This is a genomic window from Pseudomonas sp. 24 E 13, from assembly GCF_900004715.1.
GTDB classification, from domain to species: Bacteria; Pseudomonadota; Gammaproteobacteria; order Pseudomonadales; family Pseudomonadaceae; genus Aquipseudomonas; species Aquipseudomonas orientalis_A.
This window is the reverse complement of the sequence record NZ_CVTO01000090.1, coordinates 1-43,881: the sequence shown is the minus strand read 5'-3', so window position 1 is coordinate 43,881 and position 43,881 is coordinate 1. Positions and strand designations below refer to the sequence as shown.

At 55.4% G+C, this 43,881-nt stretch carries 39 protein-coding genes and 1 pseudogene; 36 read left to right on the top strand and 4 right to left on the bottom strand.

All coding sequences use genetic code 11. The features are described 5' to 3' along the window. Together BFP90_RS05905 and BFP90_RS05900 are read left to right on the top strand one after the other, a co-directional pair. A pseudogene (locus tag BFP90_RS05905) lies at positions 1–365 on the top strand (acetyl-CoA C-acyltransferase); the annotation flags it as partial. A gap of 286 nt (positions 366–651) precedes the next feature. Continuing rightward, on the top strand, positions 652–1,365 hold the full coding sequence (locus tag BFP90_RS05900; RefSeq protein ID WP_065896225.1) for a GntR family transcriptional regulator: 714 nt from the start codon (positions 652–654) through the stop codon (positions 1,363–1,365). A gap of 6 nt (positions 1,366–1,371) precedes the next feature. Here the strand turns inward: BFP90_RS05900 and BFP90_RS05895 are convergent, their stop codons facing one another. Both BFP90_RS05895 and BFP90_RS05890 read right to left on the bottom strand, forming a co-directional pair. After that, positions 1,372–2,322 carry a PDR/VanB family oxidoreductase gene (locus tag BFP90_RS05895; protein WP_065896224.1) on the bottom strand — a complete coding sequence of 317 codons (951 nt, stop codon included), beginning with the start codon at positions 2,320–2,322 and terminating at the stop codon, positions 1,372–1,374. A gap of 29 nt (positions 2,323–2,351) precedes the next feature. After that, positions 2,352–3,413, bottom strand: a complete 1,062-nt coding sequence (locus tag BFP90_RS05890; protein ID WP_065896223.1) for an aromatic ring-hydroxylating oxygenase subunit alpha — start codon at positions 3,411–3,413, stop codon at positions 2,352–2,354. 429 nt (positions 3,414–3,842) lie between these two features. Between BFP90_RS05890 and BFP90_RS05885 the strand changes: the two genes are divergently transcribed. The 6 genes from BFP90_RS05885 to BFP90_RS05860 all read left to right on the top strand — a co-directional run bounded on the left by BFP90_RS05885 (position 3,843) and on the right by BFP90_RS05860 (position 9,728). Then, entirely contained in the window at positions 3,843–4,511 is a 669-nt protein-coding gene (locus BFP90_RS05885; RefSeq protein WP_065896222.1) for a GntR family transcriptional regulator, read from the top strand. 77 nt (positions 4,512–4,588) lie between these two features. Continuing rightward, positions 4,589–5,398 carry an ABC transporter substrate-binding protein gene (locus BFP90_RS05880; protein ID WP_065896221.1) on the top strand — a complete coding sequence of 270 codons (810 nt, stop codon included), beginning with the start codon at positions 4,589–4,591 and terminating at the stop codon, positions 5,396–5,398. Positions 5,399–5,410: 12 nt separating this feature from the next. Then, entirely contained in the window at positions 5,411–6,187 is a 777-nt protein-coding gene (locus BFP90_RS05875) for an amino acid ABC transporter permease (RefSeq protein ID WP_065896220.1), read from the top strand. Positions 6,188–6,189: 2 nt separating this feature from the next. Continuing rightward, on the top strand, positions 6,190–6,969 hold the full coding sequence (locus tag BFP90_RS05870; RefSeq protein WP_053256191.1) for an amino acid ABC transporter ATP-binding protein: 780 nt from the start codon (positions 6,190–6,192) through the stop codon (positions 6,967–6,969). A gap of 23 nt (positions 6,970–6,992) precedes the next feature. Continuing rightward, a complete protein-coding gene (locus tag BFP90_RS05865) occupies positions 6,993–8,603 on the top strand; it encodes a gamma-glutamyltransferase family protein (protein ID WP_065892884.1) in 1,611 nt (536 codons plus the stop codon). Between the two features lie 366 nt (positions 8,604–8,969). Beyond that, positions 8,970–9,728: an SDR family NAD(P)-dependent oxidoreductase gene (locus BFP90_RS05860; RefSeq protein ID WP_065896219.1), complete on the top strand. Its 759-nt coding sequence runs from the start codon at positions 8,970–8,972 to the stop codon at positions 9,726–9,728. A gap of 240 nt (positions 9,729–9,968) precedes the next feature. On the opposite strand, the gene BFP90_RS05855 is transcribed toward BFP90_RS05860, so the two are convergent. Further along, positions 9,969–10,874 (bottom strand): LysR family transcriptional regulator, encoded by a 906-nt coding sequence (locus tag BFP90_RS05855; protein ID WP_065896218.1) that lies wholly within the window; start codon positions 10,872–10,874, stop codon positions 9,969–9,971. Positions 10,875–10,969: 95 nt separating this feature from the next. Here BFP90_RS05855 and BFP90_RS05850 point away from each other — a divergent pair, with 95 nt between their 5' ends. From BFP90_RS05850 to BFP90_RS05825, 6 genes are all read left to right on the top strand, one after another. Then, positions 10,970–11,755: an SDR family NAD(P)-dependent oxidoreductase gene (locus BFP90_RS05850; protein WP_065892881.1), complete on the top strand. Its 786-nt coding sequence runs from the start codon at positions 10,970–10,972 to the stop codon at positions 11,753–11,755. A 184-nt stretch (positions 11,756–11,939) separates the two neighbouring features. Then, positions 11,940–13,340, top strand: coding sequence for an aspartate aminotransferase family protein (locus tag BFP90_RS05845; protein WP_065896217.1), 1,401 nt, complete (start codon positions 11,940–11,942; stop codon positions 13,338–13,340). Between the two features lie 68 nt (positions 13,341–13,408). Continuing rightward, complete coding sequence (locus tag BFP90_RS05840; RefSeq protein WP_065896216.1) at positions 13,409–14,776, top strand: glutamine synthetase family protein; 1,368 nt, start codon at positions 13,409–13,411, stop codon at positions 14,774–14,776. Positions 14,777–15,206: 430 nt separating this feature from the next. Beyond that, the gene (locus tag BFP90_RS05835; protein ID WP_176718020.1) at positions 15,207–16,319 is read left to right on the top strand and encodes an alcohol dehydrogenase catalytic domain-containing protein; all 1,113 of its coding nucleotides are present in this window, start codon (positions 15,207–15,209) and stop codon (positions 16,317–16,319) included. 50 nt (positions 16,320–16,369) lie between these two features. Further along, positions 16,370–16,906 carry a cupin domain-containing protein gene (locus BFP90_RS29050; RefSeq protein ID WP_065896215.1) on the top strand — a complete coding sequence of 179 codons (537 nt, stop codon included), beginning with the start codon at positions 16,370–16,372 and terminating at the stop codon, positions 16,904–16,906. A 59-nt stretch (positions 16,907–16,965) separates the two neighbouring features. Continuing rightward, positions 16,966–17,871, top strand: a complete 906-nt coding sequence (locus tag BFP90_RS05825) for a SphA family protein (protein WP_176718019.1) — start codon at positions 16,966–16,968, stop codon at positions 17,869–17,871. Between the two features lie 18 nt (positions 17,872–17,889). On the opposite strand, the gene BFP90_RS05820 is transcribed toward BFP90_RS05825, so the two are convergent. Continuing rightward, entirely contained in the window at positions 17,890–18,567 is a 678-nt protein-coding gene (locus BFP90_RS05820; RefSeq protein ID WP_065896214.1) for a GntR family transcriptional regulator, read from the bottom strand. A gap of 448 nt (positions 18,568–19,015) precedes the next feature. Between BFP90_RS05820 and BFP90_RS05815 the strand changes: the two genes are divergently transcribed. The 22 genes from BFP90_RS05815 to BFP90_RS05715 form a co-directional block, all read left to right on the top strand. Then, positions 19,016–20,488: a 4-hydroxyphenylacetate 3-hydroxylase family protein gene (locus tag BFP90_RS05815; RefSeq protein ID WP_065896213.1), complete on the top strand. Its 1,473-nt coding sequence runs from the start codon at positions 19,016–19,018 to the stop codon at positions 20,486–20,488. A 75-nt stretch (positions 20,489–20,563) separates the two neighbouring features. Beyond that, entirely contained in the window at positions 20,564–21,064 is a 501-nt protein-coding gene (locus BFP90_RS27115) for a flavin reductase family protein (protein ID WP_083203169.1), read from the top strand. Positions 21,065–21,138: 74 nt separating this feature from the next. Then, complete coding sequence (locus BFP90_RS05810; RefSeq protein ID WP_065896212.1) at positions 21,139–22,413, top strand: OprD family porin; 1,275 nt, start codon at positions 21,139–21,141, stop codon at positions 22,411–22,413. Positions 22,414–22,461: 48 nt separating this feature from the next. Further along, positions 22,462–23,802, top strand: a complete 1,341-nt coding sequence (locus BFP90_RS05805) for an MFS transporter (protein WP_065892874.1) — start codon at positions 22,462–22,464, stop codon at positions 23,800–23,802. Positions 23,803–23,988: 186 nt separating this feature from the next. After that, on the top strand, positions 23,989–25,767 hold the full coding sequence (locus BFP90_RS05800; RefSeq protein ID WP_065896211.1) for an acetolactate synthase catalytic subunit: 1,779 nt from the start codon (positions 23,989–23,991) through the stop codon (positions 25,765–25,767). Continuing rightward, positions 25,764–26,516: an SDR family oxidoreductase gene (locus tag BFP90_RS05795; protein ID WP_065896210.1), complete on the top strand. Its 753-nt coding sequence runs from the start codon at positions 25,764–25,766 to the stop codon at positions 26,514–26,516. The genes BFP90_RS05800 and BFP90_RS05795 overlap by 4 nt, the downstream gene beginning before the upstream one ends. A 47-nt stretch (positions 26,517–26,563) precedes the next feature. Next, positions 26,564–27,463, top strand: coding sequence for a 4-hydroxy-tetrahydrodipicolinate synthase (gene dapA, locus BFP90_RS05790; protein ID WP_065896209.1), 900 nt, complete (start codon positions 26,564–26,566; stop codon positions 27,461–27,463). A 20-nt stretch (positions 27,464–27,483) separates the two neighbouring features. After that, positions 27,484–27,801, top strand: coding sequence for an NIPSNAP family protein (locus tag BFP90_RS05785; RefSeq protein ID WP_017138683.1), 318 nt, complete (start codon positions 27,484–27,486; stop codon positions 27,799–27,801). A gap of 56 nt (positions 27,802–27,857) precedes the next feature. Next, the gene (locus BFP90_RS05780) at positions 27,858–28,823 is read left to right on the top strand and encodes a VOC family protein (protein ID WP_065896208.1); all 966 of its coding nucleotides are present in this window, start codon (positions 27,858–27,860) and stop codon (positions 28,821–28,823) included. Positions 28,824–28,888: 65 nt separating this feature from the next. Continuing rightward, the gene (locus BFP90_RS05775; RefSeq protein ID WP_065892871.1) at positions 28,889–30,007 is read left to right on the top strand and encodes an alcohol dehydrogenase catalytic domain-containing protein; all 1,119 of its coding nucleotides are present in this window, start codon (positions 28,889–28,891) and stop codon (positions 30,005–30,007) included. Positions 30,008–30,278: 271 nt separating this feature from the next. Next, positions 30,279–31,226, top strand: a complete 948-nt coding sequence (locus BFP90_RS05770; RefSeq protein WP_065896227.1) for a 3-carboxyethylcatechol 2,3-dioxygenase — start codon at positions 30,279–30,281, stop codon at positions 31,224–31,226. Between the two features lie 72 nt (positions 31,227–31,298). Then, the gene (locus BFP90_RS05765; protein ID WP_065896207.1) at positions 31,299–32,168 is read left to right on the top strand and encodes an alpha/beta fold hydrolase; all 870 of its coding nucleotides are present in this window, start codon (positions 31,299–31,301) and stop codon (positions 32,166–32,168) included. Between the two features lie 111 nt (positions 32,169–32,279). Further along, positions 32,280–33,074: a 2-keto-4-pentenoate hydratase gene (gene mhpD / locus BFP90_RS05760; RefSeq protein ID WP_017138688.1), complete on the top strand. Its 795-nt coding sequence runs from the start codon at positions 32,280–32,282 to the stop codon at positions 33,072–33,074. A gap of 32 nt (positions 33,075–33,106) precedes the next feature. Beyond that, positions 33,107–34,042, top strand: coding sequence for an acetaldehyde dehydrogenase (acetylating) (locus BFP90_RS05755; protein WP_017138689.1), 936 nt, complete (start codon positions 33,107–33,109; stop codon positions 34,040–34,042). A 10-nt stretch (positions 34,043–34,052) separates the two neighbouring features. Then, positions 34,053–35,072 carry a 4-hydroxy-2-oxovalerate aldolase gene (gene dmpG / locus BFP90_RS05750; RefSeq protein WP_065896206.1) on the top strand — a complete coding sequence of 340 codons (1,020 nt, stop codon included), beginning with the start codon at positions 34,053–34,055 and terminating at the stop codon, positions 35,070–35,072. A gap of 177 nt (positions 35,073–35,249) precedes the next feature. Beyond that, a complete protein-coding gene (mhpT, locus tag BFP90_RS05745; protein ID WP_058422019.1) occupies positions 35,250–36,509 on the top strand; it encodes a 3-(3-hydroxy-phenyl)propionate transporter MhpT in 1,260 nt (419 codons plus the stop codon). Between the two features lie 153 nt (positions 36,510–36,662). Then, a complete protein-coding gene (locus tag BFP90_RS05740; protein ID WP_065896205.1) occupies positions 36,663–38,417 on the top strand; it encodes an FAD-dependent monooxygenase in 1,755 nt (584 codons plus the stop codon). Between the two features lie 90 nt (positions 38,418–38,507). Beyond that, on the top strand, positions 38,508–40,088 hold the full coding sequence (locus BFP90_RS05735; RefSeq protein WP_065896226.1) for an aldehyde dehydrogenase (NADP(+)): 1,581 nt from the start codon (positions 38,508–38,510) through the stop codon (positions 40,086–40,088). Positions 40,089–40,341: 253 nt separating this feature from the next. Beyond that, positions 40,342–41,040, top strand: coding sequence for a pirin family protein (locus BFP90_RS05730; protein ID WP_058422021.1), 699 nt, complete (start codon positions 40,342–40,344; stop codon positions 41,038–41,040). A gap of 536 nt (positions 41,041–41,576) precedes the next feature. Beyond that, a complete protein-coding gene (locus BFP90_RS05725) occupies positions 41,577–42,698 on the top strand; it encodes a Re/Si-specific NAD(P)(+) transhydrogenase subunit alpha (protein ID WP_065896204.1) in 1,122 nt (373 codons plus the stop codon). 15 nt (positions 42,699–42,713) lie between these two features. Further along, positions 42,714–43,034, top strand: a complete 321-nt coding sequence (locus BFP90_RS05720; protein WP_003187417.1) for an NAD(P) transhydrogenase subunit alpha — start codon at positions 42,714–42,716, stop codon at positions 43,032–43,034. After that, a partial coding sequence (locus BFP90_RS05715) for an NAD(P)(+) transhydrogenase (Re/Si-specific) subunit beta (protein WP_141688932.1) occupies positions 43,034–43,881 on the top strand: 848 nt, incomplete at its 3' end. The genes BFP90_RS05720 and BFP90_RS05715, both read left to right, overlap by 1 nt.

Below are 43,881 nucleotides of genomic sequence, written 5' to 3'. Positions count from 1 at the left end.
TGGCCAGCGCGGTGGTCGGCGTGGCCCCCGAGTTCATGGGCATCGGCCCGGCGCCGGCGATTCGTCTGCTGCTGCAACGCAGCGGGTTGAGTCTGGATGACATCGGCCGCTTCGAGATCAACGAAGCCCAGGCCGCCCAAGTGCTGGCGGTGGCCCATGAACTTGAGCTGGACAGCACCCGCCTCAACGTCCAGGGCGGCTCGCTGGCACTGGGGCATCCACTGGCTGCCACTGGCCTGCGCCTGGTCATGTCCCTGGCCCGACAACTGCGTCAGCACAACCTGCGCTACGGGATTGCCGCGGCGTGTGTGGGCGGCGGGCAGGGCATGGCGCTGCTGATCGAGAACCCTGCTTTTCGCGCATGAGTACGTGATTCTTTTTTAGTCGATGAGGCGTCCCGATGTGGAGCTATGAGGCGCCCCTGCGCGATATGCAATCGAGCGTGTGCAGATGCGTGCACCGTCAAGGCCCGAAGAGGTGGCCGCCCGGTTGGCGCCTTTGCTGACGCCCATCATCAAGGGTTTTTTCACCGAGCAGGGCTGGCGCAACACCTGGGTGCCATAGAGGGGGCGCGCGCCGCACTGGCGTTCGTCTGACGGGATCGGATGCTTGCGGTACTATGGCAGGTCACGTTTTCTGGAAGTTGCCTGGATGAGTAAGCCCGGTCAATTGGTGCTGGTTGCACTGCGCAAAATGATTGCCAGCGGGGAGTTGGTGGCGGGGGAGCGCCTGATGGAAATCCCTACGGCGCAACGCTTTGGTGTGTCGCGCATGCCGGTGCGCATGGCCTTTCGTACCCTTGAGCAGGAAGGGCTGCTGGTGCCGTTTGGCGGGCGCGGCTATCAGGTGCGGTCGGTCAGCCCCAGTGACATTGCCGGCGCCGTCGAAGTGCGCGGTGTGCTGGAAGGCCTGGCTGCGCGGCAAGCCGCCGAGCATGGTCTTTGCGACGCGGCGCGTGCGGCGCTGGAGCGCTGCCTGGTGGAAGGCGACCAACTGTTCGACAAAGGCTACGTGACCGAAGATGACCTTGAGGTTTACCACGACCTGAACATGCGCTTTCACCAGGTCATTGTGGAGGGCAGCCACAACCCGGCGATCACCGATGCGCTGGCACGCAATGATCACCTGCCCTTCGCATCGGTGACCGCGCTGGCGGTGGATCGTGAGGACATGGCCCGTGAATACCGGCGCTTCAACTATGCCCACATGCAGCATCACTCGGTGTTCGATGCCCTGGTCAATCGCCAGGGCGCGCGCGCCGAAGCCATCATGCGCGAACACGCCAATGCGACGTTGCGTTATGCCGAGATCTTCAGTTCAGCCACCGCCGACGCGCGCATGAAGGTGATTTTGCCCGCGTCGTGACACGGTTCAGATGTCGAGCACCAACAGTGGGGTTTTCGAGCGTGAGCAGCAGGGCGTGAACTGATCGTTCAGCGCCTGTTCCTGCTCGGTGAGGAACAGGTCGCGGTGCTCCGGGATGCCGTCCAGCACGCGGGTCAGGCAGGTGCCACAGATCCCTTGTTCGCAGGACACGGCAATCTCGATGCCCTGGCTTTCCAGGACCTGGACCACGGTCTTGTCGGCGGGGATCGTGAAGACCTGGCCGCTGCTGCCGAGCTTCACCGCAAAGCTCCCGTCGAGGCTGTTGTCCACTGGCGCCGCGGAGAAGTACTCGCGATGCAGGCAGTTCTCCTGCCAGCCTTGCGCCCGCGCGCTGTCGAGCACGTGTTGCATGAAACCACCGGGGCCGCAGACATACAGGTGCACATCGTCTGCGGGCGCAGCCAACACCTCGGCTGTCTTGAGCGCCGTGTGGGGCTGCTCATCGAAATGCAGGAACACGCGCTCGGCAAACGGTGACGCCTTGAGCCGCTGTACAAACGCCGCACGCTCACTGGCGCGGGCACAGTAATGCAGGTCGAAGTCGGCACCTGCATGGGCCAGGCGCTCGGCCATGCACAGGATTGGGGTGATGCCGATGCCGCCGGCGAACAGCAGGCTGCGTCGTGCTTCATGGGCCAGGGGGAATAGATTGCGTGGTTCGCTGATCGTCAGGTGGGCGCCCTCGTGTACCTGCTCGTGCAAGCTGCGCGAGCCGCCGCGAGAGGCCGGGTCGTTGAGTACGCCGATCAGATAGCGATGACGCTCCTCGGGGTGATTGCACAGCGAATACTGGCGCACCAGCCCGTCCGGCAGATGCACGTCAATGTGCGCGCCGGCACTGAAGGCGGGCAGCGGCTGGCCATCGACCCTGGCCAGTTCATAGCTGCAAATGTCTTGGGCTTCGTTATTACGGGATACCACCACCACATCGATCATGTTCGGTCCTCGCAGAGTTGTCGCGCCGGTCAGGCGGTGGTGGTCGTGATCAGCTGTGGTTCGAGGGTGCGTTCCTTGGCAATCAGTCGCTCCAGGATCTTGCGCGACTGCACGCCGCCGGCATCGATATTCAACTTGAGCAGGTTGCGTTGCGGGTGGGCCAGCAGGTTCTGCTGCTGACGTTCAAGCATCTCCAGGTCTTCGCTGAAAATCTTCCCCTGGCCTTCGCGAATGCTGGCGGTCAGCGCCTCATCGTGAGGGTTGAAGTTGCGCGCCATGCCCCAGAAATACCAGATCGACGTCTCGGTCTGCGGGGTGATGAAGTCGACCACGATGCTTGCCGCCTTGTGTTCGGGCGCTGCGTGATAGCCGCCCTTGCCGGCGTGGGCCACGCCCACCTCGATCAGCACATGGCTGGGCGGGGTGAAGCGACAGATCTGCCAGCGGTCCACCGGCACATCGTCGGCGAGGTTGTTGCCGCGCAGGGCCATGCGCCAGAACGGCGGAGCCATGATGTTTTCCATGTGTCGGGCGGTGATGACTTGGTCGCCTTCAACCGTGGTGACGGGAGGCGCTTCATCGATTTCCTTTTGGCCGATGCTGGAAGCGTGGACGTAGGTTTCGTGGGTCAGGTCCATCAGGTTGTCGATCATCAGGCGGTAATCGCACTGGATATCAAACAGCCCGCCGCCGTACGCCCACTGGTCACTCACTGCCCACTCCAGGTGATGAATCAGCGTTGGGTCGGCAAGCGCCTGATCGCCGGGCCATACCCAGATAAAACCGTAGCGTTCAACTGCGGCAAAGGTCTTGTTGCACGGAAAACCACGCACCCGCTGCCCGGGCATTTCAACGGTCTTGCCGTCGGCCCCCATGACCAGTCCGTGATAGCCGCACACCAGGTTGCCATTTTCGACATAACCCAGTGAAAGCGGTGCGCCGCGATGGGGGCAGAAGTCCTCGACGGCGACGACGCGGCCTTCCGGACCACGATAAAACACCATTTTTTCACCGCAGATCTGCCGACCCAAGGGTTTTTGGGCGATTTCATCGGGTGTGCAGGCAACGTACCAAGTGTTTTTGGGGTACATGGCAATTCTCTGGCTGATTAATTATTTTTGTTTAATGGATCCATTAAATTTCCAGAGCTGTTGTGAGTCAATGTATTAGTCTGTGGTTTTAAGGTTATTTTGGGCGATTATCGATCAGTGCGATTTTACTGGATCCATTGATTGGGAGGCGCCTGGTGCGCTCATGGCAAAAAGGCCTGCCAAAAATACTCTGTGTAGATCATCGGGCGTCACCGGGCCCTTCACCGGACATCCGCTACTTTTTTGCGCAAAAATTGAAAGTCACTGCGTCATTTGGTAGCAAATCTCTTTACCCGCTTTGCGCAATTTTCCCCACCCGAACGAAAGACTTCATTTAAATCAATGAGTAATGCTCTGTGGGAGGTGTTGGCACGCGTTATGCATTTGTATTTGTGGATAATTGGATACAAAAATACAAAGAGGCTGCCAATGCAATTTGCCCCCGCTTACGTTGACCGCCAGCCCCTCACTGCCGAGGAGGAGGCCTACAACTTCCTCCTCGACGCCATCTGCGGCGGTCGTTTCCGCAAAGGCGATCGCCTGATCGCCGAGGATATTGCCAGCGAGATCGGCATGAGCCGCATGCCGGTGCGTGAGGCATTTCGCCGCCTGGATGCCCAGGGCCTGGTGACGCTGCGGCCCAATCGCGGTGCCATTGTCAGCGGCCTGGATATCGCGGAGCTGCACGAGGTGTTCGAGATGCGTAGCGCACTTGAAGGCCTTGCAGTTCGCGTCGCGGTCAGCCGTATCGGTGAGCGCCAGATGGCGGCTCTGGAGCGCCTGCTGGACGAGATGGATGACTACCGAGACGAGAGCGCCGCGTGGGTCCGTTGCCACCGTGCCTTTCACGAATACCTGTGCGGGCTCAGCGGCCGGCCACGCTTGCTGAAGCAGATTTCGGCGTTGTATTCGCTGGTGGAAGCGCCCATGCGCTTGTGGCTGCAGCACAGCGAAAAACCCCTCAGCGCGCGCCAGGAACATGCGGTGATCCTCGACGCGATTCGCGCCGGTGACGCCGCCGGTGCCGAAGCTGTGGTACGCGAACACATCGAAAGCACCGTGCCGCTGCTGATTCAATTTCTGCAATCGAGAAAATAAGAGAGACGGGGTCCTGACCCGTCCGTGTTTTGACTTTAGTCCTGCCCCCTTTATCTAACGAAGTGGAGTGTCTGGTCATGCATAAACAACGCCGCGCCTTGCTGGTGGCTGTAACCCTGGGTCTCTGCACACAATGGGCGGTTGCCACGCCCCAAGTGCCGGAGCGTCTGCAAAAGATCAATAAACTCACCTACTGCTCGGGGATGGATTCACCCCCCCTGGTCTCTTTCGACGAAGCCCAGAAACCGCGCGGGCTCACGGTTGACCTGGGGCTTGAGATCGCCAAACGGCTGGGCGACAAGCAGGTGCAGTGGCGGGTGATTCCGTTCTCCGGCTTGCTACCGGCGCTGCTTGCCCAGCAGTGCGACATGATCGTCGACCAGTTGTTCGACAAACCCGAGCGCCGCCAGGTGATCGACATCGTCAACTACATGTATTCCAGCCAGGCGGTGGTGGTGCCCAAGGGCAACCCCAAAGGCATCAAGACCCTGGATGACCTGTCCACGCACAAGGTGGCGGTGCTCAACGGCTCTACCATCAAGACCCTGCTCGACACCCAGAACGAAAGCCTCGCCAAGGCCGGCAAGCCACCGATGAAACTGGTGGTCTACAACACCGACACCGATGCGTTCCAGGCGCTGCGCATCAGCCAGGTCGACGCCTACGGCACCACCGTGGAAACCGCCGGTTACTACGCGGCGATGGCCCCGGAGCTGTTCCAGGAAGGGGTGCCTGCATTCAGCCGCATCCTCACCGGCCTGGGCATGCGCAAAGACGACCCGCAACTGACCGCCGCCGTGCAGCAGATCATCAGCGACATGCGCAGCGATGGCAGCTATGTGCAATTGCTCAACAAATGGCATGTCAGCAGCGACACACTGGACTGAGGTTCTACCACGATGAATTTCAATTGGGATGTGTTCTGGCAATACCTGCTGCAACCCAGTGGGGTCTACCTCACCGGGCTGTGGCTGACGTGCCTGATCAGCGTGCTGGCGATGCTGCTCGGCTGTGCGCTGGGCCTGGCGGCGGCGCTGTTGCGCCTGTCGAAGAACCCGCTGCTGCACTTGCCGGTACGCCTTTACGTGTGGCTGATGCGCGGCACGCCGTTGCTGGTACAGATCGTGTTTTTGTACACGGCGCTGGCGGCGGGCGGGATCTTCCGCTTCGAGGACATCGATCTGTTCGGGCTGATCATCCCCGGCAATATCCAGGCGGCGATCATTGCTCTGGGCCTGAATGAAGGCGCTTACATGGCCGAGATCATCCGCGCCGGGATCGGCGCGGTGGACAAGGGCCAGTACGAAGCCGGGCGTTCCCTGGGCATGGGGTTCGGCAAATTGATGCGGCGCATCGTGTTGCCCCAGGCGTTTCGGGTGATCGTGCCGCCGTTGGGCAATGAGTTCAATGTGATGCTCAAGAACACCACGCTGGTGAGTGTGATCGGGGTGCAGGAGCTGTTGCTCAGCACGCAGATGGTGACCTCGGCGACGTTTCGCGTATTCGAGTTGTACCTGGTCGTCGCGATTTACTTCCTGACCTTGACCACGCTGTGGGGCTTTTTCCAACGCTGGCTTGAACACCGTTTCGGCCAGTCCGATCGACCTTCGGCGCCACCTCCGGCCGCCAGCCGCATGTTCGGTCGCAGCACCCTGAAACTGCTGAGGGGACGTTAACCATGGCGCACCAAAGTGAAGAGCTGATCATTGACGCACAGGATATCCAGAAGTCGTTCGGCGAGTTGCAGATCCTCAAGGGCATCTCCCTGCAGGTGCGGCGCGGCGAAGTAGTGGTGCTGATCGGCGCCTCCGGCTCCGGCAAGACCACCTTTATCCGCTGCATCAACCTGCTGGAAGACATCCAGGGCGGGCGCATTCGCGTCAACGGCCGCGCCATGGGCTATCGCGAACGCGCCGATGGCAGCCTGGTGCGTGATTCGGAGCGCAACATCGCCCGTCAGCGCCGCGACATCGGCATGGTGTTCCAGCGCTTCAACCTGTTCCCGCACATGACTGCATTGGAAAACATCATCGAAGCACCGATCCAGGTGCTCGGCGTACCGCGTGCCCAGGCGCTGGAACAGGCCCGGGGCTTGCTGGCGCGGGTCGGCCTGGCGGACAAGGCCAGCCACTATCCGTCGATGCTCTCCGGTGGTCAGCAGCAACGAGTGGCGATTGCCCGTGCGCTGGCGATGAAACCCCAGGCGATGCTGTTCGACGAACCCACCAGTGCCCTCGACCCGGAAACCGTCGGCGAAGTGCTGCAGGTGATGAAGGAGCTGGCCGAGGAGGGCATGACCATGGTGGTGGTCACCCACGAAATGGGCTTTGCCCGTGAAGTGGCCGACCGCGTGGTGGTACTCGATCAGGGCGAATTGATCGAGCAAGGGCCGCCGGAGCAGATTTTCAGCCACCCCAGCCATCCGCGGACCCGGGCGTTTCTCAGTCGCGTGTTATGACCTTTTTTTGAAGAGCCTTTGCCATGTTGAAATTTTCCGCTCACGAATACCCCTATGCGTCGCAACGCCAAAGCGTGTTTGCCCGTCGCGGCATGGTCGCGGCATCCCAGCCGCTGGCAGCCCAGGCCGGTATCGAGATCATGCAAAAAGGCGGCAACGCCATTGATGCCGCCATCGCCACGGCGGCGGCGCTCACCGTCGTCGAACCCACTGGCTGCGGCATTGGCGGCGATGCGTTTGCCCTGGTCTGGTGCAAGGGGCAGTTGCATGGCCTGAACGGCAATGGCCACGCACCGGCCGCCTTGAGCATCGAGGCAGTCAAGGCGGCCGGGCATGCGCAGATGCCGCTGTATGGCTGGACGCCGGTCACTGTGCCGGGCTGCCCATCGGCCTGGGCCGAACTGTCGCAACGCTTCGGCAAATTGCCGTTTGCCGATTTGCTGCAGCCGGCCATCAGCCTGGCACGCGACGGTTTCCCGTTGTCGCCGGTGGTTGCCCATCAATGGCAGATATCCTTGAACGAATTCAGCCCGCATCGCGACGAAGTGCTGCAAGCCTGGTTCGACACCTTTCTCATTGAAGGACGCGCGCCCCAGGCGGGCGAGATTTTCCGCAACCCGGCCCAGGCTCGTACCCTGGAAGAACTCGCCGCCACCCGCTGCGAAAGCCTTTATCGCGGTGCCTTGGCCGAGCGCCTGGATGCACATTCGCGGGCCAGCGGTGGTTATCTGCGCGCCAGCGACCTCGAGGATTACCGCGCGCAGTGGGTGGAGCCGATCCGCATCAATTACCGCGGCGTGGATGTCTGGGAAATCCCGCCCAGCGGCCAGGGCCTGGTCGCATTGATGGCGCTGAAGATCCTCGAAGGCTTCAGCTTCGATCACCGCGACAGCCAGCAAACCTGGCACCGCCAGCTGGAAGCCATGAAGCTCGCCTACAGCGATGGCCTGCACTACATCACCGACCCGGCGCACATGCGAGTGGCGGTGGCCGACCTGCTCAGCGACGACTACAGCACCCGCCGCCGTGGCGAGATCGGCGAGCAGGCCCAGCCACCCAAGCCCGGCGACCCTCACGCCAGCGGCACGGTGTACCTGGCCACCGCGGATGCCGAAGGCAATATGGTCTCGTTCATCCAGAGCAACTACCACGGCTTCGGCTCCGGCGTGGTGCTGCCCGACAGCGGCATCGCCCTGCAGAATCGCGGGCAGGAATTCAGCCTCGATGAGGGGCATGCCAACTGCCTGGCGCCGGGCAAGAAAACCTTCCACACCATCATCCCGGGTTTCCTCAGCAAGGACGGTAAGGCCCTTGGACCGTTCGGCGTAATGGGCGGCTACATGCAGCCCCAGGGCCATGTGCAGATGGTGATGAATCTGGTGGACTTCGGCCTCAACCCCCAGGCGGCATTGGACGCGCCACGCTGGCAATGGCTGGGCGACATGAAGGTCGGCATCGAACATGGAGCTTCGCGCGACCTGGTCAATGCGCTGGCGCGGCGCGGGCACAAGGTACAGACCGACAGCGACCTGACCGACTACGGGCGTGGGCAGATCATCCTGCGTGACCCGGTCACCGGCGTGTTGTGCGGGGGCACTGAGCCACGGGCGGATTCGCATATCGCGGTCTGGTGAGCGGCTACACAAGCGCTGAGCCAGACGGATAGTACCGATGGGGTTGATGAGTTGTTCGATCTTCGCTGCGGCGGGTTGGTGCTCGTTGGAGCAAGGATTGAACCTCACAACTCAGGCCTCTGTTCCATCTGCTATCTGATTCTCGACATCCTTATTACCTCGCTGGTAAATACCATGGAATTGTCAATTTCTCTGATATCAGTCGTCTTTTTTCAATCAGATAAAAGCGCCTAAATTCCACCTCCACAACGTCGGCATGTCCATGCAAGGGAGCCCGGAGGGTGGAAATTGCTTGGTCGAGAACAAGACTCTTTGAGTCTGGATGAACCCTATACGTTCTTAAACTCTATCTTGGCAGGAGGTTCCATGGCCCCTCGAACTGTACTGATCACTGGCGCAGCCGGTGGTGTTGGTCGCGCGCTGGTTGAGCGTTTTTTAAATGAAGACTTCAAGGTTTTCGCAACAGATCTGGATGCGAAAAAGCTCGCAGATTTACAGGTTGAATATCAGGTGTCAGGCATTTTTTGCGGTGATATCCGCCAACCCGCTGTGTGTGCTGCAGCCGTTAATGCAGCCGTTATGGCGATGGGCCGACTGGATGTATTGATCAACGCTGCGGGAGTATGGCGCGAAGGTCCGGTTGAAGCGTTTACCGAAGAGGATTTCGACCTCGTTCTGGACGTAAACCTAAAGGCAACGTTCTTCATGTGTTCAGCCGCTATTCCCCATCTGAAATTATCAGAGGGTTCGATCCTGAATATTTCAAGCGATGCCGGCCGGCAAGGCAATCGAAACGCCGCAGCTTATTGCGCAAGCAAGGGCGGCGTGACCCTGCTGACAAAAACCCTGGCATTGGACCTGGCACCCTTTGGCGTGCGCTGCAACGCTATTTCCCCAGGTGATATCGAAACCCCAATGCTCAAATTTCAAGCCACTCAATATGGGCAGGGAGACCCTCAGGCCTACTATCAGGATCTGTTGGACAAGTACCCCCAAGGTGCCCGAGCCCGATTTATCCAGCCGGAAGAGGTTGCCGAGCTGGCGTTTTTCTTGTCCCAACCCGGTGCGCGATCCATCACTGGCGCGGACATGGCGATTGATTGCGGCGTCTCCGCTGGAAACTGACAGTGGCCCATTGATGCCGATGGGAGCGATACCCAAGGGGGCGCTATGACAGTGGCCGATAACCGTCGTCTCCAGGCTGCGCTTTGATGGGCGGGGTAGCACAGGCATCTAGAAGGCATTGGTGAGGAGGCCATCGCACTTGGCGATGGCTGCGTGATGGATGGCGAAAGTCACTCTTGTGAGCCAACCGTCGGGCCGCATCTGGACCCCGCCGCCAGCTTCAATGTGCACTTTTACTCATCAAATACGACGAGGTTCGCCCTCCGCAATTTCGCGTATCAGGCTCAGGTAACGAAGCGCGCCCAGTCCCAGGGGCCGGTTTTTTACCCAGATGATATCGACCCATAGCCGCATCTGACTCGGCATGTAGTCAAACACCACCTCCGTCAATGCGCCTGACGTGATGAGAGGGTGTACCAGCGATTTTGGAAGATAAGCCCAACCCAGTCCTTGCTGCACCAGGTCCAGCGTGGCCAGATAATTGTCGCTGTGCCAAATCCGCCGCGACAGCACAACACGTGGGTCAGAGTCTGCAGGTCCTCCGGTCGCGACGATGATCTGCCGAACATTGACCAGTTGCTCCTCACTCAAGGGGCTTTTTTTGCCAGCGGCCGCAGGGTGATCCGGAGCAGCAACCGCGACTAACAACTGGCTCCCTGCCTCAAGAAATGTCTCGCGCTCATCAAGCCCTGGCCGTTCGAACCCAAGCGCCAATTGCACACGCCCTTCATGGAGCATGCGCATCGCTTCCGGATGGGATGCGGAGCGAATCTCGATTTCCAGCGTGGGAAACTCCCTGGCGATAGTGGACAGCGGACGATTCCAGATGCCTGTTTGCAACTCCGGCGCCATCGCAAGGACCAAGCGCTCTTCCAACCCCTGATGAAGCTGCAGCGCATGGGCGTCCAGCAGGTTCAGTTGGCTGGCGACCTGTCGTGCCTGGGGCTCGAGTGCCTTGGCGGCTGGCGTAGGAATGGCTTTGCGGGTTGATCGGTCAAAAAGCAACAAATCCAGCTCGGCTTCAAGCTGCGACACCGCCATGTTGATGGCGGAGGGGACCCGGCCTAATTTTCGCGCCGCCGCCGAAAAGGATCCGCTGTCGATGACCGAGAGGAAAATTTTAAGTGACTCACTGGTAAACGCCATAGGTGTTGTCAAATTTTCTGATGATGATCGTCTTTATGTATCAGATTTATTCGCCTAGTTTCTACTCTCTTTCAAATTAAATACGTGGGCACACCATGTTGGATACGCAATTTAGAGGGCATGTTGCACTCGTCAGCGGTGCCGGAAGTGAAGCCGGGATCGGAATGGCCATCGCTCGCAGGCTAGGTGCATCCGGAGTGAAGTTGATCATCACTGCGAGCAGCGCTCGTATTCTGGATCGGGTCAAAGAGCTGCGCGCTGAAGGGTTCGACGTTGAAGGCCGACCCGCTGACCTCACTGATGAAAGTCAGGTGCGTGAATTCGGCCTATGGGCAGAGTCAGTCTGGGGGCGGGTCGATATTCTGGTGAATAATGCCGGTATGGCCATGCAAGGAAGCCCTGAGGTTTTCTCGGAATTGGCAACAATGGAACTGCATGAGTGGAATCTTTCACTGGCCAGAAATTTAACTACAGCTTTTCTTCTGACCCGCGCTGTTTTGCCTGGCATGAAGGCGAGAGGTTATGGGCGCATTGTCAATATCAGTTCCACCACGGGCACCCGGTGCGGCAATCCTGGTGAAGCCGCTTATAGCGCCGCCAAGGCCGCGATGGTGGGTATGAACATGGGGCTCGCACTTGAAGTCGCCAAACAGGGAATTACCGTAAACAGCGTGGCTCCGGGATGGATCACCACCGGCTCCACCACGCCAGCCGAAACAGAGGCGGGGCGTTTCACCCCGATTGGGCGCTCGGGCAACCCCCGCGAAGTGGCGGCGGCTGTTGCATTTCTGGCGTCGCCTGACGCCAGTTACATCACCGGTGAAGTCCTGGTGGTGGATGGCGGGAATTGTCTGGTCGAGAACAAATCCCCTCACGCCTGACGTCAAGAACGGGGCTATCACTGCGCGCTGTAAAAGCGCGATGTTTTCGAAGAATGAGTAAGTTCGCCGAGCCGTATTAATGCACCGTCATGCGCCGACAAGCATGAACGCGGTGTTGGACAGTTCCTCTCTGAGCGGCACGGATTTTTAACTGATTTTTTGTAATTAACATAGGGTGTTGATCATGTCGAAAAGTGGAATTAGTGAATCAGCGATTGCTGCTTTTACCGCCTCCGAGCGTGCTCGTTTTATAGAAAACAACCCAACGTCAATAGGGCTTGCCAAACGCGCCAAGGCGAATCTGTTCAACGGTGTGCCCATGCACTGGATGAGCGATTGGTCGATGCCTTCGCCACTCTTCGTCCAGCGTGCCAAAGGGGCGCGCTTCACCGATGTTGACGGTCATGAGTACATAGATTTTTGCCTGGGCGACACCGGCACGATGTTTGGTCATTCACCTGATCCTGTTGCTCGCGCAATAGCCGAGCAGGCCAATAATGGCTTGACCACGATGCTGCCTGGCGAAGACGCGGTGGTCTGCGGCGAGTTGCTGGCTGAGCGATTCGGGCTGCCTTACTGGCAGGTGACCGCCACTGCGACGGACGCCAATCGTTATGTGTTGCGCTGGGCGCGCGCGATTACCAAACGCAACGTCTTGCTGGTGTTCGACGGCTGCTATCACGGTACCGTGGATGACGTCATGGTGCGCTGCCGCGACGGTAAAACAGTGCCCCGTGCAGGTCTTGTGGGCCAGGCCTACGACTTGACTCAATACAGTCGATCCATCCCCTTCAACGATGTGGACGCACTGGAAGCTGCTTTAGCCCAGGGCGATGTGTGCGCGCTGATGTGCGAGCCGGCGATGACGAACATAGGCATGGTCCTGCCCGATCCGGGTTTCATGCAGAAGTGCCGAGAGTTGACCCTCAAATACGGCAGCCTGTTGGTCATTGATGAGACCCACACTATTTCCACAGGCCTGGGTGGATGCACCCGCCAATGGGATTTGAAACCCGACTTTTTCGTGGTGGGTAAACCCATCGCGGGAGGCATACCTTGCGCGGTGTTTGGCGTAACCGAGCAGGTTGCCCTGGCCATGCTCGATGTGCAGAAAACGGTCAGTGAAGAGAGTCACGGGCATGGCCACAGCGGTATGGGAACCACGCTGTCGGCCAACTCGCTGGCGATGCGTTGCATGCGCGTCAGCCTCGAAGAGGTCATGACAGAGTCCGCCTACCAACATATGTTGCCTCTTGCCTCGGGATTGGCTCAGGGACTTCGGTACTTGTTCAAGCAGCACCAGTTGAATTGGTCCGTCACAGAGTTGGGGGCTCGCTGTGAGTTTCAATTCTGTGCTACCTCGCCCAGAACCGGTGCGCAAGCCGAGGCGGCTTTTCATGACAGCCTTCAAATGGCGCTGCACCTGTACTTGATCAATCGCGGCATCCTGATCACGCCTTTTCACAACATGACCTTGTGCTGTCCGCAAACAAGCCATGCGGATGTCGACAGGCTGATCGGTGAGTTGGATAGCGCACTGACCACGCTGCTTGCGCTGACTGGTGCCAGGGTCATCCCTTCATGACTGGACGTCTGAAGCCCATCTTTTTCAAATACTGCCAAGTCGCTTGAATGAGCGCTAAGAGGTTTGACATGCAATTTGCTGATAAAAAAGAGGCCGTAGATTATCTGGCCGCTCACCCTGAAGTGCTGAGCATCGAGTTGTTTCTTATTGATGCCAATGGTGTTCCACGGGGCAAACTCTTGCATCGCGACGAGCTACTGGCGATCTACGAAAATGGTCGGCCGCTGCCAAGTTCCATTCTCGCCTTGACCGTGCAGGGTGAGGACGTAGACGAGACTGGCCTGGTCTGGGATGTCGCTGACGCTGATTGCTGGACCTATCCCTTGCCGGGGAGCCTGACCCTGCAACCCTGGCGCACCCAACCCACCGGTCAAGTGCAAGTGAGCATGCACCCGACCCAGGGGCTTCCCGCCGCGCCCGCCGACCCGCGCCATGTGCTGGTGAACACCATCGAGCGGCTCAAAGCCGATGGATTCCATCCGGTCATGGCCGTTGAGTTGGAGTTTTACCTGCTGGACCAGAAGCGTGACGTCAATGGACGACCGCAGCCTGCGACGCAAACCAATGGCGTACGCCCTGTTGCTCCGCAGGTTTACGGCGTCTATGAACTGGAGCAGGTTCAACCGTTTCTTGATGATCTCTACGCAGCGTGCGCGCTACAGGGTTTGCCTGTGCGTACGGCGATCTCCGAGTACGCGCCGGGCCAGCTCGAGTTGACGCTGGAACATCGTTTCGACGCACTCCAGGCCATTGATGAAGGCGTACGTTACAAACGCCTGGTCAAAGGGGTGGCCAACAAACACGGGCTGCAAGCGTGCTTCATGGCCAAGCCATTCAGCGATCAGGCCGGTAGCGGTATGCATTTGCACGTCAGCCTGGCCGACGAGCAGGGTAACAACCTGTATGCGAGCGAAGACCCCCAGGGTACGCCGCTATTGCGTCACTCCATCGGCGGGATGATGGCGACCTTGTTTGACTCGCTGGCGATATTTTGCCCCCATGCCAACTCATATCGCAGGTTCCAGACCGGCAGTTACGCGCCGCTGGCCAAAAGTTGGGGCGTTAACAATCGCACTGTGTCATTCCGCGTGCCCGGCGGCCCTGCAATCAGTCGCCACATCGAACACCGCATTTGCGGTGCCGATGCCAACCCCTATCTCGCCGCCGCCGCAGTACTTGCGGGAATTCACTACGGCATCACTCATGAAAGCGATCCGGGCGCGGCGATTGTGGGCAATGGCTATGAACAGGCGACCGATTTTCTACCCACAGACTGGCTGACAGCGTTGCAGGCACTGGAACGTTCAACCTGGGCACGCGAGGCGCTGGGCGCTGAATTCCTCAAGGTATTCCTGGCGATCAAGTGGCGCGAGTTCCGTGCATTCAATGCGGAAGTCGGGGAACAGGACTGGCGCTGGTACCTCACTCACGCATAAATGGTAGCCCGTGAACGCGTCTTAAAATGGATTGCTGGAGACTAGCTGACAACTAAGATCCCTACAGCACATCCTGCGCATTTGGCAGTGACTCATCATTATGAGCCGCAGGTCGTATGCCCGCGGCTCGGATCTAATCACGCATACGAACGGGGTGAGAAAAGTCTCAAATTGATCTTGCATGCTAGCATTCAAAGGTGCAGTATTTGGGCATAACAACAAATTGAAGATGCCCCTAATGAAAACGTATACCCACGTTCCATTGGCTTGTGCAGTAACCATCCCCAAGGCGCGAATGCGCCCCCCAGATCAGCAGCCCTAGTGCTCTGGGCTTGTCTCCGAACGACTCTTATCAGTTCCGTACCAACCTACAGCTCCTTCTGTGGCTAGCAGGAGTACATGTGTGTGCTCACCTAATAAGGATAAAATCATGGGCAAAATGCAAGCAGCTCGACTTCACAATGTCGGCCCGACCTTTGTGATCGACGAAATCGACATTCCTGCTATTGGGCCAACGGACGTGTTGCTGCACGTTAAAGCCTGCAACGTTGTCCCTAACCTGCGTAACGTTATCGAGCGTTATCCTGAGTGGTTCCCCTATCTTCCCCTGCCTAAATTGCCAGCCATCTATGGCTTAGATGCCTCCGGGGTAGTCAAGGCAGTAGGTAGCCAAGTGCATTCGGTTAAGCCGGGCGATCGTGTATACGTCAACCCAGGCCGAAGCTGCGGGTCTTGCCACGCGTGCTTGCGAGGTCAGCACCTTAACTGCACCGCATTCACCTTCCAAGGATATTTTGGCTTCGGTGCTGGCTCGCAACGAGTGTTTGAAGATTACCCTTATGGTGGCTTCTGCGAGTTCATGACGGCGCCTGTCAACGGGCTCGTGAAGCTCCCGGAATCCATCAGTTTCGAACAAGGCTGTCGTTTCGGTTATCTCGGCACTGCCTACTCTGCATTGCGCAAAGCGAATGTAGGTTCTGGGCAGACAGTATTGATCAATGGCGCTTCGGGAACGTTGGGGGTTGGAGCTGTGATGCTCGCGCTCGCTATGGGAGCAACGAAAGTGCTCGGCATGGCCCGTAACCGCGAACTGCTCGAAAGAGTCCGCCAGTTGGATCCGTCTCGCGTGCACGTACTTTCTCTCGGAGAACGGCCTGTTGATGAATGGGTTCGCGAGCATACCCAAGGCCTGGGCGCCGACGTTTTCATCGATGCAGTCGGCCCCGGAGCTCCCCATCAAATCACCGTCGACGGGATCAAATCGCTTCGTAGGGGAGGGCGTATGGTCGACATTGGGGGCATGTCTGAAGACTTGCCCGTGCCAATGTTCCAGCTGATGTGCTACCAGATCAGCATCATCGGTTCGCTATGGTTCACGGTTGCAGAAGGTCAGGACATGGCGGAGATGGCGGCTGCCGGTACGCTCGATTTGACAAAATTTGATCAAGAGGTTTTCCCGCTATCTGAAGTGAATGACGCTCTGGACGCCTTGGAAAACCGTAAAGGTGGTTTCACGAACGTTGTTGTAACGCCAGGCCATTAATCGAACTGGCGCGGCATCGAGCTGCGCCAGTCTTATTTCAGAGGTGATCTATGACAATTAGGCGTTTAGTGGTAGGAACGGTCGATGGCCGTTCGGTTGTTCTGAATGATGGACCGGTACCACGTTCTCACGACTACGAACATGTACCTGGTTTTTCTACCGCCTTGGTTTGGGGTACGACAACATCAGAGCAACTCTCTAGTGGTAGAGATGAAACAATCTCGGTGAGCAGTTCGTTTGTTCCTGGGCCTGGGGAAACGAGACTTGAAATCGTCACCTTTCCTCCGGACTCGATTTTTGCTCATCCGGATTTCAGTCATCAGGCTGCTTTTGCCGAGCAACAAAAGCATCTGACAGGGATGGTGGATCATTTTGATCCCGAACGACCAGGAATGCACTCGACCCCGACAGTTGATTATGGCGTCGTGCTTGAAGGTACCATTTGGCTTGAGCTCGACGATGGCGTCACAGTGAAGCTAGAAAAGCATAACGTCATCATTCAACAAGGGAATATTCACGCCTGGAGAAACCAAGGTGATGTTCCTGCTACGTTAGCGTTTGTCTTGGTAGGTACCAATAAGCAATAAATACTCCTGTTTAGAAATCCGAACAATCCACATCCAATAACAAAAAAGTGAGATTGATTATGAAAGCGTATGCATTTTTGTGCGTATCTGTGGCTGCTACCTGCGCAGCGAATTTAGCCATAGCAACGGAACGGGGTGATACAACCTGGCCGTTGGGTGTGCAAACCGTTGTACCCGCTTTGATGCCGAGCCCAGGAGAAACCGAGTTCTATAGTTATACTGTTTATTATCATGCTGGAAATTACAAAGATAACTCCGGGCACTCCAGCGTTCCAGGGTTCAATTTGGAAAATTATATTCAGGCGATACGTCTCGTTCATACCTGGGATTATCAAACTGAATCAGGTGTTCGATTCACAAGCGGAATTATTGGTACTGGGGGACACGTAAATATAAAGGCCGGAGGAGCGTCCGATTCTAAAACGGGGATGCGGCAGACCTATATCAGTCCTTTGAACGTGCTTTACTCTCCGGCCCCTAATCTTCATCTGCTCGCCGGCGTCAGTGTCTTTAAACCCTTGGGAGGCTATGATAAGAATGATTTGGCCAACACTACGCCAAATTACACAACTTATATTTCAGAGTTTGCGCTGACTTGGTTCCCGCATCCGGACTGGGAAGTTTCTCTGGCGCCCACTTATTCATTCAATGAGCGAAACAAGGATACAGACTACCGCTCCGGCAACGTGTTTAATGTCGACTACTTATTGGGGTACCGCTTTCCCTCTATGCCAAAACTTCAGTTTGGTTTGGCTGGGTACTATACTAAGCAGATGTCGGATGATAATGTCAGCGGCGACAACTTACCTGGGGGCAATCGGCTGAGAAAGGTGGGTGTGGGCCCTCAGCTGTTTTACTCATTCAACCAGAACACCGGTGTGGTGCTCAAATGGCTGCATGAGACCAATGTGAAAAATGGTCCTCAGGGTGACTCGGTCTGGCTTGAAGCTGCGTTTCCACTATAAGCACGTGGCTGCTACGGCTCAAACCGTGGCAGCCATCTCCTCGCTGTGCAGGCGCTGCATTGCCTCGATAACATGCCTTGATACGCTGTCAATGTGCGCCATCGCCGCCTTTTTACACTGTTTGTCGTTGCGGGTGCTCAGCGCTGCGATTATCTCGTCATGTTCGCCGGTTACGTCAGGCAGGTGCGCCTGAAAGCCACAACTTTGAACGATGAAAAAGTCTGACAGTTCGAAATTGGCCATCTGCCGTGTCGACACGATAGGTGACCGTGCCATCGCATGGAGAAGCCGGTGGAAGTCAACGTTCAGGTTTCTATAGCTCTCCGAGGCGTCACTGTGGGCTGGGTTGATCCGTGCGATTTGCTCATTCAACTCTTGAAGCCTTGCGACCTCCAGAGGCGTTCCGCGCTCTGCTGCAAGGCTTGCGATCAGGCCTTCGGTATTGGCGAACATTCGATAGAAATCAGCAACCTCATCTGGGCTCGGTTGCACCACTTGGCAGCCAACCTGTGCAATGATTTGAACAAATCCCCGCTCTTGCAGGCTGTTCAGTGCGGTCATTATTGGCTGCCGACTGACTCCCGTCGATTCGCCAATTTCCTTCACGAAAATTTTCTCGCCGAAGCGATAGCGGCGGGTTAGCAAGCGCTGCAAGATTTCTTGATAGATCGCGAATTTTTTGTTTGGCGTATGCATAGGTCTTCGGTAGGTGAGGTGCAATCGAGGGGAGTGCGCATTCGTCCACTTTAGTGCGCAAAGGCTTGATCTACAAGGGATGCAGATCCAGGACGGCTTTCGTGGCGAGCAACGGTCGCGTAACTGAACGTAAATCAGTTGACAACAACCACTTGCATGCTAGCATGCCAAATAAGAAATATAAAAGCAGATGAACTGCCACGCGGAGTATTCAGGTATGAGCAATGCCTTGCGACTGCCCCATATAGCTGCCCAAGCTACGGCTCGATCGCAGCCCATCCTCGAGCGCGAGGCTTACTTAAGCTTGCTTATTCAAATCCCACTTCCCCCAAGAAATCCCCGCACGTCAAGTTAATTGCGCGCCAATTTTTATATATGATGTGTATGCACAAAAGCAGGCCTTTTTTGGCAGAGTTTCGTTCGACTTAATAAAAATAAGGAAAGTCCAATGGGTATTCGTTCTGGTAAAGAGTTCATAGCTGGCCTTAAAGAAAATCGTCGCGACGTGTGGGTAAATGGGGTCCAAGTTAGTGATGTTACGACCCACCCTGCATTCAGCGGCGCAGTCAAGCAATTAGCCGAGCTTTACGACACGCAGCATAATCCCGAGCTTCAAGATAAAGTGACTTATGTTGTCCCCTCCACCGGACAACGTGCGGGGATGGCGTTTCATCCTGCGCAAAACGTCGAGGATCTGACTAAGCGTCGTGAAGCATACAAAGTGTGGGCTGAAACCAATTTTGGGCTAATGGGCCGCTCTCCTGATTTTATGAACGTAACTCTCTTGGCGTTCTGGGAGGCACGCGATACTTTCGCCGAGGGTGGGCAGCAGTACGCTGACAACGTCGAGCGTTACTACGAATATATCCGTGACAATGATCTGTTCTTAAGTCATGCACTGATTACGCCGCAAAATGATCGTTCTAAGCAGTCTTCGCAAATGGGCAACATGCACCTTCGGGTTGTACGCGAAAGTGCTGAAGGCATCTACGTAAGCGGAGCCCGGATGATTGCCACGCTGGGGCCGGTGTCAGACGAAATGGTTATGTACAACCTGCCATCCTTCAAAGCAGGTGACGAAGATCATGCGTTGGTATTTGCGGTGCCGACCCACATTGAAGGCCTTCGACAAATCTGTCGCGACCCTTACTATGTTGAAGGGCGCACGAGCTTCGATCACCCGCTTTCAACGCGTTTTGAAGAAAACGATTCTCTGCTGGTATTCAACAATGTGTTTGTGCCTTGGGGGCGTGTTTTCTGCTACCGAAATGTTGAGCTCTCTAACCGTCTCTACGCCACTACCGGCGTGCGTAATCACACGGCACATCAAACCAATACCCGTGCATTGGTTAAGATGCAGTTTTCCGTCGGGCTTGCGATGGCCGTAGCGCGCTCCATCAAAGCTGACCAATTCCTTCACGTTCAACAAATGTTGGGCGAATGCCTTGGTTATATTGAGCAGGTCAAGAGTGCGTTGGTGCGTGCAGAGGTTGAGGCCCAGCGGACGTCTCGTGGAACACTCCAGCCTAATCTCGCACCACTACAGGCCATTCGAACCATGCTGCCTACTGCCTATCCGCGGGTGATTGAGGTGCTGCAAACGATCGGTGCAGGTGGCTTCATGCTGATGCCGAGCGCTGCGGACTTCCAGGCGTCGGAAATTGCAGATGATCTGCATGCTTACTACCAGGGCGCTGATGGAATGCCATCTCTGGAGCGCGTGAAGCTGTTTAAATTGGCTTGGGATCTTGCAGGGGAGGCGTTTGGTCAGAGGCTTGTGCAGTATGAGCGTTATTACGCTGGGGACCCGGTACGAAACCTTGCAATGAACTATTTGAGCTCCAAGGATCCGAATCCTATTCGTCTGGTGAACCAAGCGTTGCAGTTGGCAGGCAATCCAGAGCCCGTCTCGTACCTGTAATGACACTGTAAACGGGCGCAAAAAAGTCCGCATCTAATTACTTAAAATCCAAGACTTTATTATTCGAGGTCGGATATGACGCAGCTCAATATCGGCGTGGCACCTGGAGTTAGTACAACTGAATTCCGAGGCGCAGTGGGCCAATTTGTCACGGGAATAACTGTAGTTTCGGTTCTTGATGAGCAGGGGCGACCATACGGAATGACCGTTAGTTCTTTTTGCTCCCTTTCTCTTAATCCTCCGTTGATTCAATGGAGTATTACGACCGAGTCTTTTTCATTCCCGAAGTTTCAGAGGGCAAAGCATTTCGCGATAAATATTCTCGCTTCTGATCAAGAGGATGTTTCGAGAGATTTCTGCAAGCCAATAGATCGTTTTGCGACAGTTTCATCCACACCTGGTCTGCACGGTTTACCGCTCATAGATAACTGTCTGGCGTGGCTGGAGTGTGAGGTAGAAAAAATGGTCGTCGGCGGGGATCACACAATCTTCATTGGTCGGGTTACCAGAAGTCGCGTCTTCGATAAGTCCCCTTTACTGCATTGGAGGGGGAAACATATTCCACTGGAGGCGTAACCTTGTAGTTAATATCAGTATTGTTGCGAACAGTTTTTAACGGCGAATAATATAAAAACAAGATAGGGCGTCAGATGAACGATTATAAAAACGTTCTTGGGTGGGCATCATTACCCATCGCATTTTCGATTTGCGGCATTGCCAACGCGCAGGGATATTTTGAAGATAGCAAAGCCACAGTTACGCTGCGCAACTACTATTTTGATCGCGATTACAAAGGAACAACCCTACAGAGCGCCGCTCGGGAATGGGCGCAAGGGGGCATATTGAGATTTACCTCCGGATTCACGCCTGGCGTCGTTGGCTTCGGGCTTGACGCAGTTGGAATGATGGGCATCAAGCTCGACTCGTCGCCTGATCGTTCTGGTACCGGGCTTTTACCTCGAGATGCGGTCACTCACAGAGCGTCTGATGAGTATTCAGAGTTGGGCCTTACCGCTAAAGCAAAGGTGTCGAAGACCGAGCTGCAGGTAGGCTCAATATCAACGTTTCTCCCCATTGCTTTCGCCAGCCCAACGAGACTTCTTCCTCAGACGTTCCGAGGGGCCTACATCCGCTCCACTGACATTGATAAATTTAGTCTGCATGCAGGGTATCTGGATCGCATCAACTATCGGGATTCAACTGACTACCAGAAAATGTCAGTGGCTTCGCCGAACCGTCGCTTCATACCCACCGCCGAATCAGACAAATTTATTTTCATGGGGGGCGACTACCAGATCACCCCTGCGCTGAACTTGAAGTATTTCTATGCCGAGCTGGAAGATATCTACCAGAAAAACTACCTCGGGTTTGAGCACTTTTGGCAAGTTGGCGGGGGCAAGCTGAAAACAGATTTTCGATTTTACCAGACTGATGAAAGCGGCCAGGGCCGCGCAGGTAAGGTCGATAATAAGAATACCGGGATCATGTTCACGTATACCTACGGTGCGCAAAGCTTCGGTGCTGGATACATGCAACTTAATGGTGATACCGCGATGCCCTATCTGGCGGGTACTGAGCCGCTGGTTGTAAGTGAGGGGTTTCTTAGTTCTGAGTTCCTCAACCCCAAAGAACGCTCTTGGCAGGCGCTTTACAGCTATGACTTCGCCTCATTCGGCATGCCGGGTCTCAAAGCAACGACTCGATACATCAAGGGCTCCAATATCGAGCTGCCAACTCTCGGTGGTCAAGGTCTTACTGAAAGTGAGCGATACCTTGAACTCAGCTACGCGTTTCAAGGCAGCCTAAAAGGCGTAAGTGTGCGTGCAAGGCAGTCTCTATACCGAAATGACTTCTCCAGCGCCGCCAGCGTGCGCGATGACAATGAAACGCGAATCAATATCGATTACACGATGAGCCTTTGGTAGCAGGCGACCTGTACCAGCCCAATTTAAAAATAATAGGTGGAGAAGGTTATGACCGTGTCAACTGAGCTGCAGCTTGAAATAGCGATCAAGCGCAAAACCGCTTACCGCAAAATTTGGTGGCGCATAATACCTTTCTTGTTTATCTGCTACGGCGTGGCCTTCATTGATCGAATCAATCTAGGCTTCACCAAGCTGCAGATGAGTGAGGAGCTTGGCATCAATGCTACGTGGTTCGGGATTGCAGCCGGTGCTTTCTTCATTACCTATGCATTGTGTGAAATGCCGAGTAATGCACTGTTAGCAAGATGGGGCGCCAGACGGACTTTTTTGCGCATCATGTTCTTGTGGGGGCTAGCGACGGTCGCCACTGCATTTGTTACCAGCGTTTCTCATCTCATCACCCTGCGTCTGCTGCTGGGAGCTTTTGAGGCGGGCTTTCTACCCGGCATCATTCTCTATCTGACGTTCTGGTTTCCTTCATCTATGAGGGCTCGCGTCACGGCAGTTATTTTTGTTGCCAACGCGGTAGCTGGCTCTATTGCGTCTCCATTAAGCGGTTGGATCATCACTTATATGGACGGGGTGGGAGGGCTATCAGGATGGAAATGGGTGTTCGTCGTCGAAGGTGCGCCGGCTTGCTTGCTGGGTATCCTATGTTTTTTCGTACTGCGTGATCGCCCCGACGACGCGACCTGGTTGACGGATGATGAAAAACGACTGGTGAAGGAAGACCTGGCAAAGGACGAAATCCCTGAGGAGCAGCACTCCAAGGGCGTTATGAGGAACATTCTTTGTAACCCCGTTAACTATTTAGTGGCTTACCTGTTCTTTACCGCGGCATGCAGCAACTACCTGTTGTTTTTTTGGCTTCCCACGATCGTTAAGGACTCTGGTGTGAACTCCCTTGTGGATGTCGGTTTCCTGTCTGCGATTCCCCTGCTTTTCGGATTTGTGGGGGCTATCGCACTAAGCTGGAGCTCAGACGTGTTACGTGAGCGACGGTGGCATCTCGTGTTTTGCTTTGGTTTGATCAGCTTTGGTTTAGTGGCAGGAACCATCGCTCAAACGCTTCCCTGGATGCTGTTCTTCTTCGCCGTGGCGAGTTTCGGCACGGGGGCGAGCGGGCCTTTGATTTGGTCACTACCGCCTGGATATCTGGATCGTAAATCGGCCCCATTAGGGATCGCATTCATCAGCACGCTGGGTAACGTCGCAGGCTTCGTTAGTCCTCCGATTCTGGGCTACATCAAGACCGTAACCGGGAGCTTGAACCTTGGAATTATCGGCATCGCGATGTTGGGGCTGACCGGCGCGGTGCTCACGCTATTTGCACTGTCCCCGGCAGTGGTGAGGGTCAAGAAATCTATCGACTCGCCTTCTGTTGTTTGATAGTCACACCGGAAGTATATATCTAACAATTCGATGGTTTTGGCGGCAACGTATTCAGTTATTAGCACGTACCAAGCATTGACTCGCTAACCGCATAGGCTTAGCTTACATGCTAGCATTCCAATAAAAAGGTTCGTCTACGCGGACCGCACAAATGCCTTAGGGCAATGCACTCAGGAGGTCGAAGTGAAACAATCCCAAGAAGCGGATAAGTCTCAAGCTGCCGCAACAGAATCCAACACCACTGCCGCTCACGTCCTTGCCGCTGCACTGCGCCGTCATGATGTCACTCATGTATTCGGTCAAGCCATTCCTGCCGCTTTCTTCGTTATTGCTCATGAATATGGTATCCGTCAGGTTGGTTACCGTACCGAAAACGCAGGCGGTGCAATGGCTGATGCCTATGCTCGTGTGAGTGGCAAAGTGGGTGTGGTGGCTGCGCAAAATGGTCCGGCAGCGACCCTCTTGGTCGCGCCATTGGCGGAAGCATTGAAGGCATCAGTTCCAATGGTGGCGATCGTTCAAGACGTGCCTATGGGCATGACTGACCGCAACGCGTTTCAAGAGTTTGACCACCTCACCCTTTTTCAGTCTTGCGCAAAATGGGTTAGACGTCTGACAGAGGTCAGCCGGCTGGACGATTACATTGACCAAGCCTTCACTGCTGCATCCAGCGGCCGACCAGGACCTGCTGTGCTTATTTTGCCAATGGATTTGCTGCGCAAGCCTGCTACATCCAGTCCGGCGCGCACCTCCAATCTTGGGCATTTCCCACTGGATCGCTTCGCTCCATCGCCGGAGGCTGTACAGCACGTTGCCAAGCTGATCGCAGGCGCCAAGCGACCGATTATCGTAGCCGGTGGTGGTGTGCATCTCTCTGGAGCGACGGCTAGTATCAATCGCTTGAGCGAGCTGTGCGGTATTCCCGTTGCCACAACCAATATGGGCAAGGGGACAGTCGACGAAACCGGCCCGCTGTCTCTGGGCGTCTTTGGCAACTGCATGGGGCCTGGCACACCCGGTCATGAGCTCGGCCACCATCTGGCTGACGCCGACCTGATTCTGCTGGTTGGTACTCGTACCAATCAAAATGGGACGGACACTTGGAAAATTGTTCCAAACGGCGCGACGATCGTCCACATCGATATCGACCCGATGGAAATCGGGCGCAACTATGATTCTGTGCGCTTATTGGGCGACGCGCGACTCACCGTTGATTCGCTCATCCAGGCATTGGCCTCGCATGACTTTAGTCATGGCGCTGAACGGACTGCAGCGGTCAAAGCAGAAATTGAAGCTGCTCGACCGCGTGTGCGAGAAGCACGTGTTGCAATAGGTAGTGGTCGCAGTGGGGCGCTTCGACCGGAGGCGCTGATGGCCGAACTGGACAAGATTCTGCGCCCAGATGACATCGTGGTGGCAGATGCGAGTTACTCCACCAACTGGGTCACCAGCTTCCTCACGTCTCGCCGTGCAGGATCTCGCTTTCTGACTCCACGAGGACTCGCAGGTTTGGGCTGGGGTTATCCAATGGCGCTGGGGGCTAAGGTAGCGCATCCGAATGCACGAGTGATCGCCCTTGAGGGCGATGGTGGATTCGGTCACTGCTGGTCGGAGCTTGAGACAGCACGGCGCATGAATATTCCAGTGGTTCTCATTGTTTTGAATAACAGCATTCTGGGTTATGAACTTCATGCCGAGCATGTCCATTACGGTGTGCACAGTGACGCCTGCCGATTCCAAGCGGTAGACCATGCGGGTATTGCGCGGGCTGTTGGCTGCTGGGCCGAAACTGTAAGTGATCCTGCTGAAATGGCGGGTGCACTGGAGCGTGCATTCGCCGCCGGTGTTCCTGCTTTGCTGGACGTCATGATTGATCCCAACGCGTTCCCGCCGCTTTCGCTTTTCTGCGGTGACGTGAATCCAGGAAGCGATGAGTTCCTGGAAGTCGGGGGTGTGTCATGAGCAACACGAATCGAACTGTTTGCTGGGTAACGGGGGCGTCGAGCGGAATCGGTCTTGCAATAGCGGAAGCACTTGTACAAGACGGGCATTTTGTTGTGATTTCTGCCAGGGGTGAAGCAGCGCTTGCGCAAGCGCTAGAACGCTTGCACACCCTAAGTCCGAACGCTGCTGCTGTAAGCGTTGATGTGACATCTTTCGATGCGGTTCGTAGTGCTGTAGCCCAAATCGAATCTGACTACGGGCCGGTAAGTATCCTAGTGGCGAATGCTGGGATGAACGTGGCGGCTCGCGCATGGGGAGAGCTCTCCAGTTCAGATTTCGATCAGGTCACGCAGATCAATTTGAACGGCGTCTACTACACGATCGACGCGGTGCTCCCATCGATGCGAGCGCTTAAGAGCGGGTTGGTAATCAACATCGCCTCGTGGGCCGGTCGGTTCGTGTCGGCCAAGCCAGGACCTTCCTATAGCGCGGCCAAGGCAGCGGTGATCGCGTTGACCACCAGCCTCAATGCCTCTGAATACCAACACGGTATCCGAGCCTGTGCGCTGTCTCCTGCAGAAGTCGCAACGCCTGCCATGTCGCGTCGCAAAGTGCCACCCACCGAGGCGGCTTTGTCGAAGATGCTCAAACCTGAGGATATCGCCGCTGCGGTCAGGTTTGTCGCCAGTATGCCCCGTCATGTCTGTGTTAATGAGTTGGTAATTTCACCGGTTTGGAACGGGGCCTATGGCGCCCCGCAGCTCTAGGTGTACTTGACGGATTGCAGTGCAATTCAGTTCTGAAGAGGTATGTGATGGTTAGCCTGGCAGGCAGTATCGTTGCTGTTGTTACACCGATGCTTGAGAACGGAGGCGTCGACTACGAGTCCCTCGCGCGGCTTATCGAATGGCATATCGCCGAAGGAACACATGGCCTTTGCGTCGTGGGCACTACCGGCGAGTCCGCCATGCTTTCCGTCGAGGAGCACATTGAGGTATGTGCCTTCGCGGTTCGCCAGGTGGCTAGTCGCGTACCTGTTATCGCAGGGGCAGGTGCGAACTCAACCAGCGAAGCTATTGAGTTGACGGCGCTCGCTAAGAAGATTGGTGCGGACGCTGCGCTACATGTAGCTCCTTACTACGTTCGTCCTACGCAGGAAGGCATGTTTCAACATTTTCGAGCCGTCGCTCAGGCAGTAGACCTTCCTATTGTGCTCTACAACGTCCCTGCGCGAACCGGGGTAGATATTGGGGTTGAGCTAACTCTGAAGCTTGCATGTGAGCCAAGCATTATTGGTATCAAGGATGCTACCGGCAATATCGAGAGGGCTTCTGAAATTCTTCGCTATAGACCTAGCGGCTTTAGCTTGTATTCAGGTGATGACCCTACAGCTGTGGCGCTAATGCTACTTGGAGGGGAGGGGACGATAAGCGTTACTGCGAACGTTGCCCCCCGTCTAATGGCTCAGCTCTGTGAGCGCGCATTGGCAGGAGAGGCAAAAGCAGCGTCGGCGCTTAACTTGCAACTGATGCCTCTTCACCAAGCACTGTTCATCGAGAGCAGCCCATCGCCGACGAAATGGGCCCTTGGGGAGCTAGGCCTAATCAAGCCCCACTGCCGACTACCGCTGGTTCCGCTTTCTGAAAAGGCAAGGCCGGTTCTCGCATCTGCGATGCGAGATGCCGGGATCGTGAAAGTTAATCACATCACCTAATTACAATAAGGATCTAACCAATGATCGTAGAAATGCGGACCTACACGCTTCTGCCTGGAAAACTTCGTGAATGGTTACCGTTTTTTGAAAAAGAGCGCTTTCCAATTCAGAAAAAACATTTAGGCAATCTGGTGGGTTACTACACGACTGACACGGGTGAACTTAATCAAATCGTGCAGCTCTGGGCGTACGAAAATTACGCTGATCGTGAAGCCCGTCGTAAGGCGCTCTGGTCTGATCCAGAGTGGACGGATCCATCCAAATCGACCATCAGCGTGATGCAGAAGCAAGAAAGCAAAATCCTGCTGCCCACTGCATTTTCCCCATCTCATTTCTAAACGAGGCGACTCGCTATAGCGGTAAGTGCATCAGCGACGACAGAGGATATGCAGCAATGACGCTTAAAGCTCTGGGTTATTTGGGAGTCGATACTACCGACTCCTCGGGTTGGAAGGATTATGGCTCTCGCTTTCTTGGGCTTCAGCTTACCGAAACGGTGAGTGATGGTATGTCCTTCAGGATGGATGACCGTAAACAACGTTTGACAGTCAACGAAGCGAACCGCAACGGCCTTGGCTTCATGGGATGGGAGGTTGCCGACGCTGCGGCTCTGGACCAATTCGCTATGCGTTTGGAACAGGCACAGGTACGCGTCAATCGTGGGTCGCGCTCCCTTTGTGAGCAAAGGCAGGTTCGGGACTTGATTGTTTTTTCAGATCCCATTGGCAATCGCATTGAGGTCTATCACGGATTGGCTGAGGCAGGAACGCCCTTCATTCCAGGACGTACGATGCAAGGTTTCCGGACTGGGGACATGGGCATTGGCCATGTGGTCCTCACCGTACCAAGCGCCAAGGATATTTTGCCGTTTTACCGTGACCTTTTGGGTTTTCATCTGAGTGACTATTTCGAGCGACCGTTCAAGGCGATCTTCCTGCATCTAAACCAACGTCACCATAGTCTGGCAATTCTGGAAACGGGCAAGGTTGGTATCCACCACCTCATGTTTGAGACGTTAAGTCTTGATGACGTCGGACAGGCCTACGACTTGGCGTTGGTGGATGAAGGGCGAATTGCAACGACGTTGGGAAGGCATACGAACGATCAGGTGGTTTCATTCTATGCAAAGAGCCCATCCGGGTTTCTGGTTGAGTGCGGTTGGGGCGGCCTGGTTATTGATCCCGAAACGTGGGAGCCCTATGAAGTTGTCCACGGGCCCAGTTTCTGGGGGCATGACCGCAACTGGCTGCCTCCAGAAGGCCAGGAAGAGGCTAGACGTATCAGGATGGCCGCCGCTCAAGATGGTGCACGTGCCAACGTAAACGTAATTGAAGGGTTGTACAACGCGACGCGAAAGTGATCCGTGTCAGCGTGCAGCATGAGTAAAAAATAACTCCGCTATCAATAACAAAATGGAGAATTCAAATGACTAATAAAATGCGTGCCGCTCGGCTTCACGATATCGGTTCCCCGATGAGTGTGGACGAAATCGATATTCCTACTCCTGACAGCGATGAAGTGCTTGTACGAGTAGAGTCGTGTGGTGTCGTGCCCAACCTTGGGAACGTGATCAAGAACTATCCAACCTGGTTTCCAGATCTGCCGCTGCCGAAGTTACCTGCCATTTTCGGTTTGGACCCTGCCGGTACCGTTGTCGGGGTCGGAAAACGCGTTTTCAACTTTAAAGAGGGCGATAGGGTTTATGTAAATCCGGCTCGGTTCTGTGGCACATGCCGCTGCTGCCGCAAGGGTGATCCCCTGAGCTGCGAGCGCTTCGGCTACTCGGGTTATTTCGGTTTTTCGCCCGAGGCGAATGATCTTTTGAAGCACTACCCCTACGGTGGCTTCTCGCAGTTTATGACAGCTCCCCAATATAGCCTTGTGAAGCTGCCAGATAATGTAACGTTCGATCAGGCGGCGCGGTTCGGGTATCTGGGAACGGCGTACGCTGCTCTTAAGCGTGGTAAAGCGGGCCCTGGTATGACTGTGTTGGTCAACGGTGCAAGCGGGACTCTTGGTCTTGGCGCTGTGCTATTGGCGCTAGCGCTTGGCGTCACTCGTATCTTTGCTGTCGCCAGGGATAAGGCGCTTCTGGAGCAAGTTCGCCAGTTAGCCCCTCAGCGAATCGAAACATTCTCAACGTCTGACGGCAACTCCTTGTCAGAGTGGGCCTTTTCTAATACCAACGGAGCAGGGGTTGATCTCGTTGTCGACACCTTGGGGCCGGGAGCGCCTGCAAGCGCAGTCACTGATGCGATCGATTGCCTGCATCGTGGTGCGCAAGCTGTGCATGTGGGTGGTGTGTCTGAGTTGGTTCCGATGAATCTGTTCAAGCTAATGGCAGCCCAGGTTCAGTGGCTGGGTTCTAACTGGTTCACAGCCGGCCAGGGACAGGATATTGCTGACATGGCGGAGCGAGGCGTTCTCGATCTGTCGGTATTCGAGACGACTGGTTTTGGGCTGAGCCGCATCAACGAAGCCTTGGATTCCATAGCCGGGCGACATGGTGGATTCACTAATTTCGTTATAAACCCGCAAGCGTAAGTGCGCTCCCTACGGCCGATTCAACATCGGCCGCAGGGATTCCAGAACAATCATTGACGAGAAAATGCCAGCGCCTCAGGTTAATATTGTTCTTGCATGCTAGTATGTGAGTAGGCATGATGATTTCACCAACAACAAAAGCGTACGCATGACGACGAGCGCTACTCGCCCTTTTTAGGGTATCGATGCAGCCTTCACTGCATTCGACTTGGGCCGTCGTTAGTGTGCCGAAAACCTTCGGGTTTTTTAGCGCATGACAAGGTGCATGGCTATGAGCGTTTTCCTCCACTGTCTGTCACACACACCTCTGGTCGGCTTAGTCGACCCTTCCCCCGATGTTCTGGCAGAAATTAATGCCGAGATTAATTCGGCCCGTCAGCAGATCGAAGCTTTCGATCCTGAACTTGTAATCCTGTTTGCTCCTGACCATTACAACGGTTTCTTTTACGACATCATGCCGTCCTTTTGCATCGGTACTGCTGCAGAAGCCATCGGCGATTTTGGATCTGCTGCGGGTGTCATCTCAGTGCCAGCTCGGGAAGCTGAGGAACTCGCTTTTGCGGTGTTAGCTGCGGGAGTAGATGCTGCAGTTTCTTATCGCATGCAGGTCGATCACGGTTTCGCCCAACCACTCGATTTTCTGCTAGGCGGGTTAGATCGGTATCCCACGATTCCGATTTTCATCAATTGCCTTGCGCGCCCCATGCCGAGTTTTCAGCGGGTTCGAATGTTCGGTGAAGCAGTGGGGGCTTATGCCGCCAAAACCGACAAGCGTGTTCTGTTTCTGGGATCTGGCGGTTTGTCTCATCAGCCCCCGGTACCCGAGCTGGCAACTGCAAACTCGCACTTACGAGAGCGTTTGTTAGGTGGAGGCAGGAACCTGCCGCTAGATGAGCGGGAGGCGCGCACGCAGCGGGTTATCAACGCGGCCCTGCTCTTTATCGATGATCAGAATTCCCTGCATCCGCTAAACCCGACATGGGATCGCTATTTTCTCGACACCCTTCAAGCCGGCGATTTGCATGAGCTTGATGGCATCGGTGATGACGAACTCTCAGCCATAGCGGGCAAATCCACTCACGAGGTCAAAGCCTGGGTGGCTGCATTCGCCGCTATGACGGCTTATGGCTCTTATCAAACGAGTAATCGTTACTACCGCCCCATCCCAGAGTGGATTGCGGGATTTGGTGCGTTGAGCGCTCGTCCAATTGCTGACTGAGCGAGTTTGAATTTTTCCCGCTCTTGCGATAACTCGCAGGAGCCCATCTCCTAATCATATGAGGAAGAAGAGATGACGTCTGCCAAGCAAGCCTTCACCAATGAAAACACCAGCAAACTGGTTCGCGTTAAAGAAGGCGAACATGAGTTTCAACTGCACTATAACGATGCAGGTGACGGGGCTGAAACAATCATCATGCTCCACGGCTCAGGCCCTGGGGCTAGCGGATGGGCAAATTTCAATCGCAACATCGACACGTTTGTTGACGCAGGTTTTCGCGTCATTTTGATGGACTGCCCAGGCTGGAGCAAAAGCGATCCCGTGGTCTGCACTGGCTCACGCTCCCATCTTAATGCTGCTGCGCTCAAAGGGTTCGTCAACGCACTTGGGCTTGACCGCGTCCACCTGGTAGGCAATTCGATGGGTGGCCACACAGCAGTCGCTTTTGCGTTGGACAACCCTGAACGGGTGGGCAAGTTGGTCTTGATGGGTGGTGGTACTGGTGGAGCGAGTTCCTTCGTGCCAATGCCCACAGAGGGCATCAAGCTGATCCAGAGCGTCTACCGCGAGCCCAATATCGAGAACCTCAAAAAAATGATGAAGGTGTTCGTCTACGACAGCAGTGCGCTGACTGACGAACTATTCCAAGGCCGCCTGGACAATATGCTCAGCCAGCGGGAGCACTTGGATAACTTTGTCAAAAGTATCGACGCAAACCCTAAGCAATTTCCGGATTTCGGCCATCGCCTTGGTGAAATCAAAGCCGAGACTTTCGTCATTTGGGGGCGCAACGATCGCTTCGTCCCGATGGATACCGGACTGCGCTTGATTGCTGGTATTTCGAATTCCGAATTGCACGTTTTCAACAACTGCGGGCACTGGGCGCAGTGGGAGCATGCTGACAAGTTCAACCGGATGGTTTTGGACTTCCTCACCCATTAATCGCTTACCTGGTGTAGGGACTATGGTTCCCTCAGTCCCGACACCCAGTACCCCGATGCCCACACGCACAGCATCGGGTGATTCGTACAGCGCGCAATTACGAGGTGTCTTATGAATGTGACCCAACAGACTCTAGAGCAATTAGCGGGAGCTTTGCGCCAGGCTGAAAACAGTGGTGAAGCAATTGAGCCTCTACGTGATCAGATTGGTCTTGATAACCGGGAAGCGGCGTACGCCATTCAGCGATTGAACGTGGCCCACGCCAGTGCAGCTGGTCGGCGGGTCATCGGTCGCAAGATCGGCTTAACAAATAAACAGGTTCAGGCCCAGCTTGGTGTTGATCAACCCGATTTTGGGACGTTGTTCGCCGACATGTGTTATGGCGATAACGAAGTCGTTCCCTTCAAAAGCGTGCTGCAGCCAAAAATTGAGGCTGAGATCGCTCTGATTTTGGAGTCCGACCTGCCTCGCGTAGATACCACATTCGCAGATGTCTTGGCAGCTACCGGCTGGGTGCTTCCTGCGCTCGAAATCGTGGGTAGTCGTATCCAAGGATGGAACATCCGTTTTGTCGATACGGTGGCTGACAATGCTTCAAGTGGAAGTTTTGTGTTGGGCGGCCCGGCACGGCGATTGGACAGTTTGGATTTGCGTGAAGCACAAATGGAAATGACCCGAAATGGTGAGTCAATTTCAATAGGTAGCGGCGCGCAATGTCTGGGACATCCATTGAATGCTGCGGTATGGCTAGCTCGCACCATGGCTCAGCTTGGTGAGCATTTGAAAGCAGGTGACATCATTCTTACAGGGGCGCTAGGGCCGATGGTGCAAGTAGCTGCCGGTGATCGGTTCGAAGCAACGATTAGCGGTGTCGGTAATGTAGCGGTGGAATTCAGCGCTGGTTGATTGTGCACCTAAGAGATGAGAGAGCAAAAAACATGAAAAAGCTCAAAGTGGCAATTGTCGGCTCCGGCAACATCGGTACGGATCTGATGATTAAGATCATGCGTAATGCCAAGCACCTGGAAATGGGCGCTATGGTTGGTATCGATCCTAATTCTGACGGACTCGCTCGAGCGGCACGCTTAGGCGTCGTCGTTACGCACGAGGGCGTAGAAGGCCTGACTAAGCTTCCGATATTTTCCGAGATCGATTTTGTCTTTGATGCGACGAGTGCCGGCGCTCACGTGAAGAACGATGCATTCCTGCGTAGCATCAAGCCAGGTATCCGCTTGATTGACCTGACTCCCGCCGCCATTGGGCCATATTGCATTCCCGTTGTGAACCTTGAGCAGAACTTAAATGCGCTCAACGTCAACATGGTCACCTGCGGTGGCCAAGCGACCATCCCGATGGTGGCGGCGGTATCGCGAGTGGCAAAGGTTCACTACGCCGAGATCGTCGCATCTATCGCTAGTAAGTCCGCTGGGCCGGGTACGCGTGCGAATATCGATGAGTTCACTGAAACCACCTCCCAGGCTATCGAGGCTGTTGGTGGGGCCGCTCGCGGTAAGGCCATCATCGTAATGAACCCGGCAGAGCCCCCTTTGATGATGCGAGATACAGTTTTCGTTCTGTCGGAAGCTGCGGATAAAGCCCAGATCGAAGCGTCGGTCGAAGAGATGGTCGCTGCAGTACAAGCATACGTTCCGGGCTATCGCTTGAAGCAAAAGGTTCAGTTCGATGAAATCTCGGAACAGGCGCCGTTGAATATTCCTGGGCTAGGAAAATTTCACGGTCTCAAGATTTCCATTTTTCTGGAAGTCGAAGGCGCTGCGCATTACCTGCCGTCCTACGCGGGCAACCTCGACATCATGACATCCGCCGCGTTGGCAACTGCAGAGCGCATGGCCCATTCAATGACGAGCGTCTGAGGAATATTCAATGAGCATCGATCTGAATAAAAAACTCTACATATCTGACGTTACTCTGCGCGACGGCAGTCATGCGATTCGTCATCAGTACAGCATCCAGAATGTTCAGGACATTGCCCGGGCGCTGGATAAAGCCAAGGTCGACTCCATCGAGGTGGCGCACGGTGACGGTCTTCAGGGCTCAAGCTTTAACTACGGTTTTGCGGCGCACACCGACCTTGAGTGGATTGAGGCTGCGGCTGACGTCATTACCCACGCGAAAATCGCGACCCTGTTACTGCCAGGCATTGGGACTGTCCATGACCTCAAGGCAGCCTACAACGCTGGCGCTCGTGTCGTTCGCGTGGCCACGCATTGCACCGAAGCGGATGTTTCCAAGCAGCATATCGAGTTTGCGCGTGAGCTAGGGATGGATACCGTTGGGTTCCTTATGATGAGCCACATGATCGAGCCGGAAAAATTGGCCGAGCAGGCAAAGCTGATGGAAAGCTACGGTGCGACATGCGTTTACATGGCTGATTCCGGCGGTGCCATGAATATGCAGGATATCCGCGATCGGTTCCGTGCTTTCAAAGCAGTGCTCAAGCCCGAGACTCACACCGGGATGCATGCTCACCATAACCTCTCACTGGGCGTAGCTAACTCCATTACCGCAGTGGAAGAGGGGTGTGACCGAATCGACGCCAGTCTTGCTGGTATGGGGGCAGGCGCAGGTAACGCGCCGTTAGAGGTTTTCATCGCGGCAGCTGAGCGATTGGGCTGGAACCATGGCACTGATCTGTACACCTTAATGGATGCTGCAGACGATATCGTCCGACCTCTACAAGACCGCCCAGTACGTGTCGACCGTGAGACTCTGGCTCTGGGCTATGCCGGGGTCTATTCCAGTTTCCTGCGACACGCCGAAGTGGCTGCCGCAAAGTATGGCTTGAAGACCATCGACATCCTGGTCGAGCTTGGCAAACGCCGTATGGTCGGCGGTCAGGAAGATATGATCGTCGATGTCGCTCTGGATCTCTTGAAGCGTTAAAAAACGGCCGCCTTTAAAGCGGCCTTTTGCTCAATGACAACAATAACAATTGGGTTACTGATATGAACGTCTGCCAATCATTCATTGGTGATAAAGACCGGCACCGCATTTTATTTCGACCGCGTCTTTGTCTCGCAAAAACAGCTGTGTCGGCTACGTCGCACCGGAGGTTAGGTAATGTCTAATCTACCGAGTAACACAGCCCGCGGCGGGCTCGTCATCACCATTGCACTTTGCTTCATGGTTGCCCTAATGGAGGGTTTGGATCTTCAGGCTCCGGGGATTGCAGCCCAGGGAATGATGTCTGCATTTAGTATAGACAAGCTCCACATGGGCTGGGTTTTTAGTGCGGGTGTGATGGGAATGCTACCGGGTGCTTTTTTAGGCGGCCGGTTGGCGGATCGATATGGACGTAAGTATGTGCTCATGGCTTCTGTCGCCCTATTTGGTGTTTTTTCTTTGGTGACAGCAGAAGCGTGGGACTTCAACTCGCTCATTGCGGCGCGTTTTCTCACCGGTGCCGGTCTAGGAGCTTCTCTGCCCAATCTCATTGCATTGACCTCAGAGGTCGCTGGTCCCAAGTTTCGTGGCACCGCAGTGAGCATGATGTATTGCGGCGTACCCTTGGGGGCAGCCGGAGCTGCGCTGTTTGGCGTTAACGATTTTGGTTTAGGGTGGCAACTGGTCTTCTATGTCGGCGGTATCGTTCCTTTGTTGATCGTGCCTTTGCTAGCAGTTTACCTACCCGAATCGAAAGCTTTTTCTGGAACGATGCAGGATACGTTAAGGGTTTCAACGCTGCTTTTTGCAAAGGGCAATGCTAAACCCACGTTACTGCTGTGGGCGAGCTTCTTCTTTACATTGATGGTGACGTACATCTTGATCAACTGGCTGCCGAGCCTTTTGGTTGCTCAGGGATTCTCGGGCAAAAATGCCAGTTGGGTTGTTCTCACGATGCAGCTTGGCGCCACAATCGGCACGCTGATGCTCGGTATGTTGATGGACAGAGTGCCGACTTGGGTAATGTCACTCATCATCTATATAGGCATGCTCGTAGCGTTGATGGGGCTGTACGTATCCACTACGCTGATCGGAATGCTTGTGGCTGGTTTTCTTGCGGGTATTTTCACCACTGGAGGCCAAAGTGTGTTGTATGCCCTGGCACCTTTATTTTATCCCGTAAAGGGCAGAGCTACCGGCGTCGGGACCGCCGTGGCGATAGGCAGGCTAGGTGCAATGAGTGGGCCCTTGGTCGCTGGTAAAATGCTGGCTCTTGGCACTGGCACTGCCGGTGTGATGCTCTCCTGTGTGCCAGGGATAGTGGTGGCGGCTGTATCTCTTTGCTATTTGTCGGTGGTAAAAAGTGGTACATCATTCGCGACGCCGGACTCGGACACACCGGTCGTTCAATCATCAGAAACTCAGGCTCCTACCTAGATAAATCTGATTTACGATTAATATTCTTGCATGCTAGCATGCAAGAAATCAGGGCTCAGATTGATCGCTGCCAATCCTGAAGTCGATCCCAGGATTGGCCAGATGCTCTAGTCAGACAATAACTACAAGCCTGTCGTAATGGAGACAACAATAATGAACAATTCCCAGCACTTCGATACTGACGTTTTGGTTGTGGGAACAGGTCCTGCCGGCGCCACCACAGCACTCGCTCTAGCCACCTATGGAGTAAGAGTGCGAGTTGTCACCATGTTCAATTACTTGGCCAACTCCCCGCGTGCTCACATTACGAATCAACGGGCCATGGAGGTCTTCCGTGACCTGGGTGTTGAAGATGTAGTCAAGAAACACGCGACGCCGTGGGAGCTAATGGGAGACGCCCTAATCACCACCAGCTTGGCTGGTGAAGAGATCGCTCGGATGAGATCCTGGGGGTCAGGTGATGCACGCAAAGGCGATTACATCAAAGGCAGCCCATGCCCAATGGCTGATATCGTCCAACCGCTCATGGAACCTATTCTGGTTCAACACGCCGCTGAGCGTGGCGCGCAATTCTCGTTTAACACCGAGTACCTCAATCACGTCCAAGATGCGGACGGCGTTACGGTCACCCTCAAAGACCTGCTCACGGAGCGCGAGTACACGATTCGTGTCCGTTACTTGGTGGGAGCGGATGGCGCGCGTTCGAAAATTGTCGAGCACATAGGCCTGCCTATCGAAGGGGAGATGGCTCGAGCAGGAACTGCCTATGTTGTTTTTAACGCCGATCTAAGCCGGTACGTTGCCCATCGCCCGAGTGTGCTGCAGTGGATTGCGAATCCTGTTGCTGGCTTTGGTGATATTGGCATGGGCTTGCTTCGCGCGGTCAAGCCTTGGAGTCAATGGATCGCCGGTTGGGGCTTCGACATGGCGAAGGGCGAACCTGATTTTTCACCAGAACATGTTCTGCAGCGTATCCGTACTCTTGTGGGTGATCCTGAACTCGAAGTAGAGATAGTCAGGAACAGCACCTGGTACGTTAATCAGGCATACGCGTCCTTCTACTCCAACGGTCGGGTGCATTGCGGCGGTGATGCCGTGCATCGTCATCCGCCATCAAGCGGGTTGGGTTCGAATACTTCGGTGCAGGACGGCTTCAACCTTGCTTGGAAACTGGCTTACGTCATTAAGGGCTACGCGAATCAATCCCTGCTGGACTCCTACACTCTTGAGCGTCAACCCGTAGGAAAACAAATTGTCACGCGGGCCAACCAATCACGAGCGGATTACGGGCTTTTCAAAGAATGCTTCAAAATGAACCAGGGCGTGGACACCGTCGACAAATTGCTTAAGCGTATGCGCGAACCGACTGCGGAAGGCGCGAAAACTCGCGAGCTTCTTCAGAAGGCTCTCGAGCTCAAGGATTATGAGTTCAACGCTCAGGGCGTAGAGCTGAATCAACGCTATGAATCCGATGCAGTTGTTGTTGACGAGGCCGCCGGTGAAGAGGTTTGGGCTCAAGATAAACAACTCTTCCTGCAAGCGACTACTCGGCCTGGTGCGAAGATTCCCCATGCCTGGCTCGTCGATAAAAACGGACTGAGGACGTCAACACTTGACGTAACAGGCAAGGGCAAATTCTCTCTGGTCACCGGTCTTTCCGGTCAGGCCTGGGTCAGTGCAGCGAAGGAACTCAATCTTCCCTATCTACGCACAGTCGTGACAGGTGAAAAGGGTACTGCTGACGCCTATTTCGATTGGCAGCGCGTGCGAGAGATTGACGAGGCTGGAGCGATCCTGGTTCGCCCTGATGGCTACATTGCATGGCGTCAATCGGAGGCAGTTTGGAGCGTTGAGGGGGCGATTACTCAACTTCAGGGGGCTTTGGAGAAAGTCCTGGGTACAGCCTGATTTTGAAGGGGCTTAGTGTGCCCCTTTTATCAGTTTTTCGCAGACCTAACGCTTAAGGCTGTCGCAAGAGGCAGTGAGGGGATCGATCATATGCAGCATATTGTTGGTAAGAATTTCATCGCAGGAAGTCGCAGTGGTATAGGCGCTGCTTCATTACGCAGTATCGAAGCAGCTACCGGTGAGGAATTGGATTGCGTTTTCTTCCAGGCAACACCTCAAGAGGTGGACGAAGCGGCCTGTGCAGCTCAGGATGCCTTTCCTATTTTTCGAAACCTTTTGCCATCTAGAAGGGCTGAGTTTTTAGAAGCAATCGCAGAAGAGCTCGATTTCCTGGACGATGACTTCATCTCCATCGTTAGCCGGGAAACGGCACTACCTGCGGCGCGAATCCAGGGCGAGCGAGCTCGTACGAGCAATCAAATGCGGATGTTCGCGAAACTTTTAGGTAGAGGCGATTACCTCGGGGCTCGTATCGATCGTGCTTTGCCAGAGCGTAAGCCCGCTCCTCGAGTTGACCTTCGTCAATATCGAATTGGGGTCGGACCCGTTGCGGTATTTGGAGCAAGTAACTTTCCACTGGCGTTCTCGACCGCCGGTGGTGATACCGCTGCAGCATTAGCAGCAGGTTGCCCGGTAATCGTAAAAGCTCACAGCGGACATATGGCCACGGCCGATCTTGTGGGGTGCGCGATTGAGCGCGCGGCAAAGCGCACCGGAATGCCTCAAGGTGTTTTCAACATGATTTTCGGCTCAAGGGTCGGCGAAGCCCTGGTTAAGCACCCGGCTGTTCAAGCAGTTGGTTTTACGGGGTCACTGTCAGGTGGTACCGCACTCTGCAAGATTGCCTCTGAACGTGCCCAGCCTATTCCGGTGTTCGCCGAGATGTCGAGCATCAACCCTGTGTTCGTACTTCCTGAGGCACTTAAGATCCGTGGCGCAGCAATCGCCAATGAGCTTGGTGATTCAGTGACGCTGGGGGCAGGGCAGTTCTGCACTAATCCTGGTTTGGTTATCGGTTTGAAATCGCCAGAGTTCTCGCGCTTCATTGAGTATTTAGTACATCGGCTTAGCCAAGCTCCCGCCCAGACCATGCTTAACGCTGGAGGATTAAGCAGCTATAGCCAAGGCGTCCATAAGCTGCACGCCCACTCAGGAGTCACGCATCTTGCTGGTAGACCTCAAACCGCCGGTGTGGCTGAGGCCCAACTTTTCAAGGCCGATGCGGCGCTGTTGATAGACGGCGATTCCTTACTTCAGGAAGAGGTATTTGGGCCGACCACTATATTGGTGGAAGCTGCAAATACTCATGAGCTGCGATCTGTCTTAAAGGCGATTCGGGGGCAACTAACAGCCACCCTGATCGCTGAAGGTTCTGACTTGTCAGAGCATGAGTGGTTGGTGCCAATGCTCGAAGAGAAGGTGGGGCGTATTCTTGTTAACGGCTATCCCACGGGAGTCGAGGTATGCGATGCGATGGTGCATGGCGGGCCATTCCCTGCTACATCAGATGCTCGGGGAACCTCAGTAGGGACGGCCGCCATAGATCGATTCCTGAGGCCAGTGTGCTATCAGAATTATCCAGATGCTCTTCTGCCTGACGCGCTAAAAAATGCGAATCCTTTGGGCATAAATCGTCTGGTCGATGGTGTTTGGTCATCTGCCGCAATCTAGAATTTTAAGCGTTTCTGAGCCCATAGGCACGCCTGACAAACTTGGCGTGCAGCGATTGGGCGCCATCCTTAAAGCAGATGACGAATACATGGTAGCCGACCGGTAGCGATCTTCCCGACCTCGACGCCATACGCGGCTTCACTTCATGAACTATCTAAAATACTGGACGAATTGGACACTAATTTGCGCTTTTTCTAGTGTTTTTTTGAAAGGATGATGTCTGGCAATTCCAACCTGAACCCGGGGAAAAGACATGATAGAGCTGCGCCCATTTGATCAACTTGGTAGCGATCACCACGGGTGGCTGAACGCGAAACATCACTTTTCATTCGCGAGCTACTACGATCCTAATCGCATGAACTGGGGGCGCCTGCTTGTCTGGAACGACAACATAATTGCGCCCAATTCAGGCTTTCCTTCTCACCCCCACAAGGATATGGAAATCATAACCTACGTTAGCGAAGGGGCGATTACCCACCAGGACAACTTAGGTAACAGAGGGCGAACGGTTGCTGGAGACGTCCAGGTCATGAGTGCCGGCACTGGTATCGCCCATAGTGAATACAATCTTGAGCCAGGTGTCACCAAGACCTTCCAGATATGGATCCAGCCAGACCAGGCCGGTATGCCGCCATCTTGGGGGACACGTCCGTTTCCTAAGGGTGTTTCAGCAGGGCGTTTTGTGACCTTGGCCAGTGGGCTCGAAGGGGACGGGGACGCGTTGCCTATTCGCTGTAACGCGCGTCTTGTTGCAGCAACGCTGCAAGAGGGCCAGAGCGCCCGCTATGCAATCGACCCTCTTCGCTTAGCATATTTGGTCGTGGCCAAGGGCAGCATGAAGTTGAATGATAAAATTCTGAAGGAGGGCGATGGTGCGGCCGTTAGAGATGAAAGCCTCCTGGACTTCAATGCTCTTGAGCACAGCGAAGTCGTAATGGTGGACATTGCGTGAAATAGGTCGCCGCCGAAATCGTGTCATACAGGGTCAGCTTTTGTACTTGCATGCTAGAATATTAGTAGTGCATCATCACTGCGCATAAAAATAATAGATTGCATGAGAGATAGGCTGATCTGATCCTCCTTAGCTAAGGATTGTCTCACTCGCGGGACAACGGACTCGGTTCAGTACCCCACACAACTCCTGTGAGTGGATCGTCTTTTCATGCGTTTCAGAGAGAACCTAGAGCGCTCCAACTGCGCCGTACAAGGTGTCTACAGATGACGTCTCACAACGCTCGCTGCTTACTCACGACATCAGTAAAGTTCTCCACTGTGTATTCTGCTTTATGGAACGCTGAGCCAGCGTTGCATAACCTCAGCACTTCGCACGAAAGGTCGATCGAGCAGCCCCCCGCAAGCCCTCGAAAATATTTGCCTAGCCAGGCCTCTGCTTCCTCTCTAGCCCCGTTCACCTAAACCAGAAGATATCTACGCGGTGGCTGCTCATCCAGCCGCATGGTGCGTTCTTATCTTGGTATGGAGATATACGTGAAAATCGGTATTCCTCTCGAAACTCTGACGGGTGAAACGCGGGTGGCTGCCACCCCGGAAACCATCAAGAAGCTGATCGGCCAGGGCCATAAGGTCACTGTACAAAGCGGTGCCGGCATCAAAGCCAGCATCGTCGACAGTGCCTATGAAACGGCAGGCGCAACCATTGGCAGCGCCAACGATGCGTTTGGCGCCGAACTGATCCTCAAGGTGGTTGCTCCCAGCGACAGCGAACTGGCGCTGATCAAAAGCGGCACCGTATTGGTGGGCATGCTCAACCCGTTCAGCAACGAAACCATCGCCAAGCTGGCAGAGCGAGGCATTACCGCCTTCGCGCTCGAAGCTGCGCCACGCACCTCGCGCGCCCAAAGCCTCGACGTGCTGTCGTCACAGGCCAACATTGCCGGCTATAAAGCGGTGTTGCTGGCAGCCCATCACTACCCACGCTTCATGCCGATGCTGATGACTGCCGCCGGCACCGTCAAAGCCGCGCGCGTGCTGATCCTCGGCGCGGGTGTCGCCGGCCTGCAGGCCATCGCCACGGCGAAACGCCTGGGCGCCGTGATCGAAGCGTCTGACGTGCGCCCTGCCGTAAAAGAGCAGATCGAGTCCCTCGGCGCCAAGTTCGTCGACGTGCCCTACGAAACCGATGAAGAGCGTGAATGCGCGGTCGGTGTTGGCGGTTACGCACGCCCGATGCCGTCGAGCTGGATGCAGCGTCAGGCCTTGGCCGTGCATGAACGCGCCAAACAAGCGGACATCGTCATCACCACGGCGCTGATCCCGGGCCGCAAAGCCCCGACCTTGCTCAGTGCCGAAACCGTCGCACAAATGAAACCGGGCTCGGTGGTCATCGACCTCGCCGCTGCCCAAGGTGGCAACTGCCCGCTGACCGTCGCCGACCAGGTCGTGGTGGAAAACGGCGTGACCATTTGCGGCCCGACCAACTTGGCCGGTGCCGTCGCCGCCGATGCTTCTGCTTTATATGCGCGCAACCTGCTGGACTTCCTGAAGCTGGTCTTCACCAAGGAAGGGCAGTTTGAAATCAACCTCGAAGACGACATCGTCGCCGCGTGCCTGATGTGCCGCGACGGCCAAGTCATCCGCAAAAACGCCTAAGCAGGGATTCAGACGATGGAAGAGCTTATCTCCCCCGGTATCTACAACCTGATCATCTTTGTGCTGGCGATTTATGTCGGTTACCACGTGGTCTGGAACGTGACACCCGCGCTGCACACGCCGTTGATGGCCGTAACCAACGCCATTTCGGCAATCGTGATCGTCGGCGCCATGCTCGCCGCCGCCCTCACGGTCACACCGCTGGGCAAGACCATGGGCACCCTGGCTGTGGCCCTGGCGGCGGTCAATGTGTTTGGTGGTTTCCTGGTCACCCGGCGAATGCTTGAGATGTTCAAGAAAAAAGCCCCGAAAGTAAAAGAAGAGGCGCCCAAGTAATGAGCATGAACCTCGTCACGACGCTCTACCTGATTGCGTCGATCTGCTTCATCCAGGCCCTCAAAGGCCTCTCGCACCCGACCACTTCGCGGCGCGGCAACCTGTTCGGCATGCTCGGCATGGCGCTGGCGGTACTCACCACCGTTGGCCTCATCTATAAGCTCGGCGCTGAGCTGGCGACGGCCGGTATCGGCTATGTGATCGTCGGCCTGCTGATCGGCGGCACCGCCGGCTCGGTCATGGCCAAGCGCGTCGAAATGACCAAGATGCCGGAACTGGTCGCGTTCATGCACAGCATGATCGGCCTGGCTGCGGTATTCATCGCCATCGCGGCGGTCGTCGAACCGCAATCGCTGGGTATCGTCAAGCACCTGGGCGACGCCATTCCTGCGGGCAACCGCCTGGAACTGTTCCTGGGTGCCGCCATCGGTGCAATTACCTTCTCCGGTTCGGTGATCGCTTTCGGCAAGCTCTCCGGCAAGTACAAGTTCCGCCTGTTCCAGGGCGCATCGGTGCAGTTCGGCGGCCAGCACAAGCTCAACCTGGTGTTGGGCCTGCTGACGCTGGGCCTGGGCCTGGCCTTCATGTTCACCGGCAACCTCACGGCCTTCGCCGTGATGCTGGCCCTGGCCTTTGTACTGGGCGTGCTGATCATCATCCCCATCGGCGGCGCCGACATGCCGGTGGTTGTCTCGATGCTCAACAGCTACTCCGGCTGGGCAGCGGCAGGGATCGGCTTCTCGCTGAACAACTCGATGCTGATCATCGCCGGCTCCCTGGTGGGCTCCAGCGGCGCGATCCTGTCGTACATCATGTGCAAGGCCATGAACCGCTCCTTCTTCAATGT

Excerpts from the sequence above, each read along its gene's own strand:
- BFP90_RS05730 (WP_058422021.1), top strand. The coding sequence starts at position 40,342 with ATGATAGAGCTGCGCCCATTTGATCAACTTGGTAGCGATCACCACGGG.
- BFP90_RS05805 (WP_065892874.1), top strand. The coding sequence starts at position 22,462 with ATGACCGTGTCAACTGAGCTGCAGCTTGAAATAGCGATCAAGCGCAAA.
- BFP90_RS05785 (WP_017138683.1), top strand. The coding sequence starts at position 27,484 with ATGATCGTAGAAATGCGGACCTACACGCTTCTGCCTGGAAAACTTCGT.
- BFP90_RS05890 (WP_065896223.1), bottom strand. The coding sequence starts at position 3,413 with ATGTACCCCAAAAACACTTGGTACGTTGCCTGCACACCCGATGAAATC.
- BFP90_RS05775 (WP_065892871.1), top strand. The coding sequence starts at position 28,889 with ATGACTAATAAAATGCGTGCCGCTCGGCTTCACGATATCGGTTCCCCG.
- BFP90_RS05880 (WP_065896221.1), top strand. The coding sequence starts at position 4,589 with ATGCATAAACAACGCCGCGCCTTGCTGGTGGCTGTAACCCTGGGTCTC.
- BFP90_RS27115 (WP_083203169.1), top strand. The coding sequence starts at position 20,564 with ATGACGCAGCTCAATATCGGCGTGGCACCTGGAGTTAGTACAACTGAA.
- BFP90_RS05835 (WP_176718020.1), top strand. The coding sequence starts at position 15,207 with ATGGGCAAAATGCAAGCAGCTCGACTTCACAATGTCGGCCCGACCTTT.
- BFP90_RS05860 (WP_065896219.1), top strand. The coding sequence starts at position 8,970 with ATGGCCCCTCGAACTGTACTGATCACTGGCGCAGCCGGTGGTGTTGGT.
- mhpT (WP_058422019.1), top strand. The coding sequence starts at position 35,250 with ATGTCTAATCTACCGAGTAACACAGCCCGCGGCGGGCTCGTCATCACC.
- dmpG (WP_065896206.1), top strand. The coding sequence starts at position 34,053 with ATGAGCATCGATCTGAATAAAAAACTCTACATATCTGACGTTACTCTG.
- BFP90_RS05740 (WP_065896205.1), top strand. The coding sequence starts at position 36,663 with ATGAACAATTCCCAGCACTTCGATACTGACGTTTTGGTTGTGGGAACA.
- BFP90_RS05865 (WP_065892884.1), top strand. The coding sequence starts at position 6,993 with ATGTTGAAATTTTCCGCTCACGAATACCCCTATGCGTCGCAACGCCAA.
- BFP90_RS05780 (WP_065896208.1), top strand. The coding sequence starts at position 27,858 with ATGACGCTTAAAGCTCTGGGTTATTTGGGAGTCGATACTACCGACTCC.
- BFP90_RS05870 (WP_053256191.1), top strand. The coding sequence starts at position 6,190 with ATGGCGCACCAAAGTGAAGAGCTGATCATTGACGCACAGGATATCCAG.
- BFP90_RS05735 (WP_065896226.1), top strand. The coding sequence starts at position 38,508 with ATGCAGCATATTGTTGGTAAGAATTTCATCGCAGGAAGTCGCAGTGGT.
- BFP90_RS05895 (WP_065896224.1), bottom strand. The coding sequence starts at position 2,322 with ATGATCGATGTGGTGGTGGTATCCCGTAATAACGAAGCCCAAGACATT.
- BFP90_RS29050 (WP_065896215.1), top strand. The coding sequence starts at position 16,370 with ATGACAATTAGGCGTTTAGTGGTAGGAACGGTCGATGGCCGTTCGGTT.
- BFP90_RS05810 (WP_065896212.1), top strand. The coding sequence starts at position 21,139 with ATGAACGATTATAAAAACGTTCTTGGGTGGGCATCATTACCCATCGCA.
- mhpD (WP_017138688.1), top strand. The coding sequence starts at position 32,280 with ATGAATGTGACCCAACAGACTCTAGAGCAATTAGCGGGAGCTTTGCGC.
- BFP90_RS05825 (WP_176718019.1), top strand. The coding sequence starts at position 16,966 with ATGAAAGCGTATGCATTTTTGTGCGTATCTGTGGCTGCTACCTGCGCA.
- BFP90_RS05850 (WP_065892881.1), top strand. The coding sequence starts at position 10,970 with ATGTTGGATACGCAATTTAGAGGGCATGTTGCACTCGTCAGCGGTGCC.
- BFP90_RS05795 (WP_065896210.1), top strand. The coding sequence starts at position 25,764 with ATGAGCAACACGAATCGAACTGTTTGCTGGGTAACGGGGGCGTCGAGC.
- BFP90_RS05900 (WP_065896225.1), top strand. The coding sequence starts at position 652 with ATGAGTAAGCCCGGTCAATTGGTGCTGGTTGCACTGCGCAAAATGATT.
- BFP90_RS05770 (WP_065896227.1), top strand. The coding sequence starts at position 30,279 with ATGAGCGTTTTCCTCCACTGTCTGTCACACACACCTCTGGTCGGCTTA.
- BFP90_RS05855 (WP_065896218.1), bottom strand. The coding sequence starts at position 10,874 with ATGGCGTTTACCAGTGAGTCACTTAAAATTTTCCTCTCGGTCATCGAC.
- BFP90_RS05845 (WP_065896217.1), top strand. The coding sequence starts at position 11,940 with ATGTCGAAAAGTGGAATTAGTGAATCAGCGATTGCTGCTTTTACCGCC.
- BFP90_RS05885 (WP_065896222.1), top strand. The coding sequence starts at position 3,843 with ATGCAATTTGCCCCCGCTTACGTTGACCGCCAGCCCCTCACTGCCGAG.
- dapA (WP_065896209.1), top strand. The coding sequence starts at position 26,564 with ATGGTTAGCCTGGCAGGCAGTATCGTTGCTGTTGTTACACCGATGCTT.
- BFP90_RS05720 (WP_003187417.1), top strand. The coding sequence starts at position 42,714 with ATGGAAGAGCTTATCTCCCCCGGTATCTACAACCTGATCATCTTTGTG.
- BFP90_RS05765 (WP_065896207.1), top strand. The coding sequence starts at position 31,299 with ATGACGTCTGCCAAGCAAGCCTTCACCAATGAAAACACCAGCAAACTG.
- BFP90_RS05755 (WP_017138689.1), top strand. The coding sequence starts at position 33,107 with ATGAAAAAGCTCAAAGTGGCAATTGTCGGCTCCGGCAACATCGGTACG.
- BFP90_RS05815 (WP_065896213.1), top strand. The coding sequence starts at position 19,016 with ATGGGTATTCGTTCTGGTAAAGAGTTCATAGCTGGCCTTAAAGAAAAT.
- BFP90_RS05875 (WP_065896220.1), top strand. The coding sequence starts at position 5,411 with ATGAATTTCAATTGGGATGTGTTCTGGCAATACCTGCTGCAACCCAGT.
- BFP90_RS05840 (WP_065896216.1), top strand. The coding sequence starts at position 13,409 with ATGCAATTTGCTGATAAAAAAGAGGCCGTAGATTATCTGGCCGCTCAC.
- BFP90_RS05820 (WP_065896214.1), bottom strand. The coding sequence starts at position 18,567 with ATGCATACGCCAAACAAAAAATTCGCGATCTATCAAGAAATCTTGCAG.